This window comes from Georgenia satyanarayanai, assembly GCF_023715365.1.
GTDB classification, from domain to species: domain Bacteria; phylum Actinomycetota; class Actinomycetes; order Actinomycetales; family Actinomycetaceae; genus Oceanitalea; species Oceanitalea satyanarayanai_B.
The window spans coordinates 1-56,034 of record NZ_JAMBNZ010000002.1; the positions used below are offsets into that span (position 1 = coordinate 1).

Below are 56,034 nucleotides of genomic sequence, written 5' to 3' on the forward strand. Positions count from 1 at the left end.
CGACTGGCCCTTGTCGCCGAGACCAGCCCCGAGGAGGTGACCACCACCGAACCCATCGGCGCCATCAGCGCCTGATCCAACCCCCCGATCTCGAGGACCGATACACCACTCCCCAGGGCTTGACCCCGTTATCGAACCGTGATCCCGAGGTTCGGGGTGTGTAGCGTCGCTCCTGCTTCTCGCCCCTTCATCGGGAAGCCCGCGTGCGGACGCCGAGCCCTGCCACCGCACCGTGGTCCTCGATCGTCCGTGGCAGGGACGGGGAACCCGATGTGGGCCTGCGTTGCAGGTCCTTGGGGTGAAGTTCGATGCCTGAGCCGGGTGTGCTCCTACCCGAACCCGACAGCTGACCTCGTAGGCGCCCTGGAGAGGTTCACCCGTGACATCTAGCCACACCCGGGGACGGCACCGTGCCGAGGGCCGTCCCGTCACCGTTTTCTCATCGCTGGGTCCGTGCCTGACGGGCCCGGCGGCGCGCCGGGCCGCCCTTGCGGCGGCCTCCTCCGGCCTGGTGCTGACCATGGCCACCACCACCGCCTCCGCGATGGAGCCGGTCCACCCCGACCCCCCGGTGGTCGACACCCAGGCGGCGGCGACCACGCAGGCGAGCAGCCCCGCGGTCGGCGAGGTCACCCACACCGTGGTGTCGGGGGACACCGTGGGGAAGCTGGCGCAGCGCTACGACAGCACGATCTCGGCGATCATCGCCGCGAACGGCCTGAACGCGCAGGCCCTCATCATTGTCGGTGAGGTACTGACCATCCCCCAGGGGCAGGCCGGCGTGTCGGCGGCGACGGCCACGTCGACGGCGACCGGCATCGAGCGGGAGACCACCTCGGCGTCGCGCTCGGCGGCCCGCAGTGAGGCCCCGCCGGCCAGCACGTCGGGCAACGCGGTGCTGGACATCGCCTACCGGTACATCGGCACGCCCTACGTGTGGGGTGGGTCGACCCCGGCGGGCTTCGACTGCTCGGGCTTCACCCAGTACGTCTACGCCCAGGCGGGCATCTCCATCCCGCGGTCCTCGGCGGCGCAGCGCAACGCGGGCACGCAGGTCTCGGCGTCCCAGGCCCAGCCCGGTGACCTGGTGTGGTGGCCCGGGCACGTGGGGATCTACGTGGGTGATGGGCAGTACATCGCGGCCTTCAGCCCGGGTAACCCGCTGTCGGTGCGTGACATCTACAAGGCGAACCCGACGTTCATCCGGGTGGGCTGAGCCCCGGGGAGCCGATTGGTGGTGGCCCGTAGCCGGTGTGGCTGCGGGCCACCACCGTTCCCGGGGTCAGACGAGGGTCTGGAAGTTGGCGACGAGGCCCTGCAGGTAGCCCGAGACCCAGGTCCACAGTCCGGTGACCATCGCCAGTCCGAGCAGGACGAGCAGCCCACCGCCGAGGCGCTGGAAGGCGCGGCGGTGGCGGCGCAGGAAGCCCAGGGCGCGAGTGGAGCGGGACAGCAGCATCGCCCCGGCGACGAAGGGGATACCCAGCCCGAGGCTGTAGGCGAAGACGAGGACCCCGCCGCGGGCGGGGTCGGCCTCGCTGAAGGCGAGGCTAAGGACTGCGGCCAGGGTGGGACCCATGCAGGGGGCCCAGCCCAGCCCGAAGACGACACCGAGCAGCGGCGCACCCCACAGGCCCTGCCGGGGGGTCAGGTGCAGGCGCCGGTCGCGTTGCATGAATGGGACGTAGCCCATGAAGGCCAGGCCCATGAGCACGACGAACGCGCCGAGGACGCGGGTGGTGAGGTCCAGCCAGGGCGCAAGCAGGATCCCGAACCAGGCGAAGATCACGCCGAGCAGGACGAACACGGCGGTGAAGCCGGCGACGAACAGCAGCACCCCGGCCAGGAGCCGCCCGTCACGGACCTTGATCTGTTGCCCGCCGGCCAGGCGGGTGCCGGGGGTGCTGACGCCGGCCATGCCGGAGAGGTAGCCGACGTACCCGGGTAACAGGGGCAGCACGCACGGGGAGGCGAAGGAGATGAATCCGGCGACCGCGGCCACGGGGAGCGCCGCGAGCATGGGGCCGGTGAGCACGGTGCTGGCGAAGAAGGAGCCGAGCTGGTCCCACATCGCTCAGGCCCTCTCGGCGAGGGTGTCGTCGATGAGGCCGCGCAGCATGGTGGGGTCGATCTGGCCCATGATGCGGGCGGCGACCCGGCCCTGGCGGTCCAGGACCACGGTGGTGGGCATGGCTTGGAGGGGCACGAGTCCTTGGAAGGCGGCGACGGCCGCGGCTCCCTGGTCGTGGATGGAGGGGTAGGGGACCGCGAAGGTGCGCTCGAAGGCCTGGGCGGTGGCGGCGTCGTCGCGTGGGTTGACCCCGAGCAGCTGAACCCCGTGGGGAGTGTAGTCCTCGTGGATGGCCCGCAGGTCCCCGGCCTCGGCGCGGCACGGCGGGCAGGCGGCGTACCAGAAGTTGACGACCACGACCTCCCCGCGCCACTGGCCCAGGTCGACCTGCTCGCCGTCGTAGGTCTGGCCGGCGAGGTCGATGGCGCCGTCGCGCTGCTGCGGCTCCCAGGTCGCGAGGGACCCGTCCCCGGCGACGTAGCCGGCCCCGGAGCTCTCCTCCGCGCCGGCCTGGGTGGTGGAGGCACAGCCGCTCAGGGCCAGGGCGGTGGTCAGGGCCGCCGCCGTGACCGCGCGCCTGAGGGGTGCCTGGGGCCTGGGGGGTCTCACGCTTGTCACCTTTTCCAACCGGAGCCCCGCCCGGGGGCTCGCTCATCGCTGCACTGGTCCCGCGACCATCGTCGCCGCTCCGGCGCGAAGTTCCCCATCCCGGGGAGGGCCGGGACGGTTCTTAACCGAATCTTCACCGTCACCGGCGGTGGTCACCGGCGCGGCGACTGCCCCCGGAAACCGCGAGGATCCGTGCCTTTCGTGGCTGACTTCGCCGTGCCGGCACCATAACCCGGCCGTTTGCCCGGCGTACCCCCGGGGGGTATAAAGGAAGGGTGCCGACGTGGCACGCACCATCGATCAAAGGGGAGGCCCTCATGGCTACCAACACCTTCACCGTTACCGGTATGACCTGCGGTCACTGCGTCAGCTCCGTGGCCGAGGAGGTCGGCAAGATCACCGGCGTCCAGGACGTCGAGGTTGACCTGGTCGCCGGTGGGGAGTCGAGGGTCACGGTCACCAGCGCGGGTGACGTGGCGGTGGATGAGGTCCGGGCGGCCGTGGACGAGGCCGGCTATGAGCTCACCAGGACGCCTGCGTGAGGAGCAGTGCCCGGTTGGCCGGGTTCGCCCTGGTCCTGGCGCTGGCGCTGGGCACGGGTTACGGGCTGGGGTCGGTGCTCGGAGGGGATGAGCCCGGCCGGGCCGCGGGCCTGGGTGTGATGGAGCTGGAGGTGGTCGCCGACCACTGAGGTCGGCGGCCCAAGGGGATGGAGATGAGTCGATGAGTCAGCAGGTCATCGAGCTGGAGATCGGCGGGATGACGTGCTCCTCGTGCGCGGCCCGGGTGGAGAAGAAGCTCAACCGGATGCCTGGGGTCGAGGCGAGCGTGAACTTCACGACCGAGCGGGCCAAGGTCCTCCTGCCGGCGGGCTCCACCCTGGAGGAGGCGGTGGCCACGGTCGAGGCGACCGGGTACACCGCGCGCCTGCGCGAGCAGCCCGGGGCGGCCCCCGCCGAGGACAGTGCCCGGGACGCCGAGCCCGACGCCGTGGCCGAGTTGCGGCGGCGGGTGATCATCTGCGCGGTCCTGACGTTGCCGGTGCTGGCCTTCATGTTCCGGCCGCTGCAGTTCGACAACTGGCAGTGGCTCTCCCTGACCCTGGCTGCCCCGGTCGTGGTGTGGGGCGCCTGGCCCTTCCACCGGGCGGCGTGGGTCAACGCCAAGCACGCCGCCGCGACGATGGACACGCTGGTCAGCGTCGGGGTCCTGGCGGCCTTCGGCTGGTCGCTGTACGCGCTGTTCCTCGGCGGGGCGGGGCACCCGGACATGCGAATGGATTTCCACCTCATTCCCGAGCGGGGTGGCGGCGCGAATGAGATCTACCTCGAGGTCGCCGCGGCCGTGACCACGGCGATCTTGCTGGGCCGCTACTTCGAGGCGCGCGCCAAGCGCCAGTCCGGGGCCGCGCTGCGTGCCCTGCTGGAGATGGGCGCCAAGGAGGTGGCCGTGGTCCGCGACGGCCGTGAGGTGCGGGTGGCGGTGGACCAGCTGGCGGTGGGCGATGAGTTCATCGTGCGGCCGGGGGAGAAGATCGCCACCGACGGTGTCGTCGTCGAGGGCGCCTCCGCGGTCGATGCGTCCATGCTCACCGGAGAGCCGGTCCCGGTCGAGGTCGGACCGGGTGACGGAGTGGTGGGCGCGACCGTCAACGCCGGGGGCCGGCTGCGGGTGCGCGCCACCCGGGTGGGCGCCGACACCCAGCTGGCGCAGATGGCGCGCCTGGTGGAGGAGGCCCAGACCGGGAAGGCCCCCGTCCAGCGGCTGGCCGACCGCATCTCCGCGGTCTTCGTCCCGATCGTCATCACCCTGGCGGTGGCGACGCTGGGCTTCTGGCTGGGCTACGGGGCGGGCGCCGAGCTGGCGTTCACCGCCGCGGTGGCCGTGCTCATCATCGCCTGCCCGTGCGCGCTGGGGCTGGCCACCCCGATGGGCCTGATGGTCGGCACGGGCCGGGGTGCCCAGCTCGGCATCCTCATCAAGGGCCCGGAGATCTTGGAGTCCACCCGCCGGGTGGACACCATCGTGCTGGACAAGACCGGCACCGTCACCACCGGGCAGATGCGCCTGGTGGACGTCGTCCCGGCCGCCGGCGGCGACGCGGACACGGTGCTGCGGCTGGCCGGCGCGCTGGAGGACGCCTCGGAGCACCCGATCGCCGCCGCGATCACCACCGGGGCGCGGGAGCGGCTGGGGGACCTGCCGGTCGTGGAGTCCTTCACCAACACCCAGGGCCTGGGGGTGTCCGGGACCGTGGAGGGACATGCCGTCATCGCCGGTCGGGTGCGGTGGCTGACCGAGCAGTCGGCCCAGCCACTACCGGCTGACCTCCTCACGGCCGTGGAGGAGGCGGAGGCCGCGGGCCGAACCGCAGTGGCCGTGGGCTGGGACGGGCGCATCGGCGGGATCCTCGTCGTGGCCGACACCGTCAAGCCCACCTCCGCCCAGGCCGTGGCCGAGCTCAAGGGCCTGGGCCTGCGCCCCATCCTGCTCACCGGGGACAACACCCGCGCCGCGCGCCAGATCGCCGCCGAGGTGGGAATCGAGGAGGTCATCGCCGAGGTCATGCCCCAGGACAAGGTCCGCGTCGTGCGGGAGCTGCAGGAGTCCGGCCGGGTGGTGGCCATGGTCGGGGACGGCGTCAACGACGCCGCGGCCCTGGCCCAGTCCGACCTGGGCATCGCCATGGGGACGGGCACCGACGTGGCCATCGAGGCCTCGGACCTGACCCTGGTCAGGGGCGACCTGCGCGCCGCGGTGGACGCGGTGCGCCTGTCGCGGCGCACCCTGTCCACTATCAAGGGCAACCTGTTCTGGGCCTTCGCCTACAACGTCGCCGCGATCCCGCTGGCGGTCGCCGCCCTGCTCAATCCCCTCATCGCCGGGGCCGCGATGGCGTTCTCCTCGGTGTTCGTGGTGACCAACAGTCTGCGGCTGCGCGGCTTCCGGGCCGTGTCCATCGACCCGACCACCCCCGCCGACCAGCCCGCGCCGGCCCCCGCGCCGGCCCGCTCTGCCGCATGACGACCTCACCCCACCCATACCCCCACCCGGTATGATGGGTGGAGACGTTGGAACGGGAAAGGTGGAGGCCGTGAACGGGTACACCTCACAGAAGGATGACCACCTGCTGCGGTTGCGCCGCATCGAGGGACAGGTCCGCGGGATCGCCAAGATGGTCGAGGAGGACAAGTACTGCATCGACATCCTCACCCAGGTCTCGGCCGCCTCCCGGGCGCTGCAGTCCTTCGCGCTGGGCCTGCTCGATGAGCACATGGCCCACTGCCTGGTCGAGGCCGCCCGGGCCGGCGGTGAGGAGGAGGCGACGAAGCTGAAGGAGGCCTCCGACGCCATCGCCCGGCTGGTTCGCAGCTGAACACCCTCGGCCTACGTCTCCCGTCGCCGGCCCCCCGCGGGGATGAAGAGTCGATGAAGAATCCCCGTGGGGCCGCTCTTGGGCTTGGGCGCTGAGGCGGGCGTGGTTAGCCTCCCTTAGCCCCACACGATGGGCCGGCCGGGCTGCCACGGGTGGGGCCTACCTGCCCGTCGATGACCTTGAGCAGATGGAGACGCCCGTGACACTCAGAACCCGACTCACCGCCGTTGCCGGCGGGATCGCGCTGACTCTCGCCCTGGCCGCGTGCGGTAACGGCGAGCAGACCACACCGGATGAGCCGGCTGCGGGCACCGCCGCGGAGGAGGCGACCGACAGCACCTCGCAGACAGAGGCCGAGGACGTGCACAACGACGCGGACACGACGTTCGCCCAGATGATGATCGTCCACCACGTCGGCGCCATCGAGATGGCCGACCTGGCCGTGGAGGAGGCGGACAGCGAAGAGGTGCACTCCCTCGCGGAGCGGATCTCCGCCGCTCAGGACCCGGAGATCGAGCAGATGACGTCCTGGCTCGAGACCTGGGGCGAGGAGACCTCCCCGATGGGACACGAGGGCATGGACCACGGCGGCATGGACATGGAGGGGATGAGCCAGGAGGAGGCCATGGCCGAGCTGGAGTCCCTGTCAGGCACCGAGTTCGACCAGCGGTTCCTCGAGCTGATGATCGCCCACCACCGCGGCGCGGTGGACATGGCACAGGAAGAGCTCGACAGCGGGGAGAACCCGCAAGCGCTGGAGCTGGCCCAGAAGATCATCGATGACCAGCAGGCCGAGATCACCGAGATGGAGGAGCTCCTCCAGGGCCTGTGACACTGATCCGCCCAGCGGGCGAGCCCGGGCTCGCCCGCTGGCCCATGTCGACCCCAAAGACAGGACCGCGGCCGACGCAACGATTGAGGACCCCCAGCCCAAAGGAGTGTGTTTCCCATGGCAGAGCAAGAACACTCGAACGAGGACCACAACGGCCACTCGCGCACCATGAACTCGAAGATGTACTTGCGGTTCGCGGCGATGCTCCTGACGGCGATGGTCGTCATGTACTGGGTGATGTTCCTCGGCTCGTGGGAGTGGGACCACGTGCGCTTCAGCCAGAGCCGCATCTTCATGGCGGTGACCATGGGCGGCGCGATGGGGCTGGTCATGCTCGCGTGGATGCTCAACATGTACAAGAACGCCAAGGCGAACGTCGTCGTCGTGGTGGTCAGCCTCGGGCTGCTGGCTGGCGGGACCGCGTTGGACCGCAGCCAGGCCACGGTGGACGACTCCGCCTTCATGCGTGCGATGATTCCCCACCACTCCCTGGCCATCACGCGCTCGGAGCGAGCTGGGATCGAGGACGTCCGGGTGTGCGAGCTCGCGGTGGAGATCAGCGAGGCTCAGCGGCGCGAGATCTTTGAGATGGACTGGCTCATCGAGGACATCGCGGAGAACGGGGTGGCCGCGACGCCGGAGGAAGCGCAGGCGCGCCCGGTGCCGGCCTTCGAGGAGCCTGCAGATCGTCAGTGCGCCACGGACTGAGGACATGTCCATGATCCATCCTTTGCCCACCCGCCATCGACGCCGTCAGCTCATCCGCGAATGCCTGCCCATCGACAGGTCTGGGTGTCGGCACCGCGCGTACTGCATTCAGCGGCGCTGTCAGCGGAGCCTGGATCGTGCCTCGTCCAGGAGGTCGGCGGGGGCGAGCCACATCGAGGGGTAGTCGCCCTGCCAGACCTGGTTTCCCTCGGCGTCGATGAGGACGAACCCGTGCCCGGGGACCCCGGGGTGCATCCCGGTCCCGAGGGTGCCGTAAGCCTCGGAGACCGTGCCGTCGTCCAGCAGATAAGGGGTGGTGGCCCCGTAGCGCTGCATGTCGAGGCGGATCTGCTCGGCGGTGTTCATGACGATGGGCAGGACGGTGATGCCGGCCTCGGCGAAGCCTGGCTCCTTCTCGATCTCGGCCATCTGCACGGTGCACGAGGCGCAGCCGGCGCCCTCGTTGAAGTACAGGATGACTGGGTCGCCGCGGAGCTCGGACAGGGTCACGGTGGTCCCGGCCGTGGTGGGCAGGGTGAAGTCGGGGGCGCGGCGAGTCTCCTCGGAGCTGGCCGTTCCGGAGGTGGCCAGGGCGTAGGCGGCGGCCGCGACGACTGCGAGGAGCGCGCAGATCCCGAGGATCCGCCGACGGCGGGCCTTGCTCGCGGCGGCGTGCGCCCGGGCCTTCTCCTCGGCGTGCTTCTGCCGGACCCGGTCCTTGGCGCTGAGGTGAAGGGTGGAGCTGGTCATCGGGGCAGTCCTTCGGTGTCGTGGCTCGGGTGGCAGGCGGGTGGCGCCTGGGCTGCGGGCTCGGGATCGGGATCGGGGGTGTGGGCCCGGGTGCGTCGGTCGCGCAGGGTGAAGAGCACGAACACGCCTGCCAGGGCGAGGAGGCCCGCGCCGAGGAGGGGTTCGGGCAGGGGGCTGAGCCAGTCCTGCAGGCGGCCCAGCGTGGTGGCGAGCCAGTCGCCGATGGTGCTTTGCACCGCCCCGCCGCCGGTCATCTCGGTGCTGCCGGCCAGGGTGATGACCCAGATGCCCATGACGGCGAAGGCCATCGCGACAGCGAGGTTGACGGTGTTGGTGACCAGGGTGCGCCCGCCGAGGCGGATCTTGAGGAGCCGGGCCTGGAAGAGGCGGCGTTCCCCGAGGCGGGCCTTGTCCCAGATCAGGGCCATGACGAAGAGGGGGAAGACCATCCCGAATACGAACGCCAGGCCCAGGGCCACTCCTCCGGCGGCGGACCCGGAGAGCACCGACAGTGTCATGACGCCCGCCAGGACGGGGGCGCAGCAGCTGGAGGCGATCCCGGAGAAGACACCGAGGGCGAAGAAGCTGGCGCCGTCCCCGCGGCTGGTGTCCGGGGCGCGCAGGAAGCGGGGCAGGGACCACATGGTGCCCGACAGGGACAGCCCGGCCAGCGCGATCATGAGCAGGCCGCCGGCCCAGTAGAGCTGGGTGTGGTACTGGTTGATGGCCCCGGAGAGCATGCTGATGCCCAGGGTGATGGGGACCAGCACCAGGGCCAGGCCCGCGGCGAACACGAAGGTCAGGGGCAGAATTCGCCATCGGCGGTTCTTCACCGCGCCGGCCAGGTAGCTGGGGGCGAGGAAGACGATGCAGCATGGCGCGAACAGGGCCACGCCGCCGGCGAAGAAGGCGGCCAGGACGCTGCCGGTGGTCAGGAGCTCACTTCCCATGGCTCAGGCCCTTCTCACGCCGCGGCCGCGCGTAGCTGGAGAAGTTTCTCCAGCCGCCGCCGGGGGAGGCGTCCGCTGCTGAAGTACTCCTCGTCGACCAGGACAAGGGGCGCCATGGGCGGGCGGTGGCGCAGGATCAGCCCGCGCCCTTCGTCGGAGTCACGCTCGAGGGTCCGCACCAGGAAGTCGAACCGGGTGCTGAGCTCGGCGAGGGCCGCGGCTGCGTCCTCGCAGTAGTGGCACGCGGGCGCCTGGACGACGGTGACGACTGTGGGGTGCTTGGTGGCTGCCACGAGTTCTCTTCCGTTGGTTGTCGTGTTCCCAAGAGCATCGGCCAGGTGACCAGGGCAATCGATCGACCTTCCATGAAGAACCGATGAAGATCTCTGCCTCATGGGGGCAAATCGGGAATGGACCGCTGCCCGGGCTCCTTACGGCTGACAGCGATACCCTCTAGGGGTATGCGGAACGATGGAATGAGGGGTTGCCATGGGTATGCCACCGGGCCACGATCACGCAGGGCACCGGCCACGCGAGGGCCGGGACCACAGCGCACACGTCCACCACGACTCGGCTCACGGTCACGCGGGCGGGCATGGGGAAGGGAAGGCCACGCACGGGCAGGCGATCCCCACTGACGGCGTAGGTGTCACCGACCCGCTGACCGCCGCGGGACACGACTCGGCCGCGCACGATGGGCACGGGGAGCACACCGGCCACGACGGCGGGCACGACGCACACGCCGGTCACGCCGGTCACGACGCACACGCCGGCCACGGCGAGCACGGTGGTCATGGCGACCACGTGGGGATGTTCCGTCGACTGTTCTGGATCATGTTGGTCCTGGCGGTGCCCACGGTGCTGCTTAACGGGATGTTCGCCGACCTGCTCGGCTACTCGCTGCCCGACGTGCCGGGGGTGGAGTGGGTGTCCCCGGTCCTGGGGACGGTCATCTACGTGTGGGGTGGGCGCCCCTTCCTCACGGGTGCGGTCGGTGAGCTGCGTTCCCGCAAGCCGGGGATGATGCTGCTGATCGGGATGGCGATCACCGTCGCCTTCGTCGCCTCGCTGGGGGCAAGCCTGGGGATCTTCTCCCACGAGCTGGACTTCTGGTGGGAGCTGGCGCTGCTCGTTGTCATCATGCTGCTGGGGCACTGGCTGGAGATGCGTTCCCTGGCTCAGACGTCCTCCGCGCTGGACTCACTGGCCGCGCTGCTGCCCGACGAGGCCGAGCGAGTGGAGGGGGACCAGGTCGTCACGGTCGCCCCCGCCGACCTTCGTCTTGGTGATGTCGTCATCGTCCGCCCAGGCGGGCGGGTGCCGGCCGACGGTGAGGTCGTCGACGGCGGCGCGGACGTCGATGAGTCGATGATCACCGGTGAGTCACGGCCGGTGCCGCGCGCGGTGGGGGACCACGTCGTGGCCGGGACGGTGGCCACTGACAACGCGCTGCGGGTGCGGGTCTCTGCCGTGGGGGAGGACACCGCCCTGGCCGGGATCCAGCGGCTGGTGGCCCAGGCGCAGGCCTCCACCAGCCGGGCCCAGCTGCTGGCGGACAAGGCCGCCGGCTGGCTGTTCTGGTACGCGGTCATCGCCGCGGTGATCACCGCCGTGGTGTGGATGTCCTTCGGGGTCCCGGAGAGCGCCCTGGTCCGGGCGATCACCGTCCTGGTCATCGCCTGCCCCCACGCCCTGGGCCTGGCGATCCCGCTCGTGGTGTCCATCTCCACCGAGCGCGCCGCCCGCGGCGGGGTGCTGGTCAAGGACCGCGGCGCCCTGGAGCGCATGCGCGTGGTCGACACCGTGCTGTTCGACAAGACCGGCACGCTGACCAAGGGTGAGCCCGCGCTGACCGGCGTGACCGGGACCGGCGGGTATGAGACCGAGGAGCTGCTGCGCCTGGCCGCGGCCGCCGAGGCCGAGAGCGAGCACCCGCTGGCCCGGGCGATCGTCGCTGCCGCCGAGCACCGCGGCCTGCAGGTACCCCCGGCCGCCAACTTCCGTGCCGCGACGGCCGTGGGGGTACGCGCCACCGTCGAGGGCCGCGAGGTCCAGGTGGGCGGGCCCGCCCTGCTCGCCCAGCACGGCGCCGACCCGCTGGCCGCGACAGGGCCGTGGTCGCAGTCCGGTGCCACCGTCCTGCACGTGATCATCGACGGGCAGCTGGCCGGGGCCGTCGCCCTGGCCGATGAGGTCCGCGAGGAGTCCCGGCAGGCGATCGACGCCCTGCACCAGCTGGGCATCCGGGTCGTCATGATCACCGGCGACGCCGAGCCGGTGGCCCGGGCCGTGGCCGCCGAGCTGGGCATCGACCAGGTCTTCGCCCAGGTCCGCCCGGAGGACAAGAGCGAGAAGGTCGCCCAGCTGCAGCACGAGGGCCGCACCGTGGCCATGGTCGGGGACGGCGTCAACGACGCCCCGGCGCTGGCCCAGGCCGACGTGGGGATCGCGATCGGTGCGGGCACCGACGTGGCGATCGCCTCCGCCGGCGTCATCCTGGCCTCGGACGACCCGCGCTCGGTGCTGTCGGTCATCCAACTCTCCCGCGCCGGGTACCGCAAGATGAAGCAGAACCTGTGGTGGGCCGCCGGCTACAACATCGCCGCCGTGCCGCTGGCCGCGGGTGTGCTGGCACCGGTCGGGTTCGTCCTGCCCATGTCGGTCGGCGCGATCCTCATGTCCCTGTCGACCATCGTCGTCGCGCTCAACGCCCAGCTGCTGCGTCGCCTGGACCTCAGCCCCGAGGCCAGCACCGCCGCGGCGCACGGCGCCCCGCAGGTCCAGCCAGGCCGCTCTACGCGGCCTGCGGAGCCCCGCGAGACGGCCGTGGGAGCGCACCACTAATAGGGGCGTTGCCGTCGCCGCTGTCCTGTGGGACGGATCGGTGGCACAGGATGATGGCGGTCCAGGTCTGGGCCGCCATCATCCGTTTCGTCGTCCACGACAATCGGGCAGGCGAGCACTACAGCGCGGGCCCTGGGTCTCGTCGCGTTTCTTCAGTGAACCTTCATGCAACGGCACCGGACTTCTTCGTGCTCGGTGGTCATCGTGGTGGGTAGGACGCCTGCCGCCGTCGGCGGCGCGTCCCCACGATGATGGGAGGGACCGTTGCGTCCGGTGCTGTTCACGTTCCTCGGGGTCGATGTCCAGAGCTACGGGGTGAGCAAGGCCGCGGCCGCGCTCGTCGCGGCCTGGCTGCTCGGTCGGGCCTTCGAGCGGCGGGCCCTGTGGAAGGACTCCGCCCACGCGCTGGTGCTGTGGGCCACGGTCTGGGGGTTCGTCGGCGCGAAGGTCTACTACCTGCTCGAGCAGTACCCGGCCATCACCGCGCACGACCTGGGCGGGATGGGGTTCACCTGGTACGGCGGGCTGGTGGGCGGGATCCTCGCGGCGCTGGTCGTGATTCGCCGCCACCAGCTGCCACTGGACGTCGTCGCGGGCGCGGCCGCGGTGCCGCTGACGGTGGCCTACGGCATCGGTCGCCTGGGCTGCTTCGTCAGCGGTGACGGGACCTACGGGCGACCCACCGAGCTGCCGTGGGGGATGGCCTTTCCCTCGGGTGTGGTGGCCACCGACGTGCCGGTGCATCCCACGCCGCTGTACGAGGCGGTCCTCGCGGCCGTCGTCGCCGGTGTGCTGGTGCTGCTCGCCCGGCGGTGGGCGCCGGGGGCCGTGTTCGGCGCCTACCTGGGCCTGTCGGGCCTGTCGCGTCTGCTGGTGGAGTACCTGCGGACCAACGACCCGGTCGTCCTCGGGCTGACCCAGCCCCAGCTGTGGGCGTTGGCCAGCATCGCCGTCGGCTGCGTGCTGGTCGCCCGCCACCGCACCAGCCCGCGCCGGTCCACCGTCGAGGAGACCGACGACGCCCGCGCAGACCTGGCCGTGCGGTGACCGGCCGAGAGGGAGGGGAGCCCCGATGAGCGCGGCGGTTGTGGTCCTGGTGCTCGTGATCTGCCTGGGCTTCATGGCCCTTGGCCTGTGGGCCATCCGGGCACTGTTCCCCGGCGAGGCCGCCGGCAGCCAGCCACCGGAGCGGCTCGCGGAGCCGGCGGCGACCAAGGAGACCACCCGGTCAGGGTGAGGTGTCCACGGGCAGCTCGACGGTGAACAGGGCACCGTGGCCGGGCCCGGCGCTGGTCGCGGTCACGGCACCGCCGTGGGCGTGGACGATGGAGTGGACGATGGCGAGCCCGATGCCCGACCCGCCGTGGGCGCGGTCCCGGGCCGCGTCGGCGCGGTAGAAGCGCTCGAAGAGGTGCGGCAGGTGCTCGGCGGCGATTCCGCTGCCGCTGTCGCGCACCGACAGGCGCAGCGTGCACCCGGTGCGCTGTGCGCCGAGCTGCACCCGGCCACCGCCGGGGGTGTGCCGCACGGCGTTGTCCAGCAGGTTGGTCAGGACCTGGCCGAGCCGGTCGGGGTCGGCCGTGAGCACCGCTTGGCGGGCCTCCTCGGTGGCCTCGATCCTCAGCTCCACGCGCTTGTCGGTGAACCTGGCGGCGGCCTGCGCGGCGGCGTCCTCGATCAGCTCACCGACGTTGAGGGGCTGCCAGTGCATGCTCAGGCGTCCCTCCCCGGCGGCGGTGACCAGGGCAATGTCCTGGGCGAGGCGGGCCAGGCGCGCGACCTGCTCGCGGAGCATCCCCAGCGTCGGTTCGTCGGCCGTGACGACACCGTCGAGGATGCCCTCGAGGTAGCCGTCGAGGGTGGCCACCGGGGTGCGCATCTCGTGGGCGAGGTCACCGAGCATGCGGGTGCGGGTCTGTTCGATCTCGCCGAGGTCGGCGGCCATGGTGTTGAACGCGCCGGCGAGGTCGTCGAACTCGGTGCCCATGTGCACCTCGGGGACGCGGGCGGCATAGTCACCGCTGGCGACCTGGGCCGCGGCCCGCCGCACCCGTTCCAGGGACCTGGCGATGCGCCGGGTGAGGAACACACTGACGACCACCGAGGTCAGAAGGGCGGCGAGCAGCGCCAGGGACAGCGACAGTGTCCACGCCGTGGTGAAGGCCTCCTCGGCGTGGGAGACCACCGAGGAGTCCGCGGGCTCGGCCATGAGCATGTGGTCGTGGAAGATCTCCGGACCGATCGCCGAGGCGACCGCCCACGCGGTGCCGGCCGCGACGAGGATGACCGCGACGATCGCCGCGAGGAGCCGGGCGCCGAGCCCCCACCGGCGGCGCGGTGCGGGACTCACTGCCCGCTGCCCATCCGGTACCCCACCCCGCGCACCGTCCTGACGAACCTCGGCGCGGCGGCGTCATCCCCGAGCTTGCGCCGCAGGTGGGCGATGTGGACGTCGACGAGGTGCTCATCGCCTACCCAGCCCGGCCCCCACACCGTCTCAATGAGCTGACGGCGGGAGAAGGCCATGTTCGGGCGGGACGCCAGGGCCGCGAGGACGTCGAACTCGGTACGGGTCAGCGCCACGGGCTCCCCGTCGATGAACGCCTCGCGGCCCAGGACGTCGATGCTCAGTGGCCCGAACGACGCACCGGCACCGTGCGGGCCGGTGTCCTGGCGTGGGCGCCGGAGCATGGCGCGCACCCGGGCGACGAGCTCACGTGGGCTGAAGGGCTTGGTGACGTAGTCATCGGCGCCAACCGAGAGCCCGATGAGCTTGTCGACCTCCTCCACCCGGGCGGTGAGCATGATGATGTAGCAGTCGGAGAACGTGCGCACCGTGCGGCAGACCTCGATGCCGTCGGCGCCGGGGAGCCCGAGGTCGAGGACGATCACCCCCGGGTGCCACTGGCGGGCCCGGGCGATCGCGTCGCTGCCGTCCCCGGTGACCTGAACCTCGAAGCCGTGCCGCTCGAGATAGCTGGCGACCAGTCGGGCCAGCGGGGCTTCGTCGTCGACGACGAGCACGCGGGGCAGGTTCACGTCAGTAGGGACCGCAGTCATGCCGTTCATTCTCACCGTCGGCGTGGCGATCGGTTCCAGGCTCGCTGGACCTCAGGCCCATCCGCGCCCAGGTGTGAGCATCGCGGCAGCTCTCGCGCCCGAGTGGGTCTTCCAGCGTCAGGAGGGTTGGAACGCCCAGTGCCAGGGCTCGCGCGGGGTGTCCTCGACGAACCCGAAGCGTGCGGCGTTGGTCCGCATCCATGCCTGCGCCGGGGCGTCCAGGTCCAGGTCCACGGCCATTCCCCAGCCGTGCTGGCTGGTGCCCGGCTTGGCACCCAGGCCGCCCTGGGAGTACAGGCCCTTGCGCCGCACGACGTCGACCTGCACGTCGTAGGAGCGATAGGAGTCGGTGACCCCGATGGCCACGCCGTCGCCCGCAGCTGCGGACAGGAGCTCCTCGAAGGACTGGGCGGCGGGCGCCCACAGCCTGTGGCCGGTGGTTCCCACCGGTTCGAGAGCCTCACGCGGGATGCGACCGTTGCCGTACGCCGCGAGATCGACCGGCACGCCGTCAACGTTGACCCGGAACCCGGACCCTCCGAGGTTGGAGGTGCCGGCAGCCGAAGTCGGGACAGCGTCGGCGACGGCGCCGGCGAGGACCTCGGAGAATACCGTGGCAGAGCCCGCAGCCGGCTGCGCGCGTGGTGGGACGGAGAGCGAGCCGAGGGTCGCCTCGATCCGCGCGATGCGCTGTGAGATGGCGAGGATCCCGTCCACCGAAACTCCGTTCGTCGCCTACGACGTCCTATCGGCACGTGCCGGCCTCTCATGAGCGAAGGACCGCTGCCTGCCTCACCGGCGCCGTGCTCCTTGTCATCGGTCCCTACATACCTGCCGCGCTGCTCGGCGGCACCTGTTGATGCTCCGTGGCGGCTACCGCTGCTAAGTCATGCCGGCGTGGGCTGCGCTAACGTCCGCTGGAGGATCCTTCAATGGAGCGCGCGAGTCGCGCACCTGGTTCGGCAGTCGACGAGGCACGTAGTGCGTCACTGGCACGGATTGGACGGATCGTCAGCGCCGAGCCTTCACATCCGCGTCCCACAAAACGCGAAGCTCGGATGCGAAGCCGACGTCGTCGCCGCCGGGCTCCAGCCCATAGTGATCACGCAACTCGGCGCTGATGCGCGCCGCGATCTCGTCCGGCTTCCTGTGGTGTGCGAGGAGGGCGACGACGGGCCCGAGTAGGCAGTCCCACTCGTCGTCCGGCTGCTCGTCCGGGGCATGGCTCCCCGCAGAAGCCCAGGCGTCGAGCCGTCGCCTCACCTCGTCGATCCGCCACTGAGTGGCTCGTCGTTGCTGGCGAGAGGGTGCCTCCTCGCTCGCGGATAGCTCCATGCTCACAGGACCCTATCGGTGGCCACCAGCAGGAGTGAGTCCGGGCCGAGGGACGGTCTCGGCGGAGGATCGATGTGCGGGACATGAACGCTTCGCTGGCCATCAGGGCGCCGAGAGGAGGCGCTGAACCGCATCTGCAAGCTCCGCCACTGAACGCTCACCATTCAGCTCGACTGTCGCACCTCGCCGCAGCAACGGCTCGACTGTCTCGACGTAGTTCGCTACCTCCCCCGCTTCCACTTCCGACTTGCCATAGGGGTTGTTCGTCCGAGACCTCAATCGCTGCAGCAGCACCTGGAGCGGTGCGCTGAGCAGAACCACATGATCGAACCGGTCATAGAACTGGCCTTGGTTATCCACGGTGCCGGACACGACGACATCACGATGATCGGCCAGGAGCTGAGACATCCGGGGGTCATCCCACGTGCCATCCGGGAGCGTCCATCCGCCGTAGTCGGTGTCGACGACGACGTGGCCGCGCCGCTCTAGTGCTTCGAGCACGGTCGACTTCCCGCTGCCCGACATCCCGGTTACGAGAACTCTCGCCACGATCGCGACTGTAGTGCCGACTTCTCGCACCGGCGAGTGTCTGGGTTCGGCGAATGCCTCCGGTTGACGATCCCCCGGTGGAGCGTCGTCTGGACCCCTCGACTCGCGCAGCTCGCCCGGCGCGCCACGGCGAATTGCCCTGTAGGTCAGCGTCAGAGGCGAGCCCAGAACGGTGGGCGGTCGTCCCAATTCCCAAGGTCGGGTTCCAATCCGGGGATATGAATGTTCGGATCCTCTCCCAGGATGAGGATATGTAGCCGTCTCGGTAGCCGCGCGATTCGGTTTTGCCACGCATCGCTGGCTAGTAGACGGCGAATAGCCCTCGATCGGAGCGACCGAGGCGGCGCTAGGTAGCGCAGGTGCGGCTGTTCCGACACCCACTTCCAGGTACGCCCTCGGACGTCGGTGAGCTGGAGAACGACCCGAGAATCATCGTTCAGGGCGTTCATGGTGCCCTCGGGCAGTTGTTCAACGCGCTTCTCGTGCGCATCGATGCGAGCAAAGTCCAGCGCTGAGAGCGGGCTCGGTTCCAGAACCATCACATCCCTGACAGGCCAGTCGCTGGGGTTCGCAATGGTCAGCCGCCCGCCCTGACGAACCCGATGGTCCAGTTGGTCGTGCACGGGAGTCCAGATTTCGGTAATCCTCGCCCACACCTTTTCGGCGTGGCGGCGCTTTTGCAGGACTTGGCTGATGGGGTAGGCCGCCACGATTACCGTCACGGCTACGCCGATCAGCATGTAGACGAGGTTCTCGTTCATGAGGTCAGTGTCTCTGCTTCGTCCATCCACCATCTGCGACACGGGGTGATCCACACTTCGGGACTGTTCCCGAGCACGATCGCCCTCGAGCGTCTCTAGGCGGGCGGCGCCTGAGACCGGTGTACCGCAAGGGCAAACTCCAGCGAGCCTTCCCGCCGCTGCCGCGCGAATCCGTCCGCAGTCGACGTCACGGACGGCGGCATGACCGCCCGGCACGTCGCCCTGATGAGGAGGACGCGCATCCAAGCCCAGGGAAGCTGTGAACTGGGAGCATGTCCCCATGCGTAACAAGCGGAAGACACCGAGAATGCTGACTGAGGGACGCTGGTGGCAGTGGGGGCTTCTGCATGCCTCTTGGTTCGCGGTCTTTATATTCGTCAGCATGTCGCTGCTCGACGGTGGGCCTTCAGTCGCGCGTGCGATCGGGAGTTTCGGCGGGGGGATCGTGTTCGGCGCTTGGTCCGCGTTGTCCGCCGCATGGTTCATGAAGAGGAATGGCCGAGCCGCGGAACGCTCGTCAGCACCCGATTCCGACTGACGCGATGCGGCCGCGACACTGACCTCGCACCTCACGGAACCTGTCGGTGGAGGCGCCGGCGCGTGCTCGGCGGTTGGGACCTCCGAGCTCATCGGCATGGCCGCGCGCCGAGCCGGAGCCCGACCATTGCAGTTGGGTGCACCCAATGTGCACCCCTGAAGGGGCCTAACCGCTGCTGCACCAAGTCCCATGCTCGTGCGTAGTCGGAATGTGTGGCACAGCGCCTGAACCTGCCGTAACACGTCGGTCGGCCCAGCCGATTGACGTGTTGCGAAGACCCGATTCTCTGGCCCGCGTCCCTCTGTGGCGGAGCTGCGAGAAGTCTGGGGTCATCAGCGTTGATCATCCCGCAAGACGAACGGTCATCGGACCGCTCACGGGGCGATCTCGGGGCTCCCACCCTGACGCGGGTTCGAAACAGCCCTTCGCGATTTCACCTCTCGGGCAAGTGTCGCCGCCGCGATCCCGAGACCTGCAAGGGGTATCAAGATCCCTGCCAAGTTCGGTGGATCCTGCGTCGCGAAGAAGACAAGTGAGGCAGCAAGCGCCAACATTCCGGCGCAGAGAAGAACGAGCCTTGCGTTGGATGGACGAGGACTCATGGTGCATCCCCCGGGGCGACGAATGTTGCAGAAGTCTGGACAGTGCGTGCTTCATTCACAGCATCCAGCGAAGCGCGCGACCGTCGCGGGACTCGCGTGACGGATTGTGCCATGTCTCCCTCTCGATCGTTCCCGCGTTGCACGTGCCGCCAACGTAGCGACTTATCGGGCATCCGTCTCCCGTTTGCCATATCCCCGTCGTGCCCAGTGGCGTTGAACAGCCATCAAGGTCGTGTCGTGCCCGCGTCGGCCCTGCGTCCCATAAAGGGAACCCCTACCGGCCTTGTGCCTCGCTGGGCTGGTGCGACCTACGGTGTAGATAGAGGACAGTCCCGCATGACCCGTCCGTTGATGTGTCCCGGTGAGGGGGCGCTGACCGACAGCTCCTCGACTCACGTTCCGCCAAGCCAACATGCCCGAGTCCGTGCCCTCCGTGACGGGAGGCTGCTGCACGGTCGCAAATGATCCAGCTGCTCGCACCAGCGACGATGCGAACTAGGATCGACGGGTAGTCGAGAAGGAGGTAGCCACCATGGCCCGTCAGGAGCAGCAGCGCCGGAGCGAGCGCGAGCCGGAGGAGCCGACGCCGCCGCCGCTGCCCGCACCCACCGGGGCGAGCGCGCAGGCGCAGAGCGCCGAGCTGGACGACCTCCTCGGGGAGATCGACTCCGTCCTCGAGACGAACGCCGAGTCCTTCGTGCGCGGGTTCGTGCAGAAGGGCGGGCAGTGAGCCTCGCTCCCCGCATCGTCGGCATCGAGACCGAGTACGGGATCACGGTTGACGGTGCGCGCCGTCCGGAGAGTGGCCCGCCGATCGGTGCTGACGAGGCCGCTCGCTACCTCTTCCGCAAGGTCGTCGAGTGGGGCCGCTCCTCCAACGTCTTCCTCCGCAACGGCGGCCGGCTCTACCTCGACGTCGGCTCCCACCCCGAGTACGCGACGGCGGAGTGCGACGACGTGCGTGACGTCGTCGTCCAGGACCGGGCCGGTGAGGCGATCCTCATCGACCTCGCCGAGGACGCGACCGCGCGGCTGGCCGAGGACGGCATCGGCGGGCGCGTCCACCTGCTGAAGAACAACGTCGACTCCGAGGGCAACGCCTTCGGCTGCCACGAGAACTACCTCCTGCGCCGGCGCCGCGACTTCCAGCGGACCGTCGACCAGCTCGTCCCCTTCTTCGTCACCCGCCAGATCCTTACCGGCGCCGGTGCGGTCCGCCAGACCACGGGCGGGGCGACGTACTGCTTCTCCCAGCGGTCGGAGCACCTGTGGGACGCGATGAGCTCCGCGACCACCCGCTCCCGGCCGATCATCAACTCCCGCGACGAGCCGCACGGGGACCCCGACCTCTACCGCCGCCTGCACGTCATCTCCGGTGACTCCTCGGTGGCCGAGACGACGACGCTCCTCAAGCTCGGCATGACGGCGCTGCTCCTCGACCTCGTCGAGTCCGGCAAGCGGGTGGACGACCTCCTCCTCGCCGACCCGATGCGCGCCATCCGCGACGTCTCGCGTGACCTCACCGCCACCACCCCGCTCGAGCTCGTCTCCGGTCGCCGCCGCAGCGCCCTGGAGATGCAGGAGGAGTACCTCGAGCGGGTCCTCGCGCACACCTCCGGCATGAGCCTGCGCCCCGTGGAGCAGCAGGTGCTCGAGCTGTGGGAGCGCGGGCTGCGCGCCCTGCGCACCGGGGACCACTCGCTCGTCGACACCGAGCTCGACTGGGCCATCAAGCAGCGTCTCGTCGAGCGCTACCGCACGAGCAGCGGCGCGGGGCTCGCCGACGTGCGCGTCGAGCGGCTCCTCCTCGCCTACCACGACATCTCGCCCACCGACGGGCTGGCCGAGAAGCTGCGGGCCCGCGGGCTCATGGCGCGCGTGGCGACGGACGAGGAGATCGCCGCCGCGCGGACCACGCCGCCGCAGACCACCCGCGCCAAGCTCCGCGGGGACTTCGTCGCGGCCGCGCAGGAGCGCCGCCGTGACCACACCGTCGACTGGGTCCACCTCAAGCTCAACGACGCCTCCCAGCACACCGTGCTCTGCAAGGACCCGTTCGCGAGCAGCGACGAGCGGGTGGCGGCCCTCATCGCGGCGATGGGGGCCTGACGTGCTCCGCCTGCGTGCGCTCGTCGCCGCCCTTCTCGCCGTCCTCGTCCTCGCCGGCTGCTCGGAGGAGCCGGAACCTCCTGTCGAGGAGCCGCCGACCATCGCCGTCACCGGCGCCTTCGGCCGCCCACCCGTCGTGAGCTTCGACGCGCCGCTGGAGCTGACCGAGGAGGACACCGAGGTGCTCGTCGAGGGGGAGGGGCGCGAGCTGCGCGACGGCGGGCCCGCGCTCATCGCGCTGAGCGCCTACGACGGCGACACCGGCGAGCCGCTCCCCGATCGCGGCACCGGCACCGCCCGCACCCTGCTCCTCACCCCCGAGCAGGTTGGCGAGGACGTCCACCCGCTCCTCGTCGGCACCCCCGAGGGCAGCCGCCTGCTCGTCACCCAGCCCGTGAGCGCCGACGACGGCGAGCGGATGCTCGTCCTCGTCATCGACGTCCTCCACACCGTCGCCCAGGGGGAGGAGCTCGAGCCGGAGGAGGGGATGCCCGCCGTCGCGCAGGACAACGACGGCGTGACGATCTCCCTGCCCGACAGCGACCCTCCGTCCGCGCTCGAGGTGGACACCGTCATCCGCGGCGACGGGCGCCAGGTGGCTCCCGGGCAGGCGATCACGGTGCAGTACCAGGCCGTCACGTGGCCCGGCGGCGACATCTACGACTCGACGTGGGCCGACGGCCAGGTGCCGCGCACGATCCTCGTCAACGACACCTTCACCGGCCTGCGCGACGGGCTCGTCGACCAGACGGTCGGCTCGCGCGTGCTCGTCGTCGTCCCCCCGGAGCTGGGCAACGGGACGCAGACGCTCGTCTTCGCCGTCGACATCCTCGCCGCCTCCGACGTCGAGCCGAACTAGCCGGCACCCGCGGGATGTCCCCGGGGCGGGGGTCGACCTCCTTGAGCGGGTCCGCGTCGAGGAGGATGCGCTACGTCGCGGGCAGCGTGCGGGACTGGCTCGGCACTGGCGCCGTGAGGGCGAGGCGGGGCCCGTCCGGCACCGGGTCGGTACGCAGCCGGCCGTAGGTGAGGACGTCGACCCGCTCGCCGGGCGGTCACGCTGTGCCAACCCACTGGGAGCAGACCAACGCCGTCATGCAGCGCAACCGGCGCGTCGGCACCTCGATGTCCGGGATCGCGGCCTTCGCCGACAACCACGGCCTGGACACCGTGAGGGAGTGGATGGACGAGGGCTACCGGCTCGTCCGGGCGTGGGACACCGAGCTCTCCGAGACGCTCGCCGTGCGCGAGTCGATCCGGACGACGACGGTCGAGCCGTCCGGCACGGTGAGCATCGTCGCCGGCGTCTCCCCGGGCGTGCACTGGGCGCCGGGTGGCACGTACTTTAACCGGGCGATCCGCTTCCGCAACGAGGACCCGCTCGTCACGCTCTTCCGGGCGGCCGGTTACCGTGTCGAGCCGGCGGTGGAGGACCCGACGGGCACCTCGGTCATCTTCTTCCCGGTGAAGTCGGCTGCGCGCCGCTCGGAGAAGGATGTGCCGCTGCGGGAGAAGGCCGAGCTCGCGGCTCTCGCGCAGGCGTACTGGTCGGACAACTCGGTGTCCGTCACGCTGTCCTTCGACCCGGAGAGCGAGGGCGAGCAGGTCGGGGAGGTGCTGCGCGACTTCTCCGGACGGCTCAAGACGGCGTCCTTCCTGCCGCAGGGCAACTTCGTCTACCCGCAGATGCCGTACACGCAGATCACTGCGGAGGAGTACGAGGCGGCCACCAGGTCACTGATCCCGGCCTTCCTCGACGCCGTCTACGACGGTGACATGGAGACGATCGACGCGATCGGTGAGGCCTTCTGCGACACCGGCGACTGTGAGCTCGACGAGATCAAGATCAACGCCGAGTTCGCCTCCTGACGTCGAGTGGCCCGGCCGCCGGTGAGCCGGCGGCTGGGCCGCTCAGGCCCGGTGATCGTCGGGATCCGCCGGATCGTTGTCGCTCTTCGACCACGCGCCCGCCGGGATCGCTCCGACGGCGGCACCAAAAGCGACGCCCACGCCGATCATCGCCCAGCTGTCCAGGACCAGTGACAGCGCGACACCGACGGGCAGCCCGAGGGCGGTCGGTCTCCTTCACGCCTACGCGGTGGCCTGGCGGCGGACCATCTCGGCGATCCACACGGGCGCGTACGGCGAGGTGCAGTTCGGGGGAGTGGGGTAGTCCTCGAGGACCCGCAGCCGTTCGCCGATCGCGACGGCGCGGGCGCGGTGCTCGGGGTGCTCGATGCCGATCTGCGCGAGGCAGTGGTTCATCGCCCACTGGAGCCGGTCCGGCGCGTCCTTCATTTGCGCCGCGATGACGTCGAGCAGTCCGCTGAGGTCCAGACCCTCGGGCCGCTTGGCGACGCGGTCGGTCGTCAGCGCCCAGCCCGCGCTCGCCACGACCGGATCGGGGTCCGCGAACCAGGCCTGCCGCAGGTCCTCGACGTACGGGCTCTTGCGCACGACGTAGGACACCAGCCAGTCGTGGACCTTGGGGGCGCGCGCCTCGCGCAGCATCGCGTCCAGCTCGTCCCGCTCGTAAGCCTTGGGCCGGCTGACGAGGATCGCGAGCAGCCGCGCGGCCGTGTCCTCCGTCCGCCACAGCGCCCGGGCGAGCTCGGGCTGGGTCTTGAGCCGCTTGGCGACGGCGCGCAGCTGGCCGAGGTTGACGCCGTGGTCGTCACCGTGGCGCTCGTTGACCTCCCGGGCCCGCGGGTCCTCGAGAGCGGCCAGCTCGGCCATCACGTCGTCGACGGTCACGTCGGTCATCTGCGCCTCCCGGTCGGTGACGCCAGCCTAGGACGAGTCCGTCTCGCCCGGAACCGTCGTCGCCATCCTGCGGGTGAGCGCCGGACGTCAGCCCAGCGCGGAGGTGAAGGCGGCGACGACGTCCGGCTGGCCCTGGACCTCCACCTCGGCGCGCTCGCCGCGGCCCATGAGGTAGAGCGCGAGGTCCACCGGGTCGCCGACGACGGCCACCGAGTCGGCACCGCGCTTGACGACCGCGCGCGGACCGGCCGTGCTGACGAGGACCACCCCCACGGGGGACTTCCGCGCGGCCATCCGGCCCATGAGCGCGAGCTGCTTCCACACGGCGTCGCGCATCTGCTCCGGGAGCCGGCGCGGCGGACTCGGGGAGTCGCCGGCACGGCGCAGGTCCTCGTGGTGGACGACGAACTCGACGAGGTTCCCGGCGTCCCCGAGGAAACGGGTGGGGCGCAGGCCGTCGGTGCCGAGCAGCTCGTCGACGAGCGCCGCGTACCCGCCGGGCGTGCTCGCCGCGCGCGCGACCTGCGACTGCCGCGGCTCCTCGCCCGGCTCTGGCCGGCTCGTCATGTCCCGGGCGATCGCCCAGGGGCGCGTCTCCCGCATGACGAGGTGGGCGAGCAGGTCCTCGCTGCGCCAGCCCTCGCACAGGGTCGGTGCGCCCGGCCCGACCTCCCGGAAGGTGGCGGCCAGCGCCTGGCGCTCCGCCTCGCTCCACCTGACACGTGACACGTCGGTACTCCGTCCGTTCGAGGGGATGGCCACTGAGGGCCGGGTCTCACGCTAGGTGCAGGGCGCGGTCAGCGCACCGCCACGCCCGCGTCGCGCATGGCGGCCTTGACCTGGTGGACGGTCAGCGTGCCGAAGTGGAAGACCGAGGCGGCGAGCACGGCGTCGGCCCCGGCCTGGGCGGCCTCGGTGAAGTGCTCGGCGCTGCCGGCACCACCGGAGGCGATGAGCGGGACGCCCACCCGGCCGCGGACGGCCGTGAGCATCTCGATGTCGAAGCCGTCCTCGGTGCCGTCCGCGTCGATGGAGTTGAGGAGGATCTCCCCGGCGCCACGCTCGGCGGCCTCGACCGCCCACGCGACGGCGTCGATCCCCGTGCCGCGGCGTCCGCCGTGGGTGGTGACCTCGTAGCCCGACGGCGTGGTCGCACCGTCACGGCAGCGGCGCGCGTCCACGGACAGCACGATGACCTGGCGCCCGAAGCGCTCGGCCACCTCGCTGAGCAGCTCGGGCCGGGCGACGGCGGCCGTGTTGATGCCCACCTTGTCCGCGCCGGCGCGGAGCAGACGGTCGACGTCCTCCACCGAGCGCACCCCACCGCCCACGGTCAGCGGGACGAAGATCTCCTCGGCGGTGCGGGAGACGACGTCGAGGGTCGTCGCGCGGTCCTCCGTCGAGGCGGACACGTCGAGGAAGGTGATCTCGTCGGCCCCCTCCGCGTCGTAGCGGCGCGCCAGCTCGACCGGGTCGCCCGCGTCGCGCAGGTTCTCGAACTTCACGCCCTTGACGACGCGTCCTGCGTCGACGTCCAGGCAGGGGATCACGCGCACGGCCACACTCATCGTTCCTCCAGACTCACGGCTGGGCAGAGCCTAACGGCCCGTGCCCGACGACGGCCGGTACCGTTCGCGAGGTGACCTCACTCGAGCGCGTCCTCGCACTCCTCCCGGCGGGTCCGGCCCCACGTCCTTTCGTACTGGGCGTCGACGGCCGGTCGGGGTCGGGCAAGACCGAGCTCGCCGCTGCCGTGGCCGACCGCGTGCCCGGCGCGCAGGTCCTCGCCCTGGAGGACGCCTACCGCGGCTGGCGCGGGCTGCGGGAGGGCGTGGAGGAGATCGCGACGGGCGTGCTCGCCGAGCTGCGCGCCGGCCGCACCGGTGCCTACCGCCGCTACGACTGGGTGCGCGGGAAGCTTGGCGGGACGGTGCGGGTCGAGCCGAGCGCCGTCGTCGTCCTCGAGGGGTGCGGTGCGGGATCGCTGCCCTGTGCTCCCTACCTCGACGCCCTCGTGTGGCTCGAGGCGCCCGAGTACGAGCGCCACCACCGCGCGATGGTCCGCGACCAGGGCACGTGGCTGGACCAGTGGTCGACGTGGGGGGCCCAGGAGAGCGCGCTGCTCGCCGAGCGGGACGCGCGCGCGGCGGCGGACCTCCTCCTCGACACCTCGACCGAGTAGCGGAACCGCGGGCGCCGCGCGACTCCCGGCACTACCGTGAGGCCATGGCCACCGTCGGTGAGAACCCCCTCCTGCCCGCGACCTATGACGCGGTGTGGTCCCTCGTCCTCGTCGCGGTGCTCGTCGCCGTCGCTCTCGTCGCCACCGCCGCGATGCGCGCCCTGCGGCAGCGCACGGCCGGGGACACGGTGGCGCGGGTGCAGGCGCTGGCAGCGCTCCACGCGTCCGGTGCCATCAGCGACGAGGAGTACGAGCGGCGCCGCGAGCGGCTGCTCGACCAGCTCTGAGCCGCCGCGGGTGCGCCGGGGAACGCTGTGCGAGGATTGTCCGCGGCCTCCCTGGCCCGATCGCCGCGACCTGAGGAGTAGACCGCCGTGCCGGAGACCACCACCCGGACGCGGCGCTTCGAGCCCGGCCCCGGACCGCGGCCCTACCGCCTGCCCGGCGGGACGCTGCGCCGCTCCCTCACCCTCATGGGCCGCGGCATGCGCGACTCCCCGCGCACCTCGACCCTCGCCGTCGCCAGCTCGGTGCTCTACGGGGTCGGCACCGTCGGGTCGGGCCTGCTGCTCGGCCAGGTGACCGACCGCGTCATCACCCCCGCCCTCACCGGCGACGACGTGCCCACCTCCCACGTCTGGCTCGCCGGTCTCGGGCTGCTTCTCGTCGGCCTCGTCACCGCCGCCGCGGTCGCCGGGCGGCGCGTGTGGGCCGGTGCCGCCGTCTTCGAGATCCAGGCCGCGCACCGGCTGCGCGTCACCCGCCAGTACCTGCGGCTGCCGATGTCCTGGCACCGGCGCCACCCCGCCGGCCGGCTGCTGTCCAACGCGAACGCCGACGCCGAGGCCGCCTCGGGCGTCTTCATGCCGCTGCCCTTCGCCATCGGCGTCGCCGTCATGCTCGTCGTCGCAGGCGCCGCAATGCTCGTCGCCGACCCGCTCATGGGCGTGATCGGTGTGTCCGTGCTGCCGGTCGTCGTCATCGTCAACGCGGTCTTCCGGCGGCAGATGTCCCCGCGGGTGGCCGCCTCCCAGCGGCTGCGGGCCGAGGTCTCCGACGTCGCCCACGAGTCCTTCGAGGCCTCCCAGCTCGTCAAGTCCCTCGGCACCGAGGCGGTCGAGGAGGAGCGCTTCTCCGCGGTCACCGAGCGGCTGCAGGACGCGAACATCGAGATGGGCAAGGTCCGCGCGGTCTTCGACCCGATCATCGAGTTCCTCCCCTCGGTGGCCACCCTCGCCGTCGTCGCCGTCGGCGCCGGGCAGGTCGCCCGCGGCGCGGCCGACACCGGCGACCTCGTGATGATCGCCTACCTCCTCACGCTCATGACCTTCCCGGTGCGCGCCATCGGCTTCGTCCTCGCCGAGCTGCCGCGCTCGACCGTGGGCCACGACCGCCTCTCCTACGTCGTCGACGCGACGGGTTCCATGCCCGAGGGTGGCGGGCGGCTGGACGGGCGGGGCGGTCTCACGCTCGACGTCGAGGCCGTCACCCTCGAGGTGCCCGCGCGGCTGGTCCCGGGGGAGATGGGGGAGCAGGCCACCGCCGACAGCGGCGGGACCGTCGCCCTGCTGCGCGAGGTGAGCCTGCGCGTGCCCGCGGGCCGCACCGTCGCCGTCGTCGGCCCCACCGGCTCGGGCAAGTCCACGCTCACCACCCTCATCGCCCGCCTCGTCGACCCCACCGCCGGCCGGGTGCTGCTCGACGGCGTCGACGTCCGCGCGCTCAGCCACGCCGAGCGCACCCGCCAGGTCGCCCTCGTCAGCCAGTCGACCTTCGTCTTCGACGACACCGTCCGCGGCAACGTCACCCTCGACGACGCCGGCCACGTCACCGACGAGGAGGTGTGGGCCGCGCTGCGCACCGCCCGCGCCGAGGGCTTCGTCCGCGCGCTGCCCGCCGGCCTCGACACGGTCGTGGGGGAGCGCGGCGCCACCCTCTCCGGAGGCCAGCGCCAGCGCCTCGCCATCGCCCGCGCCCTCGTGCGCCGCCCCCGCCTGCTCGTCCTGGACGACGCCACCAGCGCCGTCGACCCCGTCGTCGAGCAGGAGATCCTCGCCGGTCTCGGCGCCGGCAGCGGGGTCAGCGTCCTGCTCGTCGCCTACCGCACCGCGACCATCGCGCTGGCCGACGAGGTGGTCCACCTCGAGCGCGGCCGGGTGGTCGACGTCGGCACCCACGAGGAGCTCATGGCCCGCGACCCCGGCTACGTCGAGCTCGCCTCGAGCTACGCCCGCCGCAGCGCCGAGCAGGAGGAGGCCCGATGAGCTCGACGATCTCCGCGTCCTCCGATCTGGGCGTCGTCGCGACCGTCCGCCGCGGCCTGCAGCTGTCCCCGGCGATGCTCCAGGGCATCGGCTGGACCCTCGCGCTGGCGGTGGTGGCGACCGCGGGCCGCGTCGTCGTGCCCGTCGTCATCCAGCAGGTCACCGACAACGCGATCATGGCCGACGACGGACCGGACGTGCCCGTCGTCGTGCGGGTGGCGCTGCTCGCCCTCGCGTTCGTCCTCGTCGCCGGGCTCGCGAGCTCCGCCGTCAACATCCGGCTCTTCCGGGCGAGCGAGCGCGGCCTGGCCCAGCTGCGCACGCGCACCTTCCGCCACGTCCACGACCTCTCAGTCCTCACGCAGAACGCCGAGCGGCGCGGCTCGCTCGTCTCGCGCGTCACCAGCGATGTCGACACCGTCTCGCGCTTCGTCCAGTTCGGCGGGCTCCAGCTCATCCTCAACATCGGCCAGCTGCTCATGGCGACGGTCGCGATGCTCGTGTACTCCCCGCTGCTCGCGCTCGTCGTGTGGCTGTGCTTCACGCCGATGTTCGTCCTGGCCCCCCGCGCGCAACGGATCATCTCGCGGGCCTACGGCGCCGTGCGGGTCAAGGTGGGCGTCATGCTCGGGGCGATCTCCGAGTCGATCGTCGGCGCCGAGACGATCCGGGCCTACGGCGCCTCCGAGCGGACCCAGCGCCGCATCGACGACGCCGTCCAGGACCACCGGGCCGACGCGATCAAGGCGCAGACCTTCACCGCCCTCGCCTTCTCCACCGGCATGGCCTTCTCCGCGCTGGCGCTCGGGGCGACGGTGGTGACCGGGACCTTCCTCGCCCTGGAGGGGCACCTCACGCTCGGGCAGCTGCTCGCGTTCCTCTTCCTCGTCCAGATGTTCACCGGGCCGGTGCAGAACGCGACGGAGATGCTCAACGAGCTGCAGAACGCAGTCGCCGGCTGGCGGCGCGTCATCGCCGTCCTCGAGACCCCGCTCGAGATCACCGACCCCGCCGACCGCCCGCGTCCCGCCGGCACCCCCCGTCCCGCCGACAGCCGGATTCCTCCCGGCAGCCCCCTTCCCGCCGACAGCCGGATTTCTCCCGAGAGGCGAGGTTCCGCCACGACCCGCGCCGCGTCCGTCGAGTTCCGCGACATCCGCTTCGCCTACCCCGGCGGCCCGGAGGTGCTCCACGGCATCGACCTCACCATTCCCCCGGGCACATCCGTGGCGATGGTCGGGGAGACCGGGTCGGGCAAGACGACGCTCGGCAAGCTCCTCAGCCGGCTCATGGATCCGACGACCGGCCAGGTGCTCCTCGACGGCACCGACCTGCGCGAGCTGCCCCTCGCGACGCTCCGCAGGCGGGTGGTGCTCGTCCCGCAGGAGGGCTTTCTCTTCGACAGCACGATCGCCGAGAACATCGCCTACGGGCGCACGCCGCACTCCCGCGCGGAGGTCGAGGCCGCTGTCTCCGAGCTCGGGCTCACGGGCTGGCTCGCCACCCTCACCGACGGTCTCGACACGCACGTCGGGCAGCGCGGGGAGTCGCTGTCGGCGGGGGAGCGGCAGCTCGTCGCGATCGCGCGCGCCTACCTGGCCGATGCGGACCTCCTCGTCCTGGACGAGGCAACCTCCGCCGTCGACCCCGCGACCGAGGGCCGCATCAGCCGGGCCCTGTCGCGTCTGCAGGCCGGGCGCACGTCCGTGGCGATCGCGCACCGGCTCTCGACGGCGGAGGCGGCGGACCTCGTCGTCGTCGTGGACGCGGGCCACGTCGTCGAGGTCGGACACCACCGCGAGCTCGTCGCCCGCGGCGGTGTCTACGCCCGCATGCACGCCAGCTGGGTCCGCCAGACCCGCTGAGCCCGCCTACCAGCTCGACGCGTCGACGGAGCTGCTGAAGGACGTGACCGACCGCCCTTTGACGTTGTCCCACACCTTGCGCGCGCCGGCCCAGACGGCGTCCCGGGTGACGCGGTCGTCGTCGTTGTCGAGGTCTTGCAGGCCGTGGTGGTAGGCCGCGAGCCATGTCGGCCCCCACCGGTTCCCGCCGACCTCGGTGACCTCTTGGGGGCCGCCGGCCATGTAGAGCCGGAGTGGGCTCGGTGTGGCGGGGCCGATGGTCGGGCCGGTCGCGGGTGCCTGCGGGGACCACAGCTTGATGGTGAAGATGCAGTCCAGCACGCCCCACCCGAGGCTGCCGTTCATCGTGATGACCTTGGGGATCCCGATGTCCTCGAGCGGGCGACCGGCCACCCAGCCCCGCACGGCGTCGTTGTTCCCGGCGCCGAGCAGGTTGCCGCCGGTGATCCGCAGCGGGCCGCTGTGGTCGGCGTAGACGTCCTCGAGCTCGATGTTGAGGACCCCGGGCCGTGCCCCGAGCCCGACGGACGTCACCTGGCTGGTGAACCAGACGTCGGTCATCGAGTCCCGCTGGGCGAGGTAGGCGGCGTTCAGACTCTCGCGCAGCGCGTCGTACAGGCCCTGCGCGACGATCCACCGCTCCTCGGCGGGCGCGTTCGCGATCCGTTCGAGCAGCAGCTCGCCCTGGGTGATGGAGACCTCGTTGAGCGTGTCCTGCTGGCCGCGGCCGAACTGGGCGAGCGGGGTCGCCTGCGGGAGGTTCCCCCGGACGGCGCTGCTCACGTAGGTCTTCACCTTGCCCTGCCCGTGCTCGACGATCTGGCTCACGTACTTCTGGGCCAGGATCCCGGCGGCGACGGCGAGCTCGGCCGGCGCCCGGCCGCTCACCTCTCCCTGGATGGCACCGGCGAGGGCCGCCGCGCGGATGGTCCTGCCCAGCCGCGAGGTGATGGCCCCGCCGACCCCGCCCAGGGCCAGTCCGAGCGCCGTCTCCAGCGCCCCCACGACGACGTCCTCGGTGAACGACGGCTGGGCGTTGGTGGCGGCGCCGCCCGGCCCGGTGAAGTCGATGACGGCCTGCTGCTGGCGTGCGATGACACCCCCGGCGGAGTCCCACAGGCCCTTGACGGCCTGCGCGGCGATCTCGTAGTTCCCGTTGAACCGCCGCTCCAGCTCCGTGCGGGCGACGGCGGGCGCCGCCGGGGCCGGCGCAGGGACGGGGGCCTGGCGCTGGACGAGCCGGGTCACCCCGGCGTTCCCGACCCGGCGCTGGAGTCCGAGGACCGATACGGCGTCGTGAGGGCGGCCGGCGCGGTAGGGACCGGCCTCCGACGGCGCCGGGCGCTCGTGCAGACGCGACGGTCGCGGCGGGGGCGGCAGTACCGCCCGGTGCTCGTGCTCGGCCATGGCTGCGCTCCTGGCCCGAGGATAGGTGCCCCCAGTATGCGCGCGCGCCGCACCGGCCGGCCAGGCGCCGGCCCCACAGGCGGCGAGCTCTGCCCTTTCGGGTAGCGGACCCGTCAGACCGCCTGGACGAGCCAGGTCTCCTCGATCGGCACGCCGGCGTCGCGGACGAGGTTGAACAGGGGGCAGCGGCGGACGACCTGGGCCTTGAGCTCGGCGAGCTCCTCCTCGGGGACGGTGGTGGTCAGCGTGATGGTGAGGGCGAGCGTCTGGAAGTGCGGGGAGACGTCCGCGGTCCCGGCGAAGCCGCGGATGTCCAAGGTGCCGGTCGCCCCGGTCCCGACGCCGTCGACGGCGATCCCCAGCTCGGCGGCGACCGTCTCGACGACGACGGTCACACACCCGCTGAGCGCGCCGAGGACGTACTCGATCGGGTTCGCCCCCTCATCGGTGCCCCCGAGCGAGGGCGGCTCGGCGACGACGAAGCCGAACTGGCGGGCCGAGACGGCGGTGGACAGCTGGCCCGTCGAGCGGCCGGTCGCGGTGAAGGACGCGAGGCGCGGCGTCGGGTCGGTGGTCGGCGTAGCGGTGGCGGTCGTGGTGGTCATCGTGCTCTCCCTGTGGTCGGTGCTGGTCCTCGCACGCTAGGAAGCACCGGCCCCCCGGCACACGCCCGCACCGTGCACCGAGACGGCCAGCCCAGCCTGTCCCGCCCGGCGAGACGTCCTTGTCTGGCAAGATCGACGGGTGTCCAGCCTCGACCCCACGATCGCCGCCCGTCTCAAGCGCGACAGCACGGGCCTCGTCTGCGCCGTCGTCCAGGACGACTCCACCGACCAGGTCCTCATGGTCGGCTGGATGGACGACGAGGCCCTCGCCCGCACCCTCACCACCGGCCGCGCCACCTACTGGTCGCGCTCGCGCCAGGAGTACTGGCGCAAGGGGGACACGTCCGGCAACGTCCAGCACGTGCGCTCCGTCGCGCTCGACTGCGACGGCGACGCCCTGCTCGTGCGCGTGGAGCAGGTCGGTCCGGCGTGCCACACCGGCACCCGCACGTGCTTCGAGGCGGGCGGCGACCTCGGCGCCGTCGTCGGCGACACCGCCGCGGGGGACCCGGCGTGAGCGCCCCCGAGTGGGGCACGACCTGGCCGGATCTGCCCACCTTCCGCGAGCTCGCCGCCGACCGCCGCGTCGTCCCGGTCGTCCGCCGTCTCCTCGCCGACGACGTCACGCCCGTGGGCCTGTACCGCCAGCTGGCCGCGGGCCGACCGGGCACCTTCGTCCTCGAGTCCGCCGAGCACGGCGCCTGGGCGCGGTGGTCCTTCGTCGGTGTCCGCTCCCGCGCCACGCTCCTGTCCCGAGGCGGCCGCGCGAGCTGGCTCGGTGACGTCCCGGTGGGCGTGCCCACCGAGGGCCCGGTCCTCGACGTCCTGCGCGAGACGTTGCGCGTCCTGCACACCCCCGCCCTGCCGGACCTGCCCCCGCTGACCGGCGGCCTGGTCGGCTCCCTCGGCTGGGACGTGCTGCGCCAGTGGGAGCCGCGGCTGCGCGCGAACGCGCCCACCGAGCTCGATGCCCCCGAGGTCGCGCTGTGCCTGGCCACCGACCTCGCCGCCGTCGACCACGCCGACGGCTCGGTGTGGCTCATCGCCAACGCCATCAACTTCGACGACACCGGCGAGCGCGTCGACCAGGCCCACGCCGACGCCGTCGCGCGTCTGGACGCGATGCAGGCCGCGCTCCTCGAGCCCGTCGCCAGCCACGCCGCCGTCACCGCACCCGGCGCGCAGGCGCCTGCGGGCGAGCTGCGCTACCGCACCACCCGTGAGGACTTCGAGAGCGGCGTCCAGGCCGCCAAGCAGGCGATCCGGGACGGGGAGGTCTTCCAGCTCGTCCTGTCCCAGCGCGTGGACGTCGACTCCCCGGCCGCCCCGCTCGAGGTCTACCGGGCGCTGCGGACGATCAACCCCAGCCCGTACATGTACTACCTCGAGCTGCCCGACGAGCCGGGCGAGGGGCGCTCGGCGAGCTTCGCTGTCGTCGGCTCGAGCCCCGAGACCCTCGTCAAGGTCACCGACGGCACGGTCGTCACCTTCCCGATCGCCGGCTCCCGTCCGCGCGGCGCCGGCGCGGAGGAGGACCACGCGCTGGGGGAGGAGCTCCTCGCCGACCCCAAGGAGCGCTCCGAGCACATCATGCTCGTCGACCTCGCCCGCAACGACCTCGTCAAGGTCTGCGAGCCCACCACCGTGGAGGTCGTCGAGCTCATGGAGGTCAAGCGCTACAGCCACATCATGCACATCTCCTCCACGGTGACCGGCCGCCTGCGCGAGACGTCGACGGCGCTGGACAGCCTCGTCGCGACCTTCCCCGCGGGCACGCTCTCCGGCGCCCCCAAGCCGCGTGCCATCGAGCTCATCGACGACCTCGAGCCCGCCCGCCGCGGCATCTACGGCGGGACGATCGGCTACCTCGACTTCGCCGGCGACGCCGACATGGCCATCGCGATCCGCACCGCCTACATCCGCGACGGCGTCGCGAGCGTGCAGGCCGGGGCCGGGATCGTCGCCGACTCCGTGCCGGAGCTCGAGTACGAGGAGTCCCGCAACAAGGCCGCCGCCGCGCTCCGGGCCGTCCGGGTCGCCGCGGCCCTGCGTCCGCTCTCGGAGCAGGGATGACGACGGCGGAGAACACGTCCCGGGGCCGGCCGCCGGTGAGCCGGGGACGCGCCGTCGTCGTCGTCCTCGTCCTCGGTGCCGTCACCTTCGGCCTGTCGCTGCTGCCGTGGGCGAGCGCGACCGTGCCCACGGTGATCGCCGAGCAGACCGTCACGGTCACCGGCGGCGACGCCGCGCCCGCCACCACCGCCACCGGTCTGGCCGTCCTCGCGACGGCACTGGCCGTCGCGCTCGGGGGCCGGTGGGTGAGCCGGCTGTGCGCCGTCGCGCTCCTCGCCCTCGGTGCGCTCCTCGCCGCCGCGGCGGTCGGCTTCCTCCTCGACCCGCGGCCCCCGCTCCTCGCGGCCGCCGCTGCGGTCAGCGGTGTGCGCGAGATCTCAGCCGAGCCCTCCACCACCCTGTGGCCCTGGCTCGCGGTCGCGGCGGGCGTGCTCGTCGCTGCCTCCGCCGTCCTCGTCCTGCGTGCCGCGAGGACGGCGACGGCGGGCGGACGGCGCTTCGAGCGCGCACCCGCGGTGGGGGAACGTCCCCGTCCCACGCCCGACGCCGAGGCGCGGGACGAGCGGGTCCGCGCGATGGACGACTGGGACGCGCTCGGGCGGGGCGAGGACCCCACCGAGCCCGAGCACCGATAGGCTGACCCGCAGACCACGACCGCTTGAGAGGACGCGAACCATGGTGCAAGACGGCACGAGCCGCGACTACGACCTGCCGCCGGTCGCCCCGTTCCACAACGAGGGCAAGACCGTCGCCGGCTGGGTGATGTTCTGGGGCGTGTGCTTGGGTGCCGTCGTCGTCGCCCTGAGCATCATGATGTGGGAGACCTGGCTGCTCGTCGTCGGCGTGGCGCTCCTCGTGCTCGCGCTCGTCGTGAGCGGGGTCCTCAGCGTCATGGGCATGGGCCAGCCGCGGAACCGGGAGAAGCCGCCGCAGGGCGGCGAGCACACCTGGTACTCGTGAGGGAGCCCTCCACGGACGGCAACCGCCACGGCAGCTGGTCGCTCGCACTGGGCGTGCTCGGCCTCGTCGCGCTCCTCGCGCCGGCGGCGACCGCCGTCGTCCTCCTCGGGACGGTCGTGAGCATCACCGCGGTCGTCCTCGGCGTCAACGGCGTCCTCGCGGCGTCCGCGGGTCGGGCCACCAACCGGCCGCAGGCGGTCGCGGGGATCCTGCTCGGGGCCGTCGGGTCGCTGCTGTGGCTGCTCGCCGTCGTCGGCGTGGTCATCGGTCTTTAGTCCGCGCCCGCCAGCCGGACGGTGGGCGGGCGGTTGTCCCGGGGCACCTACGATGAAGGTCGGAACCAGGGGAGGGAGACACCGTGACGGTCCTGGAAGACATCGTTGCCGGAGTTCGTGAGGACCTTGCCGAGCGTGAGGCGCGTGTGTCGCTCGACGCGCTCAAGGAGCGTGCACAGCAGCAGCCGGGCGCCAAGGACGCGGTCGCGGCGCTGCGCGGCGGTGAGGCGGCCGTCACGGTCATCGGCGAGGTCAAGCGCTCCAGCCCCTCCAAGGGCGCACTCGCCGACATCGCGGACCCCGCCGGGCTGGCCGTGGACTACGAGGCCGGGGGCGCCAGCGCGATCTCCGTGCTCACCGAGCGCCGCCGCTTCGGCGGGTCCCTCGAGGACCTCGCCGCCGTGCGCGCCCGGGTGGACGTCCCCGTCCTGCGCAAGGACTTCGTCGTCACGCCCTACCAGGTGTGGGAGGCCCGGGCCTACGGCGCGGACCTCGTCCTCCTCATCGTCGCCGCGCTCGAGCAGACCGTGCTCACCTCGCTCGTCGAGCGCGTCCACTCCCTCGGGATGACCGCCCTCGTCGAGGCGCACGACCGCGAGGAGGCCAGGCGCGCGGTCGACGCCGGCGCGCAGGTCGTGGGGATCAACGCCCGCAACCTCCACACCCTCGAGGTCGACCGCTCCGTCTTCGCCAAGGTCGTCGACGTCGTCCCCGACGGTCTGCTCAGGGTCGCCGAGTCCGGTGTCCGCGGCCCCCACGACGTCCTCGACTACGCCCGTGCCGGCGCGGACGTCGTCCTCGTCGGCGAGGCGCTCGTCACCCAGGGCACGCCCCGCCAGGCCGTGGCCGACATGGTCGCCGCCGCCTCCCACCCCTCGCTGCGGGCGGTGCGCCCGTGAGCCTGAGCCAGGCCGAGGGACCGTACTTCGGACGCTTCGGGGGACGCTTCGTCGCCGAGGCGCTCGTCGCCGCGCTCGACGAGCTCGACGTCGCGTGGCGCGAGCTGCGTGAGGACCCCGCCTTCCAGGCGGAGCTGGACGAGCTGCACCGCACCTACACCGGACGCCCGAGCATCATCACCGAGGTGCCGCGCTTCGCCCAGCACGCCGGAGGCGCGCGGGTCATCCTCAAGCGCGAGGACCTCAACCACACCGGGTCCCACAAGATCAACAACGTCCTCGGGCAGGCGCTGCTCACCCGCAAGCTCGGCAAGAAGCGCGTCATCGCTGAGACCGGCGCCGGCCAGCACGGCGTCGCGACCGCCACCGCGGCCGCGCTGCTCGGCCTGGAGTGCGTCATCTACATGGGTGAGGAGGACGTGCGCCGCCAGGCGCTCAACGTCGCGCGCATGGAGCTGCTCGGCACCACGGTCGTGCCCGTCTCCAGCGGCTCGCGCACCCTCAAGGACGCCATCAACGAGGCCTTCCGCGACTGGGTGACGAACGTGGAGACGACGAACTACGTCTTCGGCACCGCCGCCGGGCCCCACCCCTTCCCGGGGCTGGTCCGCGACCTGCAGAAGATCATCGGCGAGGAGGCGCGCGAGCAGGTGCTCGAGCTCACCGGCTCCCTGCCCGACGCCGTCGTCGCCTGCGTCGGTGGGGGCTCCAACGCCATCGGCGTCTTCAACGCCTTCCTCGACGACGACGGCGTGCGCCTGGTCGGCTGCGAGGCGGCGGGTGACGGTGTGGAGACGGGCCGGCACGCCTCCTCCATCACGGCCGGCACGCCCGGCGTGCTCCACGGCGCGCACACCTTCCTCCTCCAGGACGAGGACGGGCAGACGGTGGAGTCGCACTCGATCTCCGCCGGGCTCGACTACCCCGGCGTGGGCCCCGAGCACGCGTGGCTCGCCGAGGCCGGCCGTGCCGAGTACATCCCCATCGACGACGCCTCCGCGATGGAGGCCTTCCGCCTGCTGTGCCGCACCGAGGGCATCATCCCGGCGATCGAGAGCGCGCACGCGCTGGCCGGCGCGATCCAGATCGGCAAGGCCGCGGCGGACGCCGGCGAGCCGGCCCCGACCATCCTCGTCAACCTCTCCGGTCGCGGGGACAAGGACGTGGAGACGGCTGCGGCGTGGTTCGGGCTGCTCGACGACGAGTCGGCAGCCAGGCCGCAGGACGAGGCGAAGACCGGCTCCGTGGACGGTGCCGGCTACGAGGCGACGGGGAGCGTGGAGAACTGATGGACCAGCAGACGACCTCCCGCCGGGGCTCCGCCGCGGCCATCGACGCCGCCCTCGCCGAGGACCGCAAGGGCCTGGTCATCTACCTGCCCGTGGGCTTCCCGACCGTCGACCGGTCGGTCGCCGCCGCGCGGACGGCCGTCGCGGCCGGAGCCGACGTCGTCGAGCTCGGGCTGCCCTACTCCGACCCGGGCATGGACGGGGAGGTCATCCAGCACGCGACCACCCAGGCGCTGGCGCAGGGCACGCGCATCACCGACGTGCTGCGCGCCGTCGAGGAGGTCGCTGCGACCGGTGCGGCCGTCCTGGTCATGACGTACTACAACCCGGTGCTGCGCTACGGCGTCGAGCGCTTCGCGCGCGACCTCGCCAGCGCGGGCGGCGCCGGGCTCATCACGCCCGACCTCATCCCCGACGAGGCCGGCCACTGGGTCGCCGCCGCCGACGAGCACGGCCTCGACAAGGTCTTCCTCGTCGCCCCCAGCTCCACCGACGACCGCCTGGCGATGACCGCCGAGGCCTCCCGCGGCTTCGTCTACGCGGCCTCGACGATGGGCGTCACGGGTGTGCGGTCCGCCGTCGACACCCACGCCCGCGAGCTCGTGGCCCGTACCCGCGCCGCCGGCGCCCAGCGGGTGTGCGTGGGCCTGGGCGTGTCGACGGGGGAGCAGGCGGCGGAGGTCGCCGAGTACGCAGACGGCGTCATCGTCGGCTCCGCCCTCGTGCGCACCCTCCAGGACCCCGACGAGAAGGCGGCCCTCGCCGCCCTCGGCACCCTCGTCGAGGACCTGTCCGCCGGCGTCCGCCGCTAGCCCGGCCCGCCCGCCCGCGGCCCCCGTCCGGCCCGGGCGCCCCCCGGCGCCCCCTCCCGCGCCGACAACTGAGCTGTCCCTGACAACCCGCCCACGGCATCGGGAATCGGCGTCAGCCCGGCACGTTACGCTGCCCGGGTGCTGATCCTCCCCGCATCGATCCCGAGCCCCTCCCAGGCCGAGTGGTTCCTCGGGCCGTTCCCGCTGCGGGCCTACGCCCTTGCCATCGGGCTCGGCATCGTCGCCGCCTGGTGGATCCTCGACCGCCGCTACACCGCCAAGGGCGGCCCGCGCGACACGGCCATCGACGTCGCGCTGTGGATGGTGCTCTTCGGGATCGTCGGCGCCCGGATCTACCACGTCATCTCCTCCCCGGACGCCTACTTCGGCGAGAACGGGAACCCGGCCCGGATCATCGAGATCTGGAACGGCGGCCTCGGGATCTGGGGCGCGATTGCGGGCGGCGCCGTCGGTGCCGCGATCGCGATGCGTCGCCGCGGCCTGCGCCTGGCGCCCTTCGCCGACGCCCTTGCGCCCGGCCTCCTCGTCGCTCAGGCGATCGGCCGCCTGGGCAACTACTTCAACCAGGAGCTCTACGGCGCCCCGACCACGCTGCCGTGGGGCCTGGAGATCGACGCCGCGCACCGCGTGGCCGGCTACACCGACCCCGAGCTCCTCTTCCACCCGACCTTCCTCTACGAGATGGTGTGGAACCTCGCGATGGTCGGCGTGCTCCTGTGGGCCGAGCGCCGCTTCCGCCTGCGTCACGGCCGCGTCATGTGGCTCTACGTCATGCTCTACACGCTGGGCCGCGGGTGGATCGAGTACCTGCGCATCGACACCGCTGAGACGGTCCTCGGCGTGCGCCTCAACGTGTGGACCTCGGTTCTCGTCTTCCTCCTCGCCTTCGCGATCTTCGTCCGCATCGGGCGTCGCACCCGTGGCCGGGAGGAGCAGATCTGGCTCCCCGGCCACGGGCCCGCCGAGGGTGGGACCGACGCGGTCGCCGTCGAGAACGACGATGTGACGCGCCCTTCCGCCGGCGACGACGTGACGTCCCGCCCCGCCGACGACGACGCCGCGCCCGCCCCTGCCGAGGAACGGCGCGGCGACGGCTGAGCGCCGGGGTCAGCTGAAGCTGCTCCCCACCTTGCGTCCGATCGCGAGGTGACCGCCGAGCGCACCGCCCGCGCCCATCGCGAGGGTGCCGAGCTGGCTGAGCGCCACACCCGTCGCGTGACGACCGGAGCGGCGCGCGAACCATGAGCTGGCGAACAGCACGACCGCGGCACCGTTGGCGGCCGCGTGCACCACGCCCGTGCGCCGGTCCTCGCGCTTGCCGGTGCGTGCCCACTCCGCCCAGCCCGTCACCGCCGTCGGGACGGCTGCCAGGACGCCCAGACCAACGAGCCGACGGGCCGCCGGCCGGGAGCTCGGCAGCGTGAGGTCGAGGACCAGCGAGCTGGTCCACAGACCGATGGGCAGGTCGGTGAGGATGGGGTGCAGGGCGTGCCCGAGCTGCTTGCCGAGGAGCAGGTCGCGCCTGCCGGGGGAGGCGACGAGCAGGTCGGTAGGACCTGTCAGGCGGGCGACGAGACCGTCCAGCCGCTCGTCCTTCTCGACGACGGCTGCCAGCCGTGCACCCAGGGACTCACTCGTGCTCATCGGTCAGCTCCTTGTGCCGCGGTCCGGTAGGGCAGCAGTGCTACGAGCAGGCCAACGATGACCGAGGCCAGGTGCAGCCAGTTGTCCGCCCAGTTGATGTTGAGGAAGTTCGCGTCGGGATTGTCGACGACGACGAGACCGTAGACGAAGGCGGCGCCGTAGCCGATGACGAGCAGCCAGCCGAAGGTGCGGGCACCGCTCGCGCTGCGCCACAGCACCACGCCGAGCAACCCGATGAGCAGGTGCACGACGTTGTGCGCCGGGTTGATCGCGAAGCCGAGCAGCGTCTGGCTGTGGTCGTGCTCGGTCCAGCTGTCGAAACCGGTGACGGCGAAGCCGGCGACGCCGACGACGAGGTATACCGCTCCGATGAGGAGCGCGAGCCACTGGTGCGTCCCCCGGTGTGGCGCGGGGTCTCGGGTGGTTGACATGTCGTCCTCCAGCGAGGTTGGTCCGGTGTGGCCCCATGATCGTGGCGTCCCTCACGCAACGCATCCCGAGACCAGCGGATGCCGTCCGGCGGAGCGGACGTGAGAATCGCGTCCATGGCCAACACTCCCCACCTGACCGACGACGCCCAGCAGCTCGCCAGGACCGTGGCCGAGCACGCGATCGACCGCGGCGTCACCGTCGCCACCGCCGAGTCCCTCACGAGCGGCCAGATCGCCGTCCACCTCGGCGCCGCCCCCAACGCGGGCACCTGGTTCTCCGGCGGCGCCGTCACGTACACCGTCGAGGCGAAGCAGAAGGCGCTGGGCGTGCCCGACGTCCCCGTCATCAGCGAGGCGTGCGCCCGGACGATGGCCGAGGGCGCCGCGCGCCTGCTGGGTGCGGACTGTGCCGTCGCCGTCACCGGCGTCGGCGGGCCCGACCGGCAGGAGGACCAGCCGGTGGGCACGGTGTTCATCGCGATCCACACGCCGGCGGGCACGACCTGCGAGAAGCACCACTTCGACGGTGACCCGCAGGAGATCCTCGACGCGACGACCGCCCGTGCGCTGAAGCTCCTCGGGGCCGGCTTGGAGGACGCCGGCGGGAAGTGAGCTGTCGGCGGTAGGTCGGCTGTCGGCGGTAGGCCGACGGCGCACCGTGTGAGGTGGGTCGCAGGCGTCCACACTGCGGCGTGGTCGTCGAGCGACCCCGGCGGCGGCGCTAGCATGGGGCGCGATCTGCCCGTCCTTTAAAGACCCGTCCCGTGAGGCGGGGAAGGAGCCAGCCAGATGTCTCTCGGCCCTGTCGTACCCGTGCTCGGTCCCCCGGAGATCACCCGGGCGCTGACCCGTATCTCCCACGAGATCCTCGAGCGCACCGACCCGGAGGACCGTCTCGTCCTCCTCGGCATCCCCACCCGCGGCGCCCCGCTCGCCCAGCGCCTGCACGAGCGCGTGCTCGCCGCCGGCGGCAGCGCGGAGCTCGGCACGCTCGACGTCACGATGTACCGCGACGACCTGCGCTCCCAGCCCACCCGTACCCTGCTCCGCACCGAGCTGCCCCCCGGCGGGGTGGACGGCGCCACCGTCGTCCTCGTCGACGACGTCCTCTACTCCGGGCGCACCATCCGCGCGGCGCTCGACGCGCTGTCCGACCTCGGCCGCCCGGCCCGGGTCCAGCTCGCCGTCCTCGTCGACCGCGGGCACCGTGAGCTGCCCATCCGCGCGGACTATGTTGGCAAGAACCTGCCGACCTCCCGCCACGAGCGGGTCCGGGTCACCCTCGGGGACGTCGACGGCGGCGAGGACGCCGTCGTCATCGTCAAGCCGGTCGAGGGGGAGGAGCGATGAGGCACCTGCTCTCCGCCGCCGACCTCGACCGCGACGCGGCCGTCGCCCTCCTCGACACCGCCGAGGAGATGGCCGTCACCCAGTCCCGGGAGATCCGCAAGCTCCCCACGCTGCGCGGCCGGACCGTCGTCAACCTCTTCTTCGAGGACTCCACCCGCACCCGGATCTCCTTCGAGGCGGCCGCCAAGCGGCTCTCGGCCGACGTCATCAACTTCGCCGCCAAGGGCTCGAGCGTGTCCAAGGGGGAGTCCCTCAAGGACACCGCCCAGACCCTCCAGGCCATGGGCGCGGACGCCGTCGTCATCCGCCACGGCGCCTCCGGTGCCCCGCACCGCCTCGCCCACTCCGGCTGGATCGACGTGCCGGTCGTCAACGCCGGGGACGGCACCCACCAGCACCCCACCCAGGCGCTCCTGGACGCGTACACGGTCCGTCGTCACCTCGCGGCCGACGACGACGGCGACTCCCGCGGCCGCGACCTCACCGGTCTGCGCGTGGTCGTCGTGGGCGACGTCCTCCACTCGCGGGTGGCGCGCTCGAACGTCGACCTCCTCACCACGCTCGGTGCGCAGGTCACGCTCGTCGCCCCGCCCACCCTGGTCCCGGTCGGCGCCCACGCCTGGCCGGCGCAGGTCGAGTACGACCTCGACGCCGCCCTCGCCACCGGCCCGGACGCCGTCATGATGCTGCGGGTCCAGCGGGAGCGGATGTCGAGCGCCGGGGGTGGCTTCTTCCCGTCCCCGCAGGAGTACCACCGCCGCTACGGCCTCACCGGCGCCCGCCTCGCGCGCCTGCCCGAGCACGCGATCGTCATGCACCCCGGCCCGATGAACCGCGGCCTGGAGATCTCCGCGGAGGCCGCCGACAGCCCCCGCTCGACCATCGTCGAGCAGGTCGCCAACGGGGTCTCCGTGCGCATGGCCGTCCTCTACCACCTCCTCGCCGGCGCGCCGGCGCCCACGACGACGCAGGGAGCACCCGCGTGACCAGCCACCTCATCCGGGGCGCCGCGCCCCTGGGCGCCGAGCCCACCGACCTCCTCCTCGCCGACGGCGTCATCACCGCCACCGGCCCCGACGCCGCCGCCCAGGCGGGCAGCGACGCCCACGTCGTCGACGCGGACGGTCTCGTCGCCCTGCCCGGGCTCGTCGACCTCCACACCCACCTGCGCGAGCCCGGCCGCGAGGACGCCGAGACCGTGTGGTCCGGCACCCGCGCCGCCGCGCTCGGCGGCTTCACCGCCGTCCACGCGATGGCCAACACCCAGCCGGTTGCCGACACCGCCGGCGTCGTCGAGCAGGTGTGGCGGCTGGGCCGCGAGGCCGGCTGGGCCGACGTGCTGCCGGTCGGCGCCGTCACCGTGGGGCTGGCGGGGGAGCAGCTCGCTGAGCTCGGGGCCATGGCCGCCTCCCAGGCCCGCGTGCGGGTCTTCTCCGACGACGGCCTGTGCGTGTGGGACCCCGTCCTCATGCGCCGGGCCCTGGAGTACGTCAAGGCCTTTGACGGCGTCATCGCCCAGCACGCCCAGGAGCCGCGCCTCACCGCGGGCGCCCAGATGAACGAGGGCGTCGTGTCCTCCGAGCTCGGGCTCACCGGCTGGCCGGCCGTCGCGGAGGAGGCGATCATCGCCCGCGACGTCCTCCTCGCCGAGCACGTCGGCTCCCGCGTGCACATCTGCCACCTGTCGACCGCCGGGTCCGTGGAGATCGTGCGCTGGGCCAAGGCCCGCGGCATCGACGTCACCGCCGAGGTCACCCCCCACCACCTGCTCCTCACCGACGAGCTCGCCCGCAGCTACGACCCGGTCTTCAAGGTCAACCCGCCGCTGCGCACGCAGGAGGACGTCCTCGCCCTGCGCGCCGCGCTGGCCGACGGCACGATCGACATCGTCGCCACCGACCACGCCCCGCACCCGGTGGAGGCGAAGGACTGCGAGTGGGCCGACGCCGCCTTCGGCATGACGGGCCTGGAGACCGCGCTGTCCGTCGTCGTCGAGACGATGGTCGAGCCCGGCCTGCTCGACTGGGCCGGCGTCGCCCGCGTGCTGTCGACGACGCCCGCCCGGATCGGGCGCGTCGAGGGGCATGGGCGACCGATCGCCGTCGGGGAGCCGGCCAACCTCACCCTCGTGGACCCGGCCGCCCGCGTCGTCGTCGACGGCGCCCAGCAGGCGACCACCAGCCGCAACACCCCGTTCCAGGGCCGTACCCTTCCAGGGCGCGTCGTGGCCACGTTCCTCCGCGGGCGTGCGACCGTGCTCGACGCCCAGCCCGTCGCCAGCACCACAGGAGGAACCCGTTGAGGAACCAGCGTGAGGACGCCCTGCTCGTCCTCGAGGACGGCTACGTCCTGTCCGGGCAGGCTTACGCCGCCGAGGGCCGCACGGTCGGGGAGATCGTCTTCGCGACGGCGATGACGGGGTACCAGGAGACGGTCACCGACCCCTCCTACCACCGGCAGATCGTCACGATGACCGCCCCGCACATCGGCAACACGGGCGCCAACGACGAGGACCAGGAGTCCACCCGCACCTGGGTGGCCGGGCTCGTCGTGCGCGAGCCCGCGCGGCGCGCCTCGAGCTGGCGCTCGACCCGTGAGTTCGAGGACGAGCTGCGCGAGCAGGGCGTCGTCGGCATCTGCCACCTCGACACCCGCGCCCTCACCCGTCACCTGCGCGACCGCGGCGTCATGCGCGCCGGGATCTTCTCCGGCTCCGCGCTGCCCGCCGGCGCGATGGGGCGGGACTCCTCCGCGATCAGCGTGCTCGTCGATCTCGTCCGCCAGGCGCCCGCGATGAGCGGCGCCGCCCTCGCCGGTGAGGTCTCCACCCAGGAGCGCTACGTCGTCGAGCCCAGCGGGGACTTCGCCGGCAGGGAGCCCGTCGCCGAGATCGTCGCCGTCGACCTCGGGATCAAGGCGCGCACCCCCGCCCAGCTCGCCGAGCGCGGCGCCCGCGTGCACGTCGTCCCGCAGCACACCACGCTCGCGCAGATCCTCGCCCTCGAGCCCGACGGCGTCTTCTTCTCCAACGGCCCCGGCGACCCGGGCAGCGCGGACCACGAGGTCGAGGTGCTGCGCGGGGTCCTGGCCCAGGGGCTGCCCTTCTTCGGGATCTGCTTCGGCAACCAGCTCCTCGGTCGCGCCCTCGGCTACGGCACCTACAAGCTCGACTACGGTCACCGCGGCGTCAACCAGCCCGTCCTCGACCGCGCCACCGGCAAGGTCGAGATCACCGCGCACAACCACGGCTTCGCCGTCGACGCGCCCGTGGGCGAGGAGAGCGTCGCCCCTTACGACGACGGCCGCTTCGGCCGCGTCGAGGTCTCCCACATCAGCCTCAACGACGGGGTCGTCGAGGGCCTGCGCGCCCTGGACATCCCCGCGTTCTCCGTCCAGTACCACCCCGAGGCGGCCGCCGGCCCGCACGACGCCGCCCACCTGTTCGACCGCTTCCTCGAGCTCGTCGCCGCCCGGCGGCAGACGCGCTCCCAGACGACCGGAGAGGACGCCTGATGCCGCGTCGTACCGACCTGCGTTCCGTACTCGTCATCGGCTCCGGGCCGATCGTCATCGGGCAGGCCGCCGAGTTCGACTACTCCGGCACCCAGGCCTGCCGGGTGCTGCGCGAGGAGGGCCTGCGCGTCATCCTCGTCAACTCCAACCCGGCGACGATCATGACCGACCCGGAGATCGCCGACGCCACCTACGTCGAGCCGATCACCCCCGAGGTCGTCGCGACGATCATCGCCAAGGAGCGCCCCGACGCGCTGCTGCCCACCCTCGGCGGGCAGACGGCCCTCAACACGGCGATCGCGCTGGACGAGGCCGGGGTGCTGGCCGAGTACGACGTCGAGCTCATCGGCGCGTCCGTCGCCTCCATCCACGCCGCGGAGGACCGTCAGGCCTTCAAGGAGATCGTCGAGCAGTGCGGGGCCAGCTCGGCCCGCTCGGTCATCTGCCACTCGATGGAGGAGTGCTACGGGGCCGCGGAGGAGCTGGGCTACCCGCTCGTCGTGCGTCCCTCCTTCACCATGGGCGGCCTCGGCTCGGGCCTCGCGTACACCCCCCAGGACCTTGAGCGGATCGCCGGCGCCGGCCTGCACTACTCGCCGACGACCGAGGTTCTTCTCGAGGAGTCGATCCTCGGGTGGAAGGAGTTCGAGCTCGAGCTCATCCGCGACAAGGCCGACAACGTCATCGTCGTGTGCTCGATCGAGAACGTCGACCCCGTGGGCGTCCACACCGGTGACTCGATCACCGTCGCCCCGGCGATGACGCTCACCGACCGGGAGTTCCAGAACATGCGCGACATCGGCATCGCGATCATCCGCGCCGTGGGCGTGGACACCGGTGGGTGCAACGTCCAGTTCGCCGTCGAGCCCTCCACGGGGCGCATCGTCGTCATCGAGATGAATCCGCGCGTCTCGCGCTCCTCCGCGCTGGCGTCCAAGGCCACCGGCTTCCCGATCGCCAAGATCGCGGCGCGCCTCGCCGTGGGCTACACGCTCGAGGAGATCCCCAACGACATCACGAAGACCACCCCGGCCTCCTTCGAGCCGGCGCTGGACTACGTCGTCGTCAAGGTCCCGCGCTTCGCCTTTGAGAAGTTCCCCGCCGCCGACCCCGTCCTCACCACCACGATGAAGTCCGTGGGCGAGGCGATGGCGCTCGGCCGCAGCTACACCGAGGCCCTGCAGAAGGCCATGCGCTCGATCGACGCCAAGGGCAGCGTCTTCCACTGGCTGGGCGAGGCACCGGACGCCGAGCAGACGGCCGCGCTGCTCGAGACGGTGCGGATCCCGACGACGGAGCGCCTTGTCCAGGTGCAGCAGGCCATCCGCGGCGGCGCGACCGTCGAGCAGCTCTTCGAGGCCACCTCCATCGACCCGTGGTTCCTCGACCAGATGGTGCTCCTCGACGAGGTCGCCACCGAGCTGCGCGAGGCGCCGGCCCTCACCCCCGAGCTGCTCGCCGAGGCCAAGCGCCACGGCTTCTCCGACGTCCAGGTCGGCCAGCTGCGCGACCTGTCGGAGGACACCGTCCGGGAGGTGCGCCACGCCTACGGCCTGCGCCCCGTCTACAAGACGGTCGACACCTGCGCCGCGGAGTTCGCCGCGCAGACGCCGTACCACTACTCCTCCTACGACGTGGAGACCGAGGTCGAGCCGCGCGAGCGCCCGGCGGTCATCATCCTCGGCTCGGGCCCCAACCGGATCGGCCAGGGCATCGAGTTCGACTACTCCTGCGTCCACGCGACCATGGCGCTGGCCGAGCAGTTCGAGACCGTCATGGTCAACTGCAACCCCGAGACGGTCTCCACGGACTACGACATCTCCGACCGGCTCTACTTCGAGCCGCTCACCTTCGAGGACGTCCTCGAGGTCTACCACGCGGAGCTCGCCGTCGGGCCGGTGGCCGGCGTCGTCGTCCAGCTCGGCGGACAGACCCCGCTGAGCCTGGCCCAGCGCCTCGCCGACGCCGGCGTGCCGATCCTCGGCACCCAGCCCGAGGCCATCGACGCCGCCGAGGACCGCGGCCGCTTCGGCGCCGTCCTGGCCCGTGCGGGCCTGCCCGCTCCCGCGTTCGGCACCGCGACGACGCTCGCACAGGCCGAGGAGGTGGCCGAGGGCATCGGCTTCCCGGTGCTCGTGCGCCCCTCCTACGTGCTCGGTGGGCGCGGCATGGAGATCGTCTACGGCGTCGAGCAGCTGCGTGACTACGCCGGCCGCTCCGACCTCGGTGCCGCGACCGGCCCGCTCCTCATCGACCGCTTCCTCGATGACGCGACCGAGATCGACGTCGACGCCATCTACGACGGCACCGAGCTCTTCCTCGGCGGCGTCATGGAGCACATCGAGGAGGCCGGCATCCACTCCGGCGACTCCGCCTGCGTGCTGCCGCCGGTGACGATCTCCGAGCGGGAGATCGCGCGCATCGCCGAGTCGACGCGTGCCATCGCCGACGGCGTGGGCGTGCGCGGGCTCATCAACATCCAGTTCGCGCTCGTCTCCGACGTCCTCTACGTCATCGAGGCCAACCCGCGGGCCTCGCGCACCGTGCCCTTCGTCGCCAAGGCCACCGGCGTGCCGCTGGCCAAGGCTGCCTCCCTCGTCATGGCCGGTGCGACGATCGCCGAGCTGCGCGAGCGGGGGATCCTGCCCGAGCACGACGCGACGCGCCTCGACCTCGGCGCGCCGATCGCCGTCAAGGAGGCGGTGCTGCCCTTCAAGCGCTTCGCCACCCGCGCGGGCTCCGTCGTCGACACCGTGCTCGGCCCGGAGATGCGCTCGACCGGTGAGGTCATGGGCTACGACGTCGACTTCCCGCGGGCCTTTGCCAAGTCCCAGGCCGCCGCCTACGGTGGGCTGCCGACCACGGGCACCGTCTTCGTGTCCGTCGCGGACCGTGACAAGCGGGCGCTGGCCATCCCGGTCGCGCGGCTGCAAAGCCTCGGCTTCGAGATCCTCGCGACGAGCGGCACCGCGACGGTGCTGCGCCGCAACGGCATCCCGGCGCGGTTGGTGCGCAAGGCCTCCGACGGGCGCGGGCCCGACGGTGAGCCGACGATCGTGGACCTCATCGAGACCGGCCAGGTCGACATGGTCGTCAACACCCCGTCCGGCCAGGGCGCCCGTGCGGACGGCTACGAGATCCGCACGGCGACGACGGCGGCCGACAAGCCGATCATGACGACCGTCCAGGAGCTCTCCGCCGCGGTCCAGGCGATCGAGGCGGCGGGCCTGGGCCCGATGACCGTCACCTCCCTCCAGGAGCACGACGCCGCCCGGGCCGCCCGGTGAGCGCCACACCCCCCTCCGCCGACAGCCGGATTCCTCCGGCCGGCAACGCCACCCCTCCCGCCGACAGCCGGATCTTGCCCGGCGGGCCGGTGCCCTTCGGCACCCGGCTCGCCGCGGCGATGGCCGAGCACGGGCCGGTGTGCGTGGGCGTCGACCCCCACCCCGGCCTGCTGGAGGCGTGGCGGCTGCCCGACGACGCGGCGGGCTTGCGCGAGTTCGCGATGCGCGTCGTCGAGGTGCTCGGGGGGCGGGTGGCGGCGCTCAAGCCGCAGTCGGCGCTCTTCGAGCGGCACGGCTCGGCGGGCGTCGCCGTCCTCGAGGACGTCCTCGCGGCCTGCCGCGACACCGGCACGCTGAGCGTCCTCGACGTCAAGCGCGGGGACATCGGCTCCACCATGGCCGGCTACGCCCACGCGTACCTCGCCGACGGCGCGCCTTTGGCCGCGGACGCGATCACCCTGTCCCCGTACCTCGGGCTCGGCTCCCTCGCGCCCGCCGTCGAGCTCGCTCACGCCACCGGCAGGGGAGTGTTCGTCCTGGCCCTCACCTCCAACCCGGAGGGAGCCGCGGTGCAGCACGCCGTCGGTACCGACGGGCGCTCGGTGGCTGCCGGGATCGTCGACGGCGTGGGCGCGCTCAACACGAGCGGCCCGGCACCCACGGGGCTCGGCTCGGTGGGTCTCGTCGTCGGCGCCACCATCGGCGACGCCGCACGCCGGCTCGGCATCGACCTCGCCGGCTCCCGGGCCCCGCTGCTCGCCCCCGGCTTCGGCGCCCAGGGCGCCGGGCGTGCGGAGGTGGCCGAGGTCTTCGCCGGGGCGGAGCAGGCGGTGCTCGCCAGCACCTCGCGCGCCGTCCTCGCCGCAGGCCCGGACGGCCTGGCCGCCGCCGCTGAGCGGGCGGTCGCCGAGGTGCGCGACGCCCTCGCCGGCTGACCGGCCGCCGCCGCCGGTGGCGCAGAGCCGCGAAGTGTGGTGAGGACGACCCGGGCGCCCGCGGGGGGCCGGCTCCCCGGCCTCGCAGGTACTGGCACACTGAGCTGGTCGCTGGGTACCTTGCCCTCAGCCCCTCCCGTGTCCCCGTCCCCGAGGTGATGAACGTGGCTCTGCCCTCCTTGACCCCCGAGCAACGCGCCGCCGCGCTGGCCAAGGCAGCGGCCGCCCGCACCCGCCGGGCCGAGGTGAAGAACCGCCTCAAGTACTCCCAGACCTCCCTCTCCCAGGTCATCGCCGACGCCGCCGACGACGAGGCGCTCGGCAAGATGCGCGTCGTCGAGCTGCTCGAGTCCCTCCCTGGTGTCGGCAAGGTGAAGAGCCGGGCGATCATAGCCGAGGTCGGCATTTCCGAGGCCCGCCGCGTGCGCGGGCTGGGGCACAACCAGGTCCAGTCCCTCGTCGAGCGGTTCGGGTGACCGTGCCCACCACCTCTCCCGCCTCCGCGGCGCGGCTCACCGTCCTCGCCGGGCCCACCGCCGTCGGCAAGGGCACCGTCTCCGCCGACATCCGCCGCCGCTACCCCCGCGTGTGGCTGTCGGTCTCCGCCACCACCCGCGCGCCACGCCCCGGTGAGGTCGACGGCGTCCATTACCACTTCGTCTCCGAGGAGGAGTTCGAGCGGATGATCGCCGACGGCGAGCTCCTCGAGTGGGCCGTCGTCCACGGCCAGAACCGCTACGGCACCCCGCGCGGCCCCGTCGAGGAGCAGCTGCGCAGCGGCGAGCCCGCGCTCCTGGAGATCGACCTCCAGGGCGCGCGCCAGGTGCGCAGGACCATGCCCAACGCCCACTTCGTCTTCCTCGCCCCGCCCTCCTTCGAGGAGCTCGAGCGCCGGCTCGTGGGCCGCGGTACGGAGGGCCCGGAGGAGCGCGAGCGCCGCCTGCGCACCGCCCGGGAGGAGCTCGCGCACGCCGACGAGTTCGACGACGTCGTCGTCAACGACGTCGTGACACGCGCCACCGACGAGCTCGTCTCCCTCATGGGCCTGGCAACCGAGTAGACTGGGACGTTGCGCGTGCCCGGTGCAGGCGCGCCCCGAAACGAACACGTGAGGTGAGCATGTCCGGAACCGTTGCCCAGCCCGTTGGCATCACCAACCCCCCGATCGACAAGCTGCTCGAGGCGGCGGACTCCAAGTACGCCCTCGTCATCTACGGCGCCAAGCGCGCCCGTCAGATCAACGCCTACAACTCCCAGCTCCAGGAGGGGCTGCTCGAGTTCGTCGGCCCGCTCGTCCCGCACGGCCAGACCGACAAGCCTTTGTCGATCGCGCTGCGCGAGATCAACGAGGGACTGCTGACGGTCAACCCGACCCAGGAGTGAGCGTGCCGGGGGCGACCGGGCTGCGCGTCCTCCTCGGCGTCACCGGGGGGATCGCCGCCTACAAGGCGGTCTTCGTCCTGCGTGCGCTGCGCGAGGCCGGGCACCGCGTCCGCGTCGTCCCCACCGAGGCCGCCCTCGAGTTCGTCGGGCGGCCCACCTGGGAGGCGCTGTCCGGTGAGCCGGTGACGACGAGCGTCTTCGACGGCGCCACGGGGGTCGACCACGTCGCGCTCGGCCGCAGCGCCGACCTCGTCGTCGTCGCCCCCGCCACCGCGGACCTGCTCTCGCGGGCCGCGACCGGCCGGGCGGACGACCTCCTGACGACGACGCTCCTCACCGTCACCGCCCCCGTGCTGCTCGCCCCGGCGATGCACACGGAGATGTGGCAGCACCCGGCGACGGTCGCGAACGTCGCCACCCTCCGCGCCCGCGGCGTCACGGTCCTCGAGCCCGACTCCGGGCGCCTCACCGGCGCCGACACCGGCCCCGGCCGGCTGCCCGAGCCGGAGGCCATCACCGCCGCCGCCCTCGCGCTCGTCGCGCCGCAGGACCTGGCGGGGCGCGCCGTCGTCGTCAGCGCCGGCGGCACCCGCGAGCCGCTCGACCCGGTCCGCTACCTCGGCAACCGGTCCTCGGGCCGGCAGGGTGCGGCGATCGCCCGGGAGGCCGCCCGCCGCGGCGCCCGGGTGACCTTGCTCGCCGCCTCCGTCGACGAGGCGGCCCGTCGCGCCGCCCAGCACCCCGCCGTCGACGTCGTCGAGGTCGAGACGACGCGCGAGCTCGCCGACGCCGTCGACACCGCCACCGCCGACGCGGACGTCCTCGTCATGGCCGCCGCCGTCGCCGACTTCCGCCCCGCGACGACCGCGGAGCGCAAGATCAAAAAGGACGGCTCCGCGCCGCAGGCGGTCGAGCTCGTCGAGAACCCCGACATCCTCGCGACCGTCGCCCACCGCGAGCGGGAGCGGCTCGTCGTCGTCGGCTTCGCCGCCGAGACGGGGGACGCCGGCGAGGTCCTCGAGCTCGGACGTGCCAAGGCGCGCCGCAAGGGCGCCGACCTGCTCGCCGTCAACGCCGTCGGCCAGGGCCGCGGCTTCGGTAACGTCGCCAACGCCGTCACCGTGCTCGACGGTGCGGGCGAGGTGGTCGGCGAGGCTGCCGGGAGCAAGGACGACGTCGCGCGCGGCCTGTGGGACCTCGTCGTGCCCCGCCTGCGCTGAACTAGGATCGACCGGTGACCTCCAAGCCCAACCTGCGTCTGTTCACCTCCGAGTCGGTGACCGAGGGCCACCCCGACAAGGTGTGCGACCGGATCTCCGACTCCATCCTCGATGCGATCCTCCGGGAGGACCCCCGGGCGCGGGTGGCGGTCGAGACGCTCGTGACGACCGGGCTGGTGACCGTCGCCGGTGAGGTGACGACCACCGCCTACGTTGAGATCCCGCAGCTCGTGCGCGCCGAGGTCAACGCGATCGGCTACACCTCCTCCGCCATCGGCTTCGACGGGAAGTCCTGCGGCGTGCAGGTGTCGATCGGCCAGCAGTCCCCGGACATCGCCACCGGCGTGGACACCTCGTGGGAGGACCGCGCCGGCGAGAGCCGCGACCGGTACGACGCGCAGGGCGCCGGGGACCAGGGCTTCATGGTCGGCTACGCGAGCGACGACACCCCCCAGCTCATGCCGCTGCCGATCTGGCTCGCGCACCGCCTCGCCGAGCGGCTCACCCACGTGCGCAAGGAGGGGATCGTCCCCGGCCTGCGCCCCGACGGCAAGACCCAGGTGACCATCGCCTACGACGGCGACCGTCCCGTCGCCCTCGACTCCCTCGTCGTCTCCACCCAGCACGACGCCGACGTCACCACCGAGTGGCTGCGCTCCGCCGTCGCCGCGGAGGTCGTCGCGCCCGTGCTCGCCGAGCACGCCGGTGGGCTCGACACGGCCGGGCACACGCTCTACGTCAACCCGACCGGCAAGTTCGTCGTCGGTGGGCCCATGGGCGACGCCGGACTCACCGGTCGCAAGATCATCGTCGACACCTACGGGGGCATGGCCCGTCACGGCGGGGGAGCCTTCTCCGGCAAGGACCCGTCGAAGGTGGACCGCTCGGCGTCCTACGCCACCCGCTGGGTGGCGAAGAACGTCGTCGCCGCCGGGTTGGCCCGCCGCTGCGAGGTGCACGTCGCCTACGCCATCGGCAAGGCGCACCCGGTGGGGCTGTACGTCGAGACCTTCGGGACCGAGACCGTCGCCGTCGAGAAGATCAACGCCGCGATCAGCGAGGTCTTCGACCTGCGCCCCGCCGCGATCGTCGACGCGCTCGACCTGCTGCGCCCGATCTACCGCGACACCAGCGCCTACGGGCACTTCGGGCGCGAGCTGCCAAGCTTCACCTGGGAGCGCACCGACCGCGTCGAGGAGCTGCGCCGCGCCGTCGGCTGAGGTCCCTCGGGGGCCGGACCGCGCCCTGCCTGTGGACGACCACCGCGGTGTCGGTGGCCCGTGGTGAGATGGGAGCGGAGGTGAGACCGGTGCACCAGCCCGCCCTGCTCGAGCAGACCGTCGCCGTGCGCACGGTCTCCGGCGCCGAGGCGGCGGGTGTCGAGCTGCCCGTCGCACGGGTGGCGGTCGACATGTCGCTGCCCCACCTGGACCGTCCCTTCGACTACCGCGTGACGCCGGAGCAGGAAGCCGCCGCCCAGCCCGGCACCCGCGTCTCGGTGCGCTTCGCGGGCAAGGACCGCACCGGTTACGTCCTCGAGCGCGCCGCCACCACCGACCACCACGGCACACTCATGCCGCTGCGCCGCGTGGTGTCCGCGCTGCCGGTCCTCACCCCGGAGATCGCCGCGCTGTGCCGGGCGGTGGCGGACCGCTACGCCGGCTCCCTGATGGACGTCGTCCGGCTCGCGGTGCCCCCGCGGCACGCGACCACCGAGAAGACCGTCCTGGAGGGCACGGCCGCCGACCGCACCGGCACCACCGCCGCGCACCTGCCCGGGACTGCGTGGGACCACTACGTCGGGGGAGCGGCCTACGTGCGGCGCCTCGCGGCCGGGGAGTCGCCCCGCGCGGTGTGGTCGGCGCTGCCGGCGCACGGGCCGGGTGTCCCCGACCGCCTCGCCTCGATCGCCGATGCCGCCGCCGCCGCCCTCGCCTCCGGCCGCGGGGTCGTCGTCGTCGTGCCCTCGGCCCACGAGGCCGAGGTCGTCGAGGCGGCGCTCACCGCGGCCCTGCCGGGGGAGCCGGTCGTGTCGCTGCAGGCCGACCACGGCCCCTCGCGCCGCTACCGGGCCTTTGTCCGGCTGCTCACGGGACAGGCACGCGTCGTCGTCGGCACGCGGGCGGCGGCCTTCGCGCCCGTCCAGCGCGTGGGCCTGCTCGTGTGCTGGGACGACGGCGACGACCTCCTCGCCGAGCCGCGCGCGCCCTACCCGCACGCCCGTGAGGTGCTCACACTGCGCGCCGCCCAGGAGGGCGCCGGGCTGCTGCTCGGCGGGTGGACACGGAGCGTGGAGGCAGGGCTGCTCGTCGCCACCGGCTGGGCCGCCTCCGTCACCGCCTCGCGCGCCACGGTGCGCGAGCGCACGCCGCGGATCGAGGCGCCGGGGGAGGTCGACCTCGCCCGGGAGGGGCCGGCGGCGGCCGCCCGGATCCCGCGCCCGGCGTGGGAGCTCGTGCGCAAGGCGCTGGAGAAAGGTCCGGTCCTCGTCCAGGTGCCGCGTTCCGGCTACCTGCCCGTCGTCGCCTGCCAGGGCTGCCGCGAACCTGCCCGCTGCCGTGAGTGTCACGGCCCGCTCCAGCTCGGCGGGCGCACGAGCGTGCCCTCGTGCCGCTGGTGCGGGCGCCCGGACCGCACCTGGGCCTGCCCCACCTGTGGGAGCTCCGCCATGCGTGCGAGCCGCGTGGGCTCGGCGCGCACCGCCGAGGAGCTCGGCCGTGCCTTCCCCAAGGTGCCGGTCGTGCTCTCCGGCGCGCGTGCCGACCACGGGATCGTGCGGGAGGTGGACGAGAAGGCGCGCGTCGTCGTCGCCACGCCCGGTGCCGAGCCGGTCGCCAGGGGCGGCTACCAGGGCGCGCTGCTGCTCGACGCCGCCGCCGTGTCGGGCCGTCAGGACCTCGCCGCGCCGTCCGAGGCGCTGCGCCGCTGGCTGGCGGCGGCGGCCCTCGTGCGGCCGGCGTCCGAGGGGGGCCGGGTCATGCTCCTCGGCGATCCCGCACCCATTCCCGGCCAGGCACTCGTGCGGTGGGACCCGGCCGGCTTCGCGGAGCGGGAGCTCGCCGAGCGGCACGAGCTCCACCTCCCGCCCGCCAGCCGCATGGCCTCGGTCCGCGGCAGCGCCCGCGCCGTCGCGAGCCTGCTGCGTTACCTCGAGCGGCCCCACGGCGTCGAGGTCCTCGGTCCCGTGCCGTTCTCGGAGGAGGAGGTCCAGGCGCTCGTGCGCAGCGACCTGGGGCAGGGGAGCCGGCTCACCAAGGCGCTGGCGCAGGCCGCTGCCGTGCGCAGCGCCCACAAGGAGCCGGACTCCGTCCGCATCCAGGTGGATCCCACCGAGCTGTGACGCGCGGCCACGGGTCGTGGCCATGGTGGACGCGATTTCGCGGCCGCCCATGACGGTGCCGTACGTCTTCCTCCCGGGCGCTGCCCGGGAGGTACTGCACTTCTACGGCGGGGTCTGCGGATGCTCGGCACAGCCGCACACGCTCGAGGACTTCGGGAGGACGGACGGCCCTCCCGAGGCGATCGCCGAGGGTGTGCTCTGCGACGGACCGCTCACCCTGGACGCCGAGCCACCGACGGGCAGGTCGTCGTCGACCGTCACGGCGTGCCTGGCTCGTCGGCTACGAGGAGGACGAGACGGGCTGACCGTCCGCAGGCCCGACCGCGGCGATCTCACTCGGCGGTGTCATAGCGTCGTAGCAACAGTGCTGGTTGGGTGAGGGGTTGCTGGTGGGACGCAGGATGCTGACGGCGACGGATCGG

At 72.4% G+C, this 56,034-nt stretch carries 59 protein-coding genes and 1 riboswitch (1 of these 60 only partly in view); of the genes, 41 read left to right on the top strand and 18 right to left on the bottom strand.

From position 1 onward, the window contains the following. Positions 1-210 precede the first annotated feature (210 nt). A riboswitch (cyclic di-AMP (ydaO/yuaA leader) is annotated at positions 211-376 on the top strand. A 144-nt stretch (positions 377-520) separates the two neighbouring features. Then, positions 521-1,216: a C40 family peptidase gene (locus M3148_RS02170; protein ID WP_251303017.1), complete on the top strand. Its 696-nt coding sequence runs from the start codon at positions 521-523 to the stop codon at positions 1,214-1,216. A 66-nt stretch (positions 1,217-1,282) separates the two neighbouring features. On the opposite strand, the gene M3148_RS02175 is transcribed toward M3148_RS02170, so the two are convergent. Both M3148_RS02175 and M3148_RS02180 read right to left on the bottom strand, forming a co-directional pair. Then, on the bottom strand, positions 1,283-2,071 hold the full coding sequence (locus M3148_RS02175) for a cytochrome c biogenesis CcdA family protein (RefSeq protein WP_251303018.1): 789 nt from the start codon (positions 2,069-2,071) through the stop codon (positions 1,283-1,285). A 3-nt stretch (positions 2,072-2,074) separates the two neighbouring features. Next, positions 2,075-2,680, bottom strand: coding sequence for a TlpA family protein disulfide reductase (locus M3148_RS02180; protein WP_251303019.1), 606 nt, complete (start codon positions 2,678-2,680; stop codon positions 2,075-2,077). Between the two features lie 317 nt (positions 2,681-2,997). Here M3148_RS02180 and M3148_RS02185 point away from each other — a divergent pair, with 317 nt between their 5' ends. From M3148_RS02185 to M3148_RS02210, 6 genes are all read left to right on the top strand, one after another. Next, entirely contained in the window at positions 2,998-3,222 is a 225-nt protein-coding gene (locus M3148_RS02185; protein WP_251303020.1) for a heavy-metal-associated domain-containing protein, read from the top strand. Next, positions 3,219-3,371: a hypothetical protein gene (locus M3148_RS02190; RefSeq protein ID WP_251303021.1), complete on the top strand. Its 153-nt coding sequence runs from the start codon at positions 3,219-3,221 to the stop codon at positions 3,369-3,371. Before M3148_RS02185 ends, M3148_RS02190 begins: the two co-directional genes overlap by 4 nt. A 32-nt stretch (positions 3,372-3,403) precedes the next feature. Continuing rightward, positions 3,404-5,704 carry a heavy metal translocating P-type ATPase gene (locus M3148_RS02195; protein WP_251303022.1) on the top strand — a complete coding sequence of 767 codons (2,301 nt, stop codon included), beginning with the start codon at positions 3,404-3,406 and terminating at the stop codon, positions 5,702-5,704. Positions 5,705-5,774: 70 nt separating this feature from the next. Beyond that, entirely contained in the window at positions 5,775-6,056 is a 282-nt protein-coding gene (locus M3148_RS02200; protein ID WP_308203200.1) for a metal-sensitive transcriptional regulator, read from the top strand. Between the two features lie 199 nt (positions 6,057-6,255). Next, the gene (locus M3148_RS02205; protein ID WP_251303023.1) at positions 6,256-6,888 is read left to right on the top strand and encodes a DUF305 domain-containing protein; all 633 of its coding nucleotides are present in this window, start codon (positions 6,256-6,258) and stop codon (positions 6,886-6,888) included. A 117-nt stretch (positions 6,889-7,005) separates the two neighbouring features. Beyond that, on the top strand, positions 7,006-7,596 hold the full coding sequence (locus tag M3148_RS02210) for a DUF305 domain-containing protein (protein WP_251303024.1): 591 nt from the start codon (positions 7,006-7,008) through the stop codon (positions 7,594-7,596). Positions 7,597-7,716: 120 nt separating this feature from the next. Here the strand turns inward: M3148_RS02210 and M3148_RS02215 are convergent, their stop codons facing one another. Genes M3148_RS02215 through M3148_RS02225 form a run of 3 tightly spaced genes read right to left on the bottom strand, consistent with a single transcriptional unit; the run spans position 7,717 to position 9,589 of the window. After that, on the bottom strand, positions 7,717-8,346 hold the full coding sequence (locus M3148_RS02215) for a peroxiredoxin family protein (RefSeq protein WP_251303025.1): 630 nt from the start codon (positions 8,344-8,346) through the stop codon (positions 7,717-7,719). Further along, complete coding sequence (locus tag M3148_RS02220; RefSeq protein WP_251303026.1) at positions 8,343-9,296, bottom strand: cytochrome c biogenesis CcdA family protein; 954 nt, start codon at positions 9,294-9,296, stop codon at positions 8,343-8,345. The genes M3148_RS02215 and M3148_RS02220 overlap by 4 nt, the downstream gene beginning before the upstream one ends. A 14-nt stretch (positions 9,297-9,310) precedes the next feature. Further along, positions 9,311-9,589, bottom strand: a complete 279-nt coding sequence (locus tag M3148_RS02225; protein ID WP_251303027.1) for a glutaredoxin — start codon at positions 9,587-9,589, stop codon at positions 9,311-9,313. A gap of 196 nt (positions 9,590-9,785) precedes the next feature. Between M3148_RS02225 and M3148_RS02230 the strand changes: the two genes are divergently transcribed. The 3 genes from M3148_RS02230 to M3148_RS02240 all read left to right on the top strand — a co-directional run bounded on the left by M3148_RS02230 (position 9,786) and on the right by M3148_RS02240 (position 13,377). Next, the gene (locus M3148_RS02230; RefSeq protein WP_440136884.1) at positions 9,786-12,140 is read left to right on the top strand and encodes a heavy metal translocating P-type ATPase; all 2,355 of its coding nucleotides are present in this window, start codon (positions 9,786-9,788) and stop codon (positions 12,138-12,140) included. 273 nt (positions 12,141-12,413) lie between these two features. Next, positions 12,414-13,187 (top strand): prolipoprotein diacylglyceryl transferase, encoded by a 774-nt coding sequence (locus M3148_RS02235; protein ID WP_251303028.1) that lies wholly within the window; start codon positions 12,414-12,416, stop codon positions 13,185-13,187. 25 nt (positions 13,188-13,212) lie between these two features. Beyond that, a complete protein-coding gene (locus tag M3148_RS02240) occupies positions 13,213-13,377 on the top strand; it encodes a hypothetical protein (RefSeq protein WP_251303029.1) in 165 nt (54 codons plus the stop codon). Here the strand turns inward: M3148_RS02240 and M3148_RS02245 are convergent. The 6 genes from M3148_RS02245 to M3148_RS02270 form a co-directional block, all read right to left on the bottom strand. Continuing rightward, positions 13,369-14,490, bottom strand: coding sequence for a sensor histidine kinase (locus M3148_RS02245; RefSeq protein ID WP_251303030.1), 1,122 nt, complete (start codon positions 14,488-14,490; stop codon positions 13,369-13,371). The two genes, M3148_RS02240 and M3148_RS02245, sit on opposite strands and share 9 nt — an antisense overlap. Beyond that, complete coding sequence (locus tag M3148_RS02250; RefSeq protein WP_251303031.1) at positions 14,487-15,200, bottom strand: response regulator transcription factor; 714 nt, start codon at positions 15,198-15,200, stop codon at positions 14,487-14,489. The genes M3148_RS02245 and M3148_RS02250 overlap by 4 nt, the downstream gene beginning before the upstream one ends. 117 nt (positions 15,201-15,317) lie before the next feature. Further along, entirely contained in the window at positions 15,318-15,917 is a 600-nt protein-coding gene (locus M3148_RS18240; protein WP_251303032.1) for a M15 family metallopeptidase, read from the bottom strand. 294 nt (positions 15,918-16,211) lie between these two features. Next, positions 16,212-16,535 carry a hypothetical protein gene (locus M3148_RS02260; protein WP_251303033.1) on the bottom strand — a complete coding sequence of 108 codons (324 nt, stop codon included), beginning with the start codon at positions 16,533-16,535 and terminating at the stop codon, positions 16,212-16,214. A gap of 102 nt (positions 16,536-16,637) precedes the next feature. Further along, entirely contained in the window at positions 16,638-17,084 is a 447-nt protein-coding gene (locus M3148_RS02265) for an AAA family ATPase (RefSeq protein ID WP_251303034.1), read from the bottom strand. A 152-nt stretch (positions 17,085-17,236) separates the two neighbouring features. Continuing rightward, positions 17,237-17,845, bottom strand: coding sequence for a hypothetical protein (locus M3148_RS02270; protein ID WP_251303035.1), 609 nt, complete (start codon positions 17,843-17,845; stop codon positions 17,237-17,239). 1,672 nt (positions 17,846-19,517) lie between these two features. Here M3148_RS02270 and M3148_RS02275 point away from each other — a divergent pair. From M3148_RS02275 to M3148_RS02290, 4 genes are all read left to right on the top strand, one after another. Then, positions 19,518-19,715: a ubiquitin-like protein Pup gene (locus M3148_RS02275; RefSeq protein WP_251303036.1), complete on the top strand. Its 198-nt coding sequence runs from the start codon at positions 19,518-19,520 to the stop codon at positions 19,713-19,715. Then, on the top strand, positions 19,712-21,094 hold the full coding sequence (gene pafA / locus M3148_RS02280) for a Pup--protein ligase (RefSeq protein ID WP_251303037.1): 1,383 nt from the start codon (positions 19,712-19,714) through the stop codon (positions 21,092-21,094). The genes M3148_RS02275 and pafA overlap by 4 nt, the downstream gene beginning before the upstream one ends. Before the next feature lies 1 nt (position 21,095). Continuing rightward, the gene (locus M3148_RS02285) at positions 21,096-21,953 is read left to right on the top strand and encodes an FKBP-type peptidyl-prolyl cis-trans isomerase (protein ID WP_251303038.1); all 858 of its coding nucleotides are present in this window, start codon (positions 21,096-21,098) and stop codon (positions 21,951-21,953) included. A 203-nt stretch (positions 21,954-22,156) separates the two neighbouring features. Then, positions 22,157-22,963 (top strand): hypothetical protein, encoded by an 807-nt coding sequence (locus tag M3148_RS02290; protein ID WP_251303039.1) that lies wholly within the window; start codon positions 22,157-22,159, stop codon positions 22,961-22,963. A 222-nt stretch (positions 22,964-23,185) separates the two neighbouring features. Here the strand turns inward: M3148_RS02290 and M3148_RS02295 are convergent, their stop codons facing one another. From M3148_RS02295 to hisF, 3 genes are all read right to left on the bottom strand, one after another. Further along, positions 23,186-23,857 carry a DNA alkylation repair protein gene (locus tag M3148_RS02295; protein WP_251303040.1) on the bottom strand — a complete coding sequence of 224 codons (672 nt, stop codon included), beginning with the start codon at positions 23,855-23,857 and terminating at the stop codon, positions 23,186-23,188. Positions 23,858-23,944: 87 nt separating this feature from the next. Next, positions 23,945-24,586, bottom strand: a complete 642-nt coding sequence (locus tag M3148_RS02300; RefSeq protein ID WP_251303041.1) for a TIGR03085 family metal-binding protein — start codon at positions 24,584-24,586, stop codon at positions 23,945-23,947. A gap of 68 nt (positions 24,587-24,654) precedes the next feature. Then, positions 24,655-25,425 (bottom strand): imidazole glycerol phosphate synthase subunit HisF, encoded by a 771-nt coding sequence (hisF, locus tag M3148_RS02305; RefSeq protein ID WP_251303042.1) that lies wholly within the window; start codon positions 25,423-25,425, stop codon positions 24,655-24,657. A 71-nt stretch (positions 25,426-25,496) separates the two neighbouring features. Here hisF and M3148_RS02310 point away from each other — a divergent pair, with 71 nt between their 5' ends. The 4 genes from M3148_RS02310 (at position 25,497) to M3148_RS02325 (ending at position 30,168) form a co-directional block, all read left to right on the top strand. Further along, a complete protein-coding gene (locus tag M3148_RS02310) occupies positions 25,497-26,039 on the top strand; it encodes a uridine kinase family protein (protein ID WP_251303043.1) in 543 nt (180 codons plus the stop codon). 44 nt (positions 26,040-26,083) lie between these two features. Further along, positions 26,084-26,326, top strand: a complete 243-nt coding sequence (locus M3148_RS02315) for an SHOCT domain-containing protein (protein WP_251303044.1) — start codon at positions 26,084-26,086, stop codon at positions 26,324-26,326. 87 nt (positions 26,327-26,413) lie between these two features. After that, entirely contained in the window at positions 26,414-28,303 is a 1,890-nt protein-coding gene (locus M3148_RS02320) for an ABC transporter ATP-binding protein (RefSeq protein ID WP_308203201.1), read from the top strand. Beyond that, positions 28,300-30,168 (top strand): ABC transporter ATP-binding protein, encoded by a 1,869-nt coding sequence (locus M3148_RS02325; RefSeq protein WP_251303045.1) that lies wholly within the window; start codon positions 28,300-28,302, stop codon positions 30,166-30,168. Before M3148_RS02320 ends, M3148_RS02325 begins: the two co-directional genes overlap by 4 nt. Positions 30,169-30,174: 6 nt before the next feature. Here M3148_RS02325 and M3148_RS02330 read toward each other — a convergent pair whose 3' ends face one another. Both M3148_RS02330 and M3148_RS02335 read right to left on the bottom strand, forming a co-directional pair. Beyond that, a complete protein-coding gene (locus M3148_RS02330; protein WP_251303046.1) occupies positions 30,175-31,575 on the bottom strand; it encodes a hypothetical protein in 1,401 nt (466 codons plus the stop codon). Positions 31,576-31,688: 113 nt separating this feature from the next. Further along, a complete protein-coding gene (locus M3148_RS02335) occupies positions 31,689-32,180 on the bottom strand; it encodes an OsmC family protein (protein WP_251303047.1) in 492 nt (163 codons plus the stop codon). Between the two features lie 139 nt (positions 32,181-32,319). Between M3148_RS02335 and hisI the strand changes: the two genes are divergently transcribed. The 9 genes from hisI (at position 32,320) to lgt (ending at position 39,607) form a co-directional block, all read left to right on the top strand. Further along, positions 32,320-32,697, top strand: coding sequence for a phosphoribosyl-AMP cyclohydrolase (gene hisI / locus M3148_RS02340; RefSeq protein WP_251303048.1), 378 nt, complete (start codon positions 32,320-32,322; stop codon positions 32,695-32,697). Next, on the top strand, positions 32,694-34,253 hold the full coding sequence (locus M3148_RS02345) for an anthranilate synthase component I (RefSeq protein WP_251303049.1): 1,560 nt from the start codon (positions 32,694-32,696) through the stop codon (positions 34,251-34,253). The genes hisI and M3148_RS02345 overlap by 4 nt, the downstream gene beginning before the upstream one ends. After that, the gene (locus tag M3148_RS02350) at positions 34,250-34,888 is read left to right on the top strand and encodes a Trp biosynthesis-associated membrane protein (RefSeq protein ID WP_251303050.1); all 639 of its coding nucleotides are present in this window, start codon (positions 34,250-34,252) and stop codon (positions 34,886-34,888) included. The genes M3148_RS02345 and M3148_RS02350 overlap by 4 nt, the downstream gene beginning before the upstream one ends. A gap of 40 nt (positions 34,889-34,928) precedes the next feature. Continuing rightward, positions 34,929-35,213, top strand: coding sequence for an HGxxPAAW family protein (locus tag M3148_RS02355; protein WP_251303051.1), 285 nt, complete (start codon positions 34,929-34,931; stop codon positions 35,211-35,213). Next, positions 35,210-35,488: a hypothetical protein gene (locus tag M3148_RS02360; RefSeq protein WP_251303052.1), complete on the top strand. Its 279-nt coding sequence runs from the start codon at positions 35,210-35,212 to the stop codon at positions 35,486-35,488. Before M3148_RS02355 ends, M3148_RS02360 begins: the two co-directional genes overlap by 4 nt. An 83-nt stretch (positions 35,489-35,571) precedes the next feature. After that, positions 35,572-36,387, top strand: coding sequence for an indole-3-glycerol phosphate synthase TrpC (trpC, locus tag M3148_RS02365; RefSeq protein ID WP_251303053.1), 816 nt, complete (start codon positions 35,572-35,574; stop codon positions 36,385-36,387). Then, complete coding sequence (gene trpB, locus M3148_RS02370) at positions 36,384-37,676, top strand: tryptophan synthase subunit beta (RefSeq protein ID WP_251303054.1); 1,293 nt, start codon at positions 36,384-36,386, stop codon at positions 37,674-37,676. Before trpC ends, trpB begins: the two co-directional genes overlap by 4 nt. Then, the gene (gene trpA, locus M3148_RS02375; protein ID WP_251303055.1) at positions 37,676-38,488 is read left to right on the top strand and encodes a tryptophan synthase subunit alpha; all 813 of its coding nucleotides are present in this window, start codon (positions 37,676-37,678) and stop codon (positions 38,486-38,488) included. Before trpB ends, trpA begins: the two co-directional genes overlap by 1 nt. Positions 38,489-38,626: 138 nt before the next feature. Further along, on the top strand, positions 38,627-39,607 hold the full coding sequence (lgt, locus tag M3148_RS02380; RefSeq protein ID WP_440136885.1) for a prolipoprotein diacylglyceryl transferase: 981 nt from the start codon (positions 38,627-38,629) through the stop codon (positions 39,605-39,607). 9 nt (positions 39,608-39,616) lie between these two features. On the opposite strand, the gene M3148_RS02385 is transcribed toward lgt, so the two are convergent. Next, positions 39,617-40,153: a DUF2231 domain-containing protein gene (locus M3148_RS02385; protein ID WP_251303056.1), complete on the bottom strand. Its 537-nt coding sequence runs from the start codon at positions 40,151-40,153 to the stop codon at positions 39,617-39,619. Further along, a complete protein-coding gene (locus tag M3148_RS02390) occupies positions 40,150-40,584 on the bottom strand; it encodes a DUF4383 domain-containing protein (protein ID WP_251303057.1) in 435 nt (144 codons plus the stop codon). Before M3148_RS02390 ends, M3148_RS02385 begins: the two co-directional genes overlap by 4 nt. Before the next feature lie 114 nt (positions 40,585-40,698). Here M3148_RS02390 and M3148_RS02395 point away from each other — a divergent pair, with 114 nt between their 5' ends. The 14 genes from M3148_RS02395 to M3148_RS02460 all read left to right on the top strand — a co-directional run. Beyond that, a complete protein-coding gene (locus M3148_RS02395) occupies positions 40,699-41,196 on the top strand; it encodes a CinA family protein (protein WP_251303058.1) in 498 nt (165 codons plus the stop codon). Positions 41,197-41,373: 177 nt separating this feature from the next. Next, the gene (gene pyrR / locus M3148_RS02400; protein WP_251303059.1) at positions 41,374-41,934 is read left to right on the top strand and encodes a bifunctional pyr operon transcriptional regulator/uracil phosphoribosyltransferase PyrR; all 561 of its coding nucleotides are present in this window, start codon (positions 41,374-41,376) and stop codon (positions 41,932-41,934) included. Continuing rightward, a complete protein-coding gene (locus M3148_RS02405; protein ID WP_251303060.1) occupies positions 41,931-42,920 on the top strand; it encodes an aspartate carbamoyltransferase catalytic subunit in 990 nt (329 codons plus the stop codon). The genes pyrR and M3148_RS02405 overlap by 4 nt, the downstream gene beginning before the upstream one ends. After that, positions 42,917-44,236 (top strand): dihydroorotase, encoded by a 1,320-nt coding sequence (locus M3148_RS02410; RefSeq protein WP_251303061.1) that lies wholly within the window; start codon positions 42,917-42,919, stop codon positions 44,234-44,236. Before M3148_RS02405 ends, M3148_RS02410 begins: the two co-directional genes overlap by 4 nt. After that, the gene (carA, locus tag M3148_RS02415) at positions 44,233-45,447 is read left to right on the top strand and encodes a glutamine-hydrolyzing carbamoyl-phosphate synthase small subunit (RefSeq protein WP_251303062.1); all 1,215 of its coding nucleotides are present in this window, start codon (positions 44,233-44,235) and stop codon (positions 45,445-45,447) included. Before M3148_RS02410 ends, carA begins: the two co-directional genes overlap by 4 nt. Further along, entirely contained in the window at positions 45,447-48,734 is a 3,288-nt protein-coding gene (gene carB, locus M3148_RS02420; RefSeq protein ID WP_251303063.1) for a carbamoyl-phosphate synthase large subunit, read from the top strand. Before carA ends, carB begins: the two co-directional genes overlap by 1 nt. A 119-nt stretch (positions 48,735-48,853) precedes the next feature. After that, positions 48,854-49,669 carry an orotidine-5'-phosphate decarboxylase gene (pyrF, locus tag M3148_RS02425; RefSeq protein WP_251303367.1) on the top strand — a complete coding sequence of 272 codons (816 nt, stop codon included), beginning with the start codon at positions 48,854-48,856 and terminating at the stop codon, positions 49,667-49,669. Positions 49,670-49,833: 164 nt separating this feature from the next. Then, on the top strand, positions 49,834-50,145 hold the full coding sequence (mihF, locus tag M3148_RS02430) for an integration host factor, actinobacterial type (protein ID WP_251303064.1): 312 nt from the start codon (positions 49,834-49,836) through the stop codon (positions 50,143-50,145). Positions 50,146-50,147: 2 nt separating this feature from the next. After that, the gene (gmk, locus tag M3148_RS02435; protein ID WP_251303368.1) at positions 50,148-50,729 is read left to right on the top strand and encodes a guanylate kinase; all 582 of its coding nucleotides are present in this window, start codon (positions 50,148-50,150) and stop codon (positions 50,727-50,729) included. Positions 50,730-50,788: 59 nt separating this feature from the next. Then, positions 50,789-51,052, top strand: a complete 264-nt coding sequence (gene rpoZ, locus M3148_RS02440) for a DNA-directed RNA polymerase subunit omega (protein ID WP_110851226.1) — start codon at positions 50,789-50,791, stop codon at positions 51,050-51,052. 20 nt (positions 51,053-51,072) lie between these two features. After that, positions 51,073-52,272 (top strand): bifunctional phosphopantothenoylcysteine decarboxylase/phosphopantothenate--cysteine ligase CoaBC, encoded by a 1,200-nt coding sequence (gene coaBC / locus M3148_RS02445; protein WP_251303369.1) that lies wholly within the window; start codon positions 51,073-51,075, stop codon positions 52,270-52,272. 14 nt (positions 52,273-52,286) lie between these two features. After that, complete coding sequence (gene metK, locus M3148_RS02450; RefSeq protein ID WP_251303065.1) at positions 52,287-53,492, top strand: methionine adenosyltransferase; 1,206 nt, start codon at positions 52,287-52,289, stop codon at positions 53,490-53,492. A gap of 89 nt (positions 53,493-53,581) precedes the next feature. Next, a complete protein-coding gene (locus tag M3148_RS02455; protein ID WP_251303066.1) occupies positions 53,582-55,612 on the top strand; it encodes a primosomal protein N' in 2,031 nt (676 codons plus the stop codon). Between the two features lie 401 nt (positions 55,613-56,013). Beyond that, on the top strand, positions 56,014-56,034 hold the 5' portion of the coding sequence (locus M3148_RS02460) for an IS30 family transposase (RefSeq protein WP_285883055.1). 996 nt of this gene lie beyond the right edge of the window; 21 of the gene's 1,017 nt are visible here — the first part of the coding sequence; its start codon is at positions 56,014-56,016; the stop codon falls past the right edge of the window.

Excerpts from the sequence above, each read along its gene's own strand:
- M3148_RS02185 (WP_251303020.1), top strand. The coding sequence starts at position 2,998 with ATGGCTACCAACACCTTCACCGTTACCGGTATGACCTGCGGTCACTGC.
- M3148_RS02405 (WP_251303060.1), top strand. The coding sequence starts at position 41,931 with ATGAGGCACCTGCTCTCCGCCGCCGACCTCGACCGCGACGCGGCCGTC.
- M3148_RS02260 (WP_251303033.1), bottom strand. The coding sequence starts at position 16,535 with ATGGAGCTATCCGCGAGCGAGGAGGCACCCTCTCGCCAGCAACGACGA.
- pyrR (WP_251303059.1), top strand. The coding sequence starts at position 41,374 with ATGTCTCTCGGCCCTGTCGTACCCGTGCTCGGTCCCCCGGAGATCACC.
- M3148_RS02250 (WP_251303031.1), bottom strand. The coding sequence starts at position 15,200 with ATGACTGCGGTCCCTACTGACGTGAACCTGCCCCGCGTGCTCGTCGTC.
- M3148_RS02350 (WP_251303050.1), top strand. The coding sequence starts at position 34,250 with ATGACGACGGCGGAGAACACGTCCCGGGGCCGGCCGCCGGTGAGCCGG.
- rpoZ (WP_110851226.1), top strand. The coding sequence starts at position 50,789 with ATGTCCGGAACCGTTGCCCAGCCCGTTGGCATCACCAACCCCCCGATC.
- M3148_RS02355 (WP_251303051.1), top strand. The coding sequence starts at position 34,929 with ATGGTGCAAGACGGCACGAGCCGCGACTACGACCTGCCGCCGGTCGCC.
- M3148_RS02170 (WP_251303017.1), top strand. The coding sequence starts at position 521 with ATGGCCACCACCACCGCCTCCGCGATGGAGCCGGTCCACCCCGACCCC.
- M3148_RS02395 (WP_251303058.1), top strand. The coding sequence starts at position 40,699 with ATGGCCAACACTCCCCACCTGACCGACGACGCCCAGCAGCTCGCCAGG.
- M3148_RS02295 (WP_251303040.1), bottom strand. The coding sequence starts at position 23,857 with ATGACCGACGTGACCGTCGACGACGTGATGGCCGAGCTGGCCGCTCTC.
- M3148_RS02385 (WP_251303056.1), bottom strand. The coding sequence starts at position 40,153 with ATGAGCACGAGTGAGTCCCTGGGTGCACGGCTGGCAGCCGTCGTCGAG.
- M3148_RS02275 (WP_251303036.1), top strand. The coding sequence starts at position 19,518 with ATGGCCCGTCAGGAGCAGCAGCGCCGGAGCGAGCGCGAGCCGGAGGAG.
- M3148_RS02230 (WP_440136884.1), top strand. The coding sequence starts at position 9,786 with ATGGGTATGCCACCGGGCCACGATCACGCAGGGCACCGGCCACGCGAG.
- M3148_RS02330 (WP_251303046.1), bottom strand. The coding sequence starts at position 31,575 with ATGGCCGAGCACGAGCACCGGGCGGTACTGCCGCCCCCGCCGCGACCG.
- M3148_RS02175 (WP_251303018.1), bottom strand. The coding sequence starts at position 2,071 with ATGTGGGACCAGCTCGGCTCCTTCTTCGCCAGCACCGTGCTCACCGGC.
- hisF (WP_251303042.1), bottom strand. The coding sequence starts at position 25,425 with ATGAGTGTGGCCGTGCGCGTGATCCCCTGCCTGGACGTCGACGCAGGA.
- M3148_RS02195 (WP_251303022.1), top strand. The coding sequence starts at position 3,404 with ATGAGTCAGCAGGTCATCGAGCTGGAGATCGGCGGGATGACGTGCTCC.
- M3148_RS02210 (WP_251303024.1), top strand. The coding sequence starts at position 7,006 with ATGGCAGAGCAAGAACACTCGAACGAGGACCACAACGGCCACTCGCGC.
- carB (WP_251303063.1), top strand. The coding sequence starts at position 45,447 with ATGCCGCGTCGTACCGACCTGCGTTCCGTACTCGTCATCGGCTCCGGG.
- M3148_RS02315 (WP_251303044.1), top strand. The coding sequence starts at position 26,084 with ATGGCCACCGTCGGTGAGAACCCCCTCCTGCCCGCGACCTATGACGCG.
- M3148_RS02220 (WP_251303026.1), bottom strand. The coding sequence starts at position 9,296 with ATGGGAAGTGAGCTCCTGACCACCGGCAGCGTCCTGGCCGCCTTCTTC.
- M3148_RS02240 (WP_251303029.1), top strand. The coding sequence starts at position 13,213 with ATGAGCGCGGCGGTTGTGGTCCTGGTGCTCGTGATCTGCCTGGGCTTC.
- M3148_RS02390 (WP_251303057.1), bottom strand. The coding sequence starts at position 40,584 with ATGTCAACCACCCGAGACCCCGCGCCACACCGGGGGACGCACCAGTGG.
- M3148_RS02215 (WP_251303025.1), bottom strand. The coding sequence starts at position 8,346 with ATGACCAGCTCCACCCTTCACCTCAGCGCCAAGGACCGGGTCCGGCAG.
- pyrF (WP_251303367.1), top strand. The coding sequence starts at position 48,854 with ATGGCCGAGCACGGGCCGGTGTGCGTGGGCGTCGACCCCCACCCCGGC.
- M3148_RS02335 (WP_251303047.1), bottom strand. The coding sequence starts at position 32,180 with ATGACCACCACGACCGCCACCGCTACGCCGACCACCGACCCGACGCCG.
- trpA (WP_251303055.1), top strand. The coding sequence starts at position 37,676 with ATGGACCAGCAGACGACCTCCCGCCGGGGCTCCGCCGCGGCCATCGAC.
- M3148_RS02325 (WP_251303045.1), top strand. The coding sequence starts at position 28,300 with ATGAGCTCGACGATCTCCGCGTCCTCCGATCTGGGCGTCGTCGCGACC.
- M3148_RS02270 (WP_251303035.1), bottom strand. The coding sequence starts at position 17,845 with ATGAACGAGAACCTCGTCTACATGCTGATCGGCGTAGCCGTGACGGTA.